Genomic DNA, 57,671 nt, shown 5'->3' on the forward strand with positions numbered 1-57,671 from the left:
TTGTCATTGAAAACCAGCTTGATGGCAATGTAGAGATTTTCACCGACCAAGTTCGTCTGAATCAAATTCTGTTTAATTTAGTCAGTAACGCGGTGAAGTTCACGCCATCGGGCTGCGTGCGTTTACATGCCGAGTTAGAGCAGTTTTATGGCGCAGACAATAGTGTGCTAGTGGTTGAAATCAGCGATACGGGTATCGGTATTGAGTCCGACAAGTTGGATGAAATGTTCGAACCTTTTGTTCAAGAAGAAGCGACCACAACTCGCGAATACGGTGGCAGTGGCCTTGGTTTGACCATCGTGAAAAACTTGGTCGATATGCTCGACGGGGATGTACAAGTTCGCAGTCAAAAAGGGCAGGGAACTACATTTGTTGTTACGCTGCCAGTAAAAGATCGTGAGCGAGTTCTGGCTCCGTTGGATTCGAGCCAACGTGTAAAACCTGCAGAGTTGTTTGATGAAAGTCTGAAAGTGTTGCTGGTGGAAGATAACCATACTAACGCCTTTATTCTTAAAGCGTTTTGTACCAAATACAAGATGCAGGTTGATTGGGCGAAAGATGGGCTAGAAGCCATGGAGTTCTTAAAAGATCACTCTTATGATTTGATTTTGATGGATAACCAACTTCCGCATCTTGGTGGCATCGAAACCACGAAAGAGATTCGTCAAAACTTGAAATTGGGGACGCCAATTTACGCCTGCACCGCCGACACTGCGCAAGAAACCAGTGATGCATTTATGGAAGCAGGCGCGAACTATGTTTTGCTGAAACCCATTAAAGAAAATGCACTCCACGAGGCTTTTGTTGACTTCAAGCAGCGCTTCTTGATTGAACGGACATAGTCTGCTGCCACATTTACGGTAGTTTCTTTGTTTACCTAGCCCAACTTAGCTTTTCTGAGTTGGGCTTTTTCTTTCCTGCAATCTGAAGATCTTAATTCTTCGCAACCTTTTAAATGCGCAAAAATTCATTGTGATTTAAATCATAAAAATATTTACTTAGCGTGCTAACTAAATTATATTACTTAGCACGCTAAGTAATAGAGTGCATCTTATGATTCAAGACATCAACATTTTGATAGATCTGTCCCTTGCCGAAAAACTGTCTCGTGTCGCTCGTTTATGGAAGATGGTTGCCGACCGTGAGCTCGAACCGCTAAACCTAACTTACCCGCGCTGGACGGCGCTTTGGAAGCTGTATCGAATGGGCGACAACATCAGTCAAAAGCAACTTGCTGAAGCGCTTGAGATTGAGCTTGCCTCGTTGATGCGCACGCTAAAACTACTCGAAGAGCAATCGCTCATTACGCGACGTTGTTGTGAGCATGACAAGCGAGCACGAATTGTCAGCTTAACGGACGAAGGCAAAGAGCTGTTGATACAAATGGAAGAACGCATCTTGCAGGTTCGTCGAAAACTGCTCTCAGAAATCAATGACCAAGAGCTAAAGAAATTGGGCTTGGTCCTAGAGCAAATTGCTCACAATGCGCTCGATTCACTTGGCGAATAAAGTCAGAAATCCTAATAAAAAAGAGAAGTAAACGCCTATGACTCCAGACCAAAAGTTCGCGCGTTGGATCAAATATTCTTGCGTTGCGTTTGTCCTTGTCTTTGCCTATTTTCTTGTTGCTGATTTAGCAATGCCGTTAACTCCTCAGGCGATGGCTACCCGAGTGGTAACTAAGGTCGCCCCCCGTGTTAATGGGCAAATCACCCATCTTTATGTGGCAAATAACCAAGAAATTCAAAAAGGCGACTTGTTGTTCCAAATCGATCCGCAGCCATACAAGTTAGCGGTAGAAAAAGCGCAATTAAACTTACAACAAGTGATCCAAAACAATGAGCAGTTGGATGCCTCTATCACGGCCGCCAAAGCGGATGTGGAAGCGAGTAAAATCGTCGCTGAGCAAAAAATCCGTGAAGCCAATCGACTGAATACATTGTTCAGCCGAAACGGTACGTCTCAACAACAACGTGATGATGCGCAGAGTAGTGCAACAGCGGCAAAAGCGAATTTGCTAGCAGCAAAAGCCCGCCTGAAAGAGCTAGAAGTAAGTCGCGGCGAGCTCGGCGAAGCTAACGTCAACGTGCGTGTTGCTCAGAACCAGCTAAAACAAGCTGAGCTTAACCTTTCTTACACTCAAGTGAGTGCTGAGCACGATGGTGTTATCACGAACTTGCAGTTAGAGACAGGTGCTTACGCTGCTGCGGGGACGCCACTTATCGCACTGGTTTCGGATCAAGTTGATATTATTGCGGACTTTCGCGAGAAAAGTTTGCGTCATTTTAACCGAGATAGTCGAGCACTGGTGGCCTTTGATAGTTTGCCAGGAGAGGTTTTTGAAGCCCGCATTACCAGCTTGGATGCCGGGGTAAGCTCGGGGCAATTTGATGCAGACGGCCGCCTCGCGACACCAACAGATTCCAACCGCTGGGTGAGGGATGCTCAGCGTTTGAGATTGCATTTGTCTATCAACGAACAGCCACAAGCTTTCCCGGCTGGTGCTCGTGCGACGGTACAACTATTGCCTGATAGCACGATTTCAGGTTGGCTGGCTCGTCTGCAAATTCGTTTTTTGAGTACTTTGCATTACATCTATTGATTGGGAGGTGGTATGAAATTATGGGACCACCCCATGTCTGAGAACGATTTCAGACAATGCCTACGCATAGCAACTGGCGCAACCATCGGCTTTACACTGTGTAAGCTGTTTGGCTGGAACTACGGTGTGTTTTTCACCGTAACACCCATGCTTTTGCTCGGTATGGTACCAGTAGTGAACTTGCATGCATCAAGACAGTTAATCTTCTCCGCTGTTGTTTGTGGGCTAGAGGTTGGCATTTTGGGGGGCTTGTTTGGTAGTCATCCGGTGTTGATGACCTTGATTGCATTCTGCTTGTTTCTTTACAAGTTTGCTTGTATGTCAAAAGGGAGTTTGTTTCTATTTGGCGCGAACAGTGTGCTTAGTTTGAGTATCATGCTGCACTTTGCTAGTTACCCGACAACGGATCTGAATGATCTTATTTTTAGTAACTTACAGGCGAACGTTTTGTCCATTATTGTGGCGTATTTGGTGACGTTTTTGATTCCTGATGCGGAACCTCGTCAACCGCCGCCAAAGCCTTCACAAGCCAAACAAAGCCATCGGATGCGACATGAGGCTCTTATGGGGGCGAGTATTGCAACCATGTCCTTTTTGGTGTTTCAGATCTTTGATTTGAACGATTCCATGTCAGCGCAGGCGACAACCTTGTTGCTCCTGTTTCCAATGCATTGGAATGGCGCTTTAGGTTACGCTCGTAAACGGGCGATGGGCACATTGCTAGGCGTGACTTTTGGTATCGTCGGGCAGCTCATTTTGTATGATTGGTCAGATACTTTGCTGTTTATTGTGCCGTTACTTTGGATTGGCGCGATGATATTCAGTTACATGCATGTGAAAGAATCCAGTGGTTCAGGTGCGGGCTTTGGAGGCCTCACTACTTTAGGGATCTTATTCGGACAGTATCTCACGCCCGATGGTGACCTGATTTTTAGTGCTTTGTATCGAGTCAGCAGCATACTGTTTGCCATCGTGGTCACTTTGCTTGTTACTTATGCCGTGCATCGGTTACTCAACAGCTTTGCCGCAACGCGCTTTAGTCAATCATAGCCTTGACGCGTCTCAGTTCACTAAATCATACGTTGCTGGTCAGAAAGGACTGTTCCAGCAACTTAGTTTTCAAATCTTCAGTCATAGTAATGGGTTGCTCGAATCGAATGCCTATCACCCAGCCTTTGGGTTGCTTCTTTATATTGGCGATCAAGCAAGGATTTTCCTCTCCTATATGAATGCTAAGAGGTGATACCACCGAAACTCGGTCTCCAACCTTAAACTCAGGTTCAATAAAGGTCTGAACACCGACGCCTGCCAGTGAAAAATCAACCAAACTGCCGTCATAAATATTGCCGCTGTGATCGATGGTACAGTCCATTTGTAGCTTGTAACGCTCGTGCTCTCTAACAGGCTTAGTTGCAAACGTACCGGGTATGCGAATAAAGAGCAGAGGGGAAGGACGAACGGCTGTCATTAGTACACTGGATTTAAAAGCCAACACGTGACCAAGCTCAGTGTCGGAAACGCCGCGTACAATCACATCGGCGTTATGCAGTTTTCTCATCACTTGATCTTCGAGCAATCGCATCGGAATATCGAGGATCAAATAAGAATTTTCTTTTATTCCTAAATAAACGGTTGAGTAGCTGAATTTATCTTTTGGCCCAAATTCGAAGTTAATCGAGAGTTTCATCCCTGGTTTGAGGAATTTATGCAGTACATCTTTCGTATGAGTTGCTGGCATAAGATCTGAGGTTCCAATTTCTGATTGAAAAGAGGCTACCAAAACGCCGTTTTACTCATCAAGTGTGGTTTATAAAAGTTTTTGTCAATTAATCGCTATCTGTGAAGTGGTGGGCGATAAGTTTGAGTAAGTTCATGCTTCATAAAGATTTGGCTAGCGACCACGCTACCGCAAGTGACCAGAATTAACGCGATCCAAGTTAGCGAATCCGGTTGTTCGCCAAAGATTGGAACGGCAAGCAACGTTGCGACAACGGGAGTGAGAGACCCAAATGCGGCGCTGGCTTCGGCGCCAATGATTTTTATGGCATAGATAAACGTAAACGATGCGATAAGCCCTGCGCCGACACCTTGTAACATTGCATGGCTAAACAGCTCCTCCCAAGGCCAACTGGAGATAGGCGTTACCGCTAAATAACTGTCTATCCAACCGAACCCGACTGCGATGATAAGCATAAGTAACGAGACGATGGCGACAAAACCCGCGCATACATAAGCGTTGAGGTTAGCTACGCGTGCGCTGATAGTAAAAACCGCCCACATCAAGCTGCCAACTAAAAACATCGCGTGCCCTTGAAGTTGAGACCAGTTGTATTCCTCCCCGATATTAGATAGCAGAAACACAAAAATACCCAGCAGTACGGTGGAAAGACCAATAATGCGGTGATGACTCAGCGATTGTTGATAGAACAAGACTGCAATGGCAGAAACAAACAAAGGCAACGTGCCAGGTATTAAGGCGCTACCATGCGCGACGGGAGCGAAATGCATGGCAGTGCCCGCTACAAGTAAATAAGGTAAACCGCTACCCAAGACAATACCAGTAAGGTATTTGTTGGGAACGGCTTTTAGGGCGGCTTTATGTTTCATTACAAAAGGCAACAAGATTAGGCTAGGAACGAGAAAGCGCACCAAAGCAATATCAGCAGGTTGTAGTGCCGAAATTGCCCCACCTTTGAGCGAAATGAAAAAACCAGACCAAAGCAGTACGGTCACTAAAATTGCAGCGTATCCCAAAATCATCGTTGTCGCGTCCATGTGTAAAGTTCGCTGTAATTATTGAACGAAACTGACGCATCATGTTGGCAAAATGTGACGTACTTTGTTTCAGTATTGGTGTTAAACTGCGTTTGATTAATTAAATTTAGTGATTTTTGGCAAAGGGAGTTGGCATGGACAAAATTGATAGGCAGTTACTTCATCTCATACAGAAAGACGCCACATTAACGACAGCGGAGCTCGCTGACCAAGTAGGGCTCTCTGCTTCACCATGTGCGAGGCGCTTAAAACGTCTTGAACAAGAAGGGGTTATCAGCGGATATCGAGCGATGATCTCACGTGGCGCAGTAGGTATTGCGATGACGGTGTTCGTTGAAGTGAGTTTGAATAACCACCAAGCGTCGTCAATCGATGAGTTTGAAACCGCAATCGTCGATATGGATGAGGTGATTTCTTGTCACGTTGTATCTGGCGCTTACGATTATTTATTGGAAGTGGTCAGTAAAGATCTTCCCGGATACGAAAGCTTCACGAGAAAGCTGCAAAGGTTAGAAAACGTCAAAGACATCCACACACACCTTGCTATTCGGCAGGTAAAAGGAAATGGCTGTTTACCCATTTAATTTGATCATTGTGCCTGTAGTGAGCAAGAGGGGAGATAAATGAAGTGGCTCGATAGATTGAAGATTGCCAACTACCACCGCAAGCGTTACAAACAATTCGGTAATGATAAAGCGCGTACGCTGGGTTGGCAGGACGAATATAGCCAAATCAGCCGATTTGAAGCGCTGACTCGTAGCCTTTGTTTAGAGGCAGTTAGTATTCTCGATATTGGCTGTGGCTTTGGTGATCTACTTGAATATATTGAGAGCCAGAATCAATATCCAGCGCGCTATGTCGGCATTGATCAGCAGAAGCAGTTCATCACAAAGGCCAGAAAGAGAGCCTTTAAAACGCCTGTTAATTTCATTTGTGGCGACTTTTCTAAGCTTGTTCTTCCTCAAAGTGATTATGTGTTCGCGTCAGGCTCACTAAACTACAAATCGAGCAATGCCAATCATACGATTGAAATGATTGAGAAGATGTACCGAGCGGCTCGAATAGGCTGTGTGTTTAACTTACTCGATGAAGAAAAGCTGCCGAGCATGAGAATGCTAGAATCGCATAACAAAGTGGGGGTGTTGCGCTATTGCCGATGGCTATGCCCAGATGCACAATTAATCGAGGGGTACTCCGACCACGACTTCACGATTATCATGATCAAAAAAGCGGAGCCAGTTTCCTAACTCCGCTTCATAAACTTTTAAGCCTTATTGGTGTTTGTACTGTGAGATCTTACAGTCACCAGTTTGTCTATCAACCTTAAATGAGAACGCGGCTGAATGGTATTCCCTTCCATCACTCCAAATTGTTTCTCCGAAGATTTTACATAGGTCCAAATCACTAATTGAACCGAACTCTTTTACGTGCCTAACTACTGACAAAAACTTGGCTTTGGTAGCATTAGGACAATCCCTGTTACTTAATCGATTGATAACCATTTTTGTAGCATCATCTCCAGCCAAATGTGACTTTTTATTAAACTTTGTTAATGGGTAAATTAACCAAAAAACGCGCGTAAGTAAAGCATTATTGTGACGTATGTCTCTATAAAATGGCTGGTTTGGTTATTGGTTAATCAATTTTATTAAGGGGAACAGTCCCATTTTGTAACAGTTTAATGGCGAGAGCCTTGGGCGTATTTTAATGCACTCGCTTCTTTGTCATAAAGGTGGGCCAATCCCAGAAATTGCGAGGAGAGGCTCGTATAGTCTTTAGCCAGTTGTTGAGCGTTTTCTCGATACCATTCTGCACTGATTTGGTTCGCTGTTTCATTATTATGTCTGCAACTTTGAGCGAGTTTTTCCCAGCCATTGGCTGCCCACTGCGACTCGGTACTAAGCTTGATAAGCTCATTTGCTTTTTGCGTTAACTCTTCTTTGTACTGAACCGAGGCTTTTAGCTGATTTTGGAACAGGTTTTGATTGTACTTAGCGCGCCATAACAAACTGAGTTCATCTGTGGAAAAAGTTTGCGAAAGCAGTTGGCGCTGCTTGTGTTCACTTAACAAGGTGTTGAACACCTTAACATGCTGATTGTAGTTGGACTCTAAACGGTTGAATTGGGTAAGATTGTCATTCCAAGAAGATGGATTACATTGAACATTGGCGAACCCTAGCAAAGGGAACAAGATAAGTATCAGCATCCAATAGTGTTTGTTGATCATGATTGCTCACGTAAGTTAACTGTCTCTAAACAGTATAGATGGCGAGATAAGCACAAAGAATAAAAAGGAAAAGAACATGAAAAAAGTTCTCATCGCAGTGTTGATTCTTCTTCTGTTGGGTGGCGCGGGTGCTGGTTACTATTTCTTTTTCATGCAAAAAGACGAACCTGAAAAGCCTGTTGTGGCTAAAACGGAAAAGGCGCCTTTAGATAAAGGGGATGCCTCCAAACCCATCATGGATTTGGACGCGCCAGCTCCTGAAATCACGGAATATTACGTTATCGAGCGTCGCGTTAACGTTTACAACAAGCCTGATGATAAGTCTCTGATAGTTGATGCGCTTTACAAAGGCGAAAAAGTGTCTGTGCTGGAAAAGGTCGAGGGTTGGTTTCGTCTATCTGACTACATCGTTTACGAAGATGGTGGAGAAGAGACTGCGGAATGGGTCAACTCGAAAGGTCTCTCTGACGCTGAGCCTGTCATCAAAGAGCAAGAGCGATTAGAGATCTTGGATGGTTACCTGCAAAAGTCAGACGATTTGAAGGAGCATTTAGATATGTTCCGAAACAAAACCCAGCAATTGCTGAAAGATGAAACGTGTGATCCTAGTGATTTTGAAGAGCTCGGAGGTTGGGTTCGTTCTGTGACGTTCAAAAAGCGCAATGTTTACTTCATCTATTGCGGCGGTTTGGAGCAAGAGAACAAGATCTACTTAGATGTCGACAAGGGTGAGCTTTTTTATCGGTAACTTACGACCGATTACATTGGTTCTCTACAGACGTTTTGATAAAAGCAATAACGATACAAACCTGAAATCAGAGATTTATAACTTTTTAGTTGTGAACCATAATCAATAGGAATACTATCATTAAGCCAAGTGACCTAACTTGGCTCTTTGTGTTTTTAGTGAGTCTCTATGCCTTGGATTTACCTTAGAAAATTGATTTTGCTGCTATTTGCAATGGTATTGCTACCAGTGCATGTATCTGCTGCGCAAATCGATCACAAGGCTCACGTACCGCACTTTTCTAAGCTACAACCTTTTGTAGCTGCAAGTGTATCGCCAAACTCTTCCGTCGATTTCTCTGAAGTTTCAGAAGAAAGTTCTCAATCTCCAGTATCTGAAGGTCATGCAAGTCTTGATTCCGTTGCTTTGTTTAACTCTCAACGCTGGACGTCTTACTTACGAGAAGGGCTTGATGACGAGCACGTAGATTTTGTCGGCGATCTCACGACTCCGTTTTACGCTGATGCGGGTTACGCATACAGCTTGATGGACATTAACTGGCGTCACAACCAGTCCACATTTTATCATTTCACAAGCGATCATCGCATTTCTGGTTGGAAAGAGACCAATGCCATGTACGTCGCACTCAATAGTCAGTTCTCTGCCTAAACACCATCTATTTGCACCATTGTGCACTCTTAACACGACGATTGTATTCGACAGGACGTGAGCGTTCTGAGCATTTCATACCCTGAATTTATTCTGGGAGCATCTGTCGTGTGTTAAGCCTTGTTATTAAAAGCTTCACTTCATCGTGAAGGGATGATGTTTACATGAAAAAAACACCAAAGCAGCAAAAGAACAGAAAGCTGATGAATCACTACTCAGCTTGGAAATATGTCGTATTAATCACGACGGTCATTATCTTAACTTTAAGTGCGATCCCAACTTGGTTTGGCGAACAGCCTTCTATCCAGTTGACGTTTGCGGATCAAAACAACAGTGAAATGTCGGTTGTTCATCTGAATCAACTGCTAAAAACCAACCATATTTCAGCCGACAAAATCATCGAAAAAGACGGTAAAACAACCATTGTATTCGATGGTGAAGATGCGCAAAGTAAAGCTCGTGCGTTGTTAAACAAAGAGCTAAATAAAGACGACAGCATCACTTTCTCATACGTATCGGTTGCGCCAGAATGGTTGAATGAGATGGGCTTTAGCCCAATTAAACTCGGTCTTGACCTTCGTGGTGGCGTTCAGTTCTTGTTGAATGTTGATGTGAATAAAGCGTTTGAAGAGCAACGTGATGCGTTGATTGATGAAATCAAAGCGAATCTACGTGATCAGCGTGTTCGTGGTGTGCAAGTTCGAGCAGAAAGCGGCAACCGAATTACGGTAAACAGTGACAGCGAGCAAGCATTGTCGGAAGTGAACAAGTTCTTGCGTCAAAACTACCCTGGCTGGATTTCAAAAAGTTCATCTCGTGGCTTTGTGCTTGAACCGAGTGAACAAAATATCCAAGAATTTCAATCCTCGACTCTTCAACAAAACTTGAAGATCATGCGTGGTCGTATTGAAGAACTTGGTATCACAGAAGCACTAGTGCAACGCCAAGGTAAAGAGAGCATTCGAATTGAACTCCCTGGTGTACAAGATCCTGCTCAAGCGAAAAACGTTATTGGTGCAACAGCAAGCTTGGCGTTTTATGAAGTGAAAGATGCAAGCCAAGCACACAGCAGCCAAGATCTTGTTCTTCAAGACAATGACGGTCGTACTGTGATTTTGGCAAAACGACCAGTCCTAACGGGTGAGCACATCGTAAACGCTCGTGCTGGTGTCGACAAAATGGGTATGTCAGAAGTAAATATTTCTCTTGACCACGCTGGTGGTAAGAAAATGAGTGACTTCTCAGCAACTCACATCGGCAAGCCAATGGCGACCGTTTACCGAGAGTACAAGACAAACGATCGCGGTGTAACCGAGCGTAGTGAGCGCGTTATCAGCGTCGCGACTATTCAATCTCAACTTGGTAGCCAGTTCCGTATTACCGGAGCAGGTAGCATGGACGATGCGCAGCAGTTAGCGCTATTGCTTCGTGCGGGTTCACTAACTGCGCCGGTTACTATTGTGGAAGAGCGTACTATCGGTGCTTCTCTGGGTGCAGAAAACATTGAAAACGGTTTTGCAGCACTGGCTTTAGGTATGGGTTTAACACTGACCTTTATGGCACTTTGGTACCGCCGCTTAGGTTGGGTAGCAAACGTGGCGCTTTGTGCCAACATGCTTTGTTTGCTTGGCCTAATTGCTTTGCTACCAGGTGCGGTGTTAACGCTTCCTGGCATTGCAGGCTTAGTGTTAACCGTCGGTATGGCAGTGGACACCAACGTTATTATTTTCGAACGTATTAAGGACAAAATGCGTGAAGGCCGCAGCTTCGCTCAAGCGATTGATCTGGGATTTGACAGCGCGTTCTCGACCATCCTTGATGCCAACATTACTACTATGATCACCGCCGTGATTCTGTACGCCATCGGTAATGGCCCAATCCAAGGCTTTGCCTTAACACTCGGATTAGGTTTGTTAACCAGTATGTTTACAGGCGTATTTGCCTCTCGAGCAATGATCAATTTAATTTGGGGCCGCGATGCCCGTCGTGATGTGAGGGTTTAATCATGGTCGAAATGCTAAAACAAAATATTCGTAAAATTCGCTACTTTACTACGCTAGTTTCGATCATTTTGACGGTGATCGCGTTAGTCGCTCTAGGCTTTAAAGGGTTGAACCTCGGCTTGGATTTCACTGGTGGTATGGTGACAGAAGTAAAGGTAGATAAGCAGCTAACTAACCATGATCTGCTTGACGTACTGCAACCAAAACTTGGTGAGTCAACATCAGTAACACGTTCTGGTGAAGATGGTCGTTGGGTGATCCGTTACTCTGCGCCGGAAGAAGGGCAGACATTACCAAGCGTGGCAGATGTACTTAAGCCAATCTCTCACCAAGTTGATGTTGTCAGCAACAGTATTGTTGGTGCTCAAGTTGGCCAAGACTTGTTTGAACAAGGTGGCTTAGCACTGTTGATTTGTGTGTTGAGTATTCTCGGTTACTTGTGTTTCCGTTTTGAGTGGCGTTTGGCAAGCGGTTCACTGTTTGCTTTGGCCCATGATGTGATCTTAGTGCTTGGCTTCTTTGCAATTACTCAAATGGAGTTCAACTTAACCGTTTTTGCTGCTGTGCTGGCGATTTTAGGTTACTCATTGAATGACTCGATCATCATTGCAGACCGAATCCGTGAGCTGTTGATTGCGAAGCAGAGTTGGAAAACAGAAGACATCAATGACCAAGCTGTTATCGCGACGTTTTCACGCACCATGGTTACATCTGGTACAACACTGATCACCGTTGGAGCATTGTGGATTATGGGAGGAGCGCCTTTGGCTGGTTTCTCAACCGCGATGTTTATTGGTGTTCTGTCTGGTACATGGTCATCGATTTCGATTGGTACCGTGCTGCCAGAGTGGTTGAAACTGGAGCCGAAACATTATCTGCCTGTTGAGATCGACGCTGCGCCATAGCATCGTTCTTTTAAGGTAAAAGTGCTTGCGCCACTCATTTTGAGTGGCGCTTTTTTTGTGCTTATTTCACGCGCATCAGACGATGTTTTACCCGTCCCAAATCGAACTCTAAGATCTGTGAGCGCTTCATTGCTTCGACTTTATTCAACATCGACTCTTGGTAGCCTTTTTTCTTCATCCACTGAAGAGGCTCAGAGAAAGCATCTTCATTAACGACATAAGACTCGCCTTTATGCTCTCCTGCATAGACGTTCACAACCCAAATTCGGGCCTGAAAATCTAGTACTTCACTCATCACTTGCGTGAACTTTTGAAAGAGGTTTTTCATTACTTTTAGTTCCGCTCTAACTCACAAACAGCCAAACACCAACGCCCATCATCAACGTGCCTGCGAAACGGTTCATCAAACGTACATTTTTTGATTGGCCTAAAACACGTTTGAGCCCTTTACCGCCTGTCGCATACAGTGACATACAGATGAACTCGAACAGCAGAATGATCGAGACTAAAACCATGAGCTGTGGCGCTAGGGCTTTGCTCTGGTCGATGAATGGAGGCAAAAGTGAGATCATAAATGCCCAACCTTTAGGGTTCGCGATGGCGGTAACGAAGCCCTGCAGAACCAAATTCCAGTTACCTTTAGGTGTTGAAGTTGAGTTCTCCAAATTGATCGCGAGTTTGCCTCGAGATCGCCACATTTCGATGCCTAAATAGAGCAAGTACGCACCGCCGCTAAATTTGAGGACGGTAAACAGCCACGGATAATTGAGCATAACTGCGGCGATGCCGAGTACAGCAGAGATGGAAACCAGAGCGACTCCAGCGAGTTCCCCAATCATCATCCACAGAGTCCGGCGATAGCCGACACTCATTCCCAATGTGAGTGCCAACGTCATGCACATTCCTGGAGTAATCGAGACGAAAAAGAAAGTGGGGATGAACATACTGAGCAATGCAAGATTCATATCTGTTGATGACTTAGTGATTAAAGAGAAGCCACAAAGATAGTGCAAAGCGAGAAAGGATGCTACTACAAAGCGAACGGTTGCTTTTTGTGCTAGTTAGCTGATGTTATTCGGATATTTAAAATTAAAATGAAATTATATTTTAATCTCTGCGTCATAATAGTGCGTATTGCACCAGTATGAGACAAACTCTTATATCGTTCTTCGATTAAATATATTTAATTGTTTATATTTTTTTCGTTGTTTATTTTCATTGTTTTAAATAGCCATATTGATAACTAAATTGTCATTAAATGCAGTAATTAAATGATATGTTTGATAATTGTCTTTACTGATATTTGAATTATTATTCTAATCTTGTTTTTGCCATAATCATTTAGACTTAAAATTCAGATCTTAAATCATGACATAATGTAACGTCTGCTGTTCTGTATGTAATCATTTGATATATAAAGATTATTTTACCGTATTGATAGGCTGGTGTTTCAAGTAAGTACTATTAAAAACAATGAGTTATGAAGAGTTAACCATTTTATAACATTTCATGTGTAATGAGATCTAAATCAATCTTATGCAAATGGATTAGTTTTTTATTTGAAATGTAATATTTCTAGGTTAACTTAAAATAAAAGGCAGCACAGGATTGGTTGTCAAAAGAATAAATAAACACGTCAGTTGGTGAACTATTTCATCAGTGTATTAAGTTTGCTTTTTAAATGCCGTTAAGAATGGAGTCTTCAATGAAGAAAGTCGCTTTGATCACTGGATCAAAAGGCGGAATTGGTTCTGCTATTTCCTCTCAATTAGTCAATGACGGTTACCGTGTAATCGCTACTTATTTCACAGGTAACTACGAATGTGCGCTGGAGTGGTTCAACAGTAAAGGTTTTACCAAAGATCAGGTTCGCCTTTTTGAGTTGGACGTAACAAACACCGCTGAGTGTGCAGAGAAGTTAGCGCAATTGCTTGAGGAAGAAGGAACCATTGATGTTGTTGTCAACAACGCAGGTATCACACGCGATGGCGTGTTTAAAAAGATGACTGCGCAAGCTTGGAATGATGTCATCAATACCAACCTCAATAGTCTATTCAACGTTACGCAACCCCTATTCGCAGCAATGTGCGAAAAAGGTGGTGGTCGTGTCATCAATATCTCTTCAGTCAATGGTCTAAAAGGGCAGTTTGGTCAAGCAAACTACTCGGCGGCGAAAGCTGGGATGATCGGTTTCTCTAAAGCCTTGGCATACGAAGGCGCTCGCTCGGGTGTGACGGTCAATGTTATCGCTCCGGGGTACACAGGTACGCCAATGGTTGAGCAAATGAAGCCAGAAGTGTTGGAATCCATCACGAACCAAATCCCAATGAAACGCCTTGCGACACCAGAAGAAATTGCAGCATCAGTGAGCTTCTTGGTCAGCGATGCGGGCGCCTATATCACCGGTGAGACTTTGTCGGTGAACGGCGGCCTATACATGCACTAAGGAGATAAGATGATGGAAAAAGTATTTATCGTAGCGGCGAAGCGTACCCCAATCGGCGCTTTTGGTGGCAGCCTAAAAAATACCTCAGCTGGCGATCTGGCAGCAGTAGCGATTAAGGGCGCGTTAGAAGCAGCAAAGTTGGCTGGCGACAAGGTTGACGAAGTGATTGTCGGCAACGTTGTTGGTGCAGGTCAAGGCATGGGTGTTGGCCGCCAAGCGGCATTGTTTGCTGGGATTCCCGAATCTGTTCCTGCATACGGCGTAAACATGGTTTGCGGTAGTGGTATGAAAACGGTCATGGACGCAGTTTCTCATATCCGTAGTGGCGATGCAGAGGTCGTTGTTGCGGCGGGTGTTGAGGTCATGTCTCAGATTCCGTTTGCCGCACCAAGCAGCATTCGTGATGGCAACAAAATGGGCAATCTGGAGCTGAAAGATCTGCTCGTAGCGGACGGTTTAACCGACGTTTACAACCAATATCACATGGGTGTGACGGCAGAAAACGTAGCAAAAGAAATCGGCCTAACTCGTCAACAGCAAGACGAATATGCGTTGTCGAGCCAACAGAAAGCGGTTGCCGCTATTGAAGCAGGTAAATTCAAAGACGAAATTGTGCCAGTGGAAGTGCAACAGCGTCGAGAAACCGTACTGTTCGATACCGATGAATACCCAAAAGCGAACGCAACAATGGAAGCTTTAAGCAAGCTGCGTCCTGCTTTTGACCGCGAAGGCACAGTGACTGCGGGTAATGCGTCGGGCATTAACGATGGCGCGAGTGCGATTATCGTTGCGTCTGAAAGCGCAGTTAAAGCGCACGGATTAACGCCGCTTGCTGAGATCGTAAGCTATGCGCAATCGGGTCTTGATCCGAAAATCATGGGCTTAGGTCCAGTTGAATCGGTCAATAAAGCACTCGCAAAAGCGGAACTCACAGTAAACGACATCGACGTTTACGAGTTAAACGAAGCATTTGCAGCGCAAGCACTTGGCGTGATTCATCAGTTGGCGGAAACCAACCAAGTTCCAGTTAATGCGATTCAAGATAAAGCGAACTTTAACGGCGGTGCTATCGCGCTAGGTCACCCGCTTGGTGCATCGGGCAATCGAATTTTAGTGACGCTTGTTCACGAGCTTCATAAACAAAATGGTCAATATGGTGTTGCTTCACTTTGTGTGGGCGGCGGCATGGGCACGGCTGTGGTTGTAAAAGCAGTTAAGTAATTATTTAAACGGACATTTTTAATTCTTTCTCTAGGAGATAAACCATGTACACTGATTTTTTCAAAACATTTAGCGATCAAACTGAAAAAAATCTAGAACCTTACTTGAAGTTCAACAAGCTAGTGACAAAAAACGTAGAAGTGTTGACTGAGCTTCAACTGAACGCAATTCGCACTTACAGCGAAGTGGGTCTAAACCAGATGAAAGCAGCGTCAGAAATCAAAGACGTGACATCACTAACTGCTTTCAACAGCCAACAGCTAAGCGTGCTTACTAAGCTTTCTCAGCAAATGATGGATGACAGCAACAAGCTTCAAGCCATTGCAAAAGAGTTCAAAGAAGACGTTGAGAAAATGACTTCGGAAAATCTAAAGACTGTTACTCCTGCGTAATTTGTCCGATTCTCGCCGCCCCTAGATTTGGGCGGCGTTGTTTTTTCCGAATATAGGAGTAAGACTATGTTTCAACACTTCTTTTCGGACTATCTTGTGAAGCTTCAGGAAACCAATCATCAGTGGTGGCATGATTTCGAAGTGAACAAGGCAGTCGTGAACTCTCCTTTAAACAAGGCCATGCAAGAAGTGAACTTTGAGGATACTGCCAAACTGTTCGAACAAGCTGCGAATCAGCCTGCTGCGATTTTAAAGCTGCAAGCACAGTGGTGGGAACAACAACTGCAAATTTGGCAGAATGTTGCATTGGCGGGGAATCAAGCACAAATCATTGAAGCTGAAAAAGGGGATAAGCGTTTCTCAAACGAAGCGTGGCAAAATGAAGCCATGTATAGCTTCATCAAACAATCCTACCTTTTATTCAGTAAGACCTATCTTGATACCATCGAGTCTTTGGAAGGCTTAGACGAAAAGACGAAAGAACGTATTATTTTCTTCTCTCGCCAAGCCATTAACGCACTTTCTCCTTCCAACTTCATCGCAACTAACCCAGAGCTTTTGAAGCTGACACTTGAGCAAAACGGCCAAAATCTACTGGCTGGCTTAGAGCAGTTGAAAGAAGACGTTGAGTCGAGCGCAGACATTTTAAAAGTGCGTATGACGAACAACAACGCTTTCCGAGTGGGTGATGACGTTGCGACAACCGCTGGCGATGTGGTGTTTCAGAATGAGTTGTTTGAGCTTATTCAATATCGTCCGTTAACAGAAAAAGTCAATGCGACACCATTGCTTATCGTTCCGCCTTTCATCAACAAATACTACATTCTTGACCTCACTGCGAAGAACTCGATGGTTCGCTGGTTGCTTGAACAAGGCCACAGTGTGTTCATGATTTCTTGGCGTAATCCAGGTAAAGCGCAAGCGCATGTTGAATTTGGTGATTACGTTACTGAAGGCGTTGTGAAGGCGGTTTCTGTGATTGAAGAAATCACAGGGCAAGAGCAAATCAACGCGGCAGGTTACTGCATTGGTGGTACGGTTTTAGCGAGCACTGTTGCGTACTATGCAGCAAAACGTATGAAGAAGCGCATCAAATCGGCGACGTTCTTCACAACGCTTTTGGATTTCTCTCAACCGGGCGAAGTCGGCGCGTACATTAACGACACAATCATTAGCGCTATCGAGACGCAGAACAACGCAAAAGGTTACATGGATGGTCGTTCACTGAGCGTAACATTCAGCTTGTTGCGTGAAAACAGCTTGTACTGGAACTACTACGTCGACAATTACTTGAAAGGTAACAGTCCGGTTGATTTCGACTTGTTGTACTGGAACAGCGATAGCACCAACGTTAGTGCCGCGTCTCATAATTTCTTGCTTCGCGAGCTCTATCTAGAGAACAAACTCGTGCAAGACAAAGGCGTTAAAATTGGCGGAGTGTGGATTGATCTCAACAAGATCAAAATTCCTAGTTATTTTGTGTCGACGAAAGAAGATCACATCGCGCTTTGGCAAGGCACATACCGAGGTGCATTGCACACTGGCGGCAATAAGACCTTTGTATTAGGCGAATCGGGCCATATTGCTGGTATTGTTAACCATCCTGCTAAAAACAAATATGGCTACTGGTTAAATGACACTCTTGATGACTCAGCTGATGAGTGGTTGAGCAATGCAGAACACAAAGAAGGTTCTTGGTGGACGCATTGGAACGAATGGTTATTGCAATACAACCCGCAAGAGCAGGTTGAACCATTCCCTGTGGGCTCAGAAAATTACCCAGTGATTGACGAAGCGCCAGGACAATACGTTAAGCAAGTTCTGCCAGTGAAAGAGTCTTAAAACTCCCTATAGCAGTAATCTTTAGCGGCCTACATGGTCGCTTTTTTTATGGTTGGATAAGCTGCCATTACACTATAAACAAAAAAGCGCCGAGCATTTGCTCGGCGCTTAGTGTCAACAAAATAGGCAATAAAAAGTTGACGGGGTAGAGATGAACTAACCTTGCGGTTAAACCTCTTTATCCTTACCTAGTGAGAGTAGCCATAAAGAGACTGCTGCTACTCCTACAAAGCCGGAAAGAATAATCACTGGCATTGCACTGTATCCAAGGATATGCCAAATCACAGATTCTAAAGTACTCATGGTTTGTCTCCTTATTGCCAGCCTTCAACGCCACTCATGTCAGGCAGCTTGTGAGCAATACCTTTGTGACAATCTACACAGGTCTTGTCGCCAGAAGCTAACGCTGTTGAGTGTTGAGCCGCCGCACGCGAGCCCTGCTGTGAGTAGTCCATGTAATCAAACTCGTGACAGTTGCGACACTCTAGAGAGTCATTCTTCTTCATACGAGCCCATTCGCGCTCGGCTAGATGGCCACGACGAGCTTGGAACTTCTCTGGTGTATCAATGGTGCCAAGAACGTAGTGCGCAAACAGTTCTTTTGACGCTTGAACTTTACGTACGATCTTATCTGTCCATTCATGTGGTACGTGACAGTCAGAACAGATTGCACGAACGCCTGAACGGTTAGAGTAGTGGATCGTCTCTTGGATTTCTTTCACGATAGGTGCGTGACACCCAGAACAGAATTCTTCCGTGTTCGTTGCTTCCATACCCGTGTTGAATGCGCCCCAAAACAGAAGACCACCGGCAAAGCCTAAGAATAAAACCACACCAGCGGCAGCTTTACTTGGGTTCTTCAGCCTCTTCCAAAACGCTTTAAGTATTTTCATAAATGACCTCTTAGTACTTGCGTTTCAACTACTGAAGTGAATCAACTGACTGGAATTCATTTTCCACTAGCGGTTTCGCATTGGTTTGTGGAACGTGACATTGCAGACAGAAGTAACGACGAGGAGAGACATCAGCAAGTACTGCATCTTGGCGGTTTACATAGTGCGTTACACTGATTTTTGTTGCGCCAGACTCTTTCGCGTTTTTCCAGCTATGACATGCAAGACACTTGTTTGCGTTCAGTGACACTTCGTAGCTACGGATGCTATGTGGAATTAACGGTGGCTGATAAACAAAGCTGTCTTCAACGATTTGGTCTTTCGGAAAATCTTTAAATTCGTCTGCAGGGCGAGTGTCTTCCAGCTGAGTCATTCCACGTAGCGACTCAAGGCCACCTGTGCCTCCTGGATTGTCCAACTCTGCTTGCGCAATGCCTGTTACTAATGCACCTACAGATAAAAGTGCGACAAGTAATTTTTTCATCATTTCATCTCCGCCTATATGGCTTAAATTCTTTATGAGGCCGCCGCTATGACGGCCTTTACGTTCGTGATTTGACGGTTAAGCAACCTTGGTGATTTTGACTGGACACTTCTTAAAGTCTGTCTGTTTAGACAGAGGGTCAGTCGCATCAAGGATTAGCTTGTTGATCAAAATACGAGCATCAAAGAACGGTACGAATACCAAGCCTTTTGGCGGACGGTTACGACCGCGCGTTTCAACGCGAACGCGTACTTCGCCACGTTTGTTCGCGATAACCACTTCTTCACCGCGACGTACGTTGCGCGCTTTCGCATCTTCTGGGTGCATGTAACACACCGCATCCGGTACTGCTTTGTACAGCTCAGGTACACGACGAGTCATGGTACCAGTGTGCCAGTGCTCAAGAACACGGCCTGTACATAGCCATAGGTCGAATTCTGAATCTGGCACTTCTGGTGGCGCTTCGTACGGTGCAGAGATGATCTTCGCTTTACCGTCGGCATTGCCGTAGAAATCCCAACCAGAACCTGCTTTCGCGTATGGGTCCGAGCCTTCTTTGAAGCGCCACTGTGTCTCTTTACCATCAACGACTGGCCAGCGTAGACCGCGTACGGTGTGGTACACATCGTATGGTGCTAAGTCGTGACCATGGCCGCGGCCGAACGTTGCGTATTCTTCAAACAGACCTTTTTGAACGTAGAAACCGAAGTGGTGCGAATCGTCGTTCAGTTCACGAGCCTCTTCAAGCGGGAACTTGTCAACTTGGCCGTTTTTGAACAGCATGTCGTACATGGTTTTGCCACGGTACTGAGGCGCTTTCGCTAGAAGTTCTTCTGGCCACACTTCTTCCATTTTGAAGCGTTTAGAGAACTCCATTACTTGCCATAGGTCAGACTTAGCGTCGCCTACCGTGCCTACTTGTTGGTACCAAGCTTGAGTACGACGTTCTGCGTTACCGTAAGCGCCTTCTTTTTCAATCCACATCGCTGTTGGAAGGATAAGGTCAGCCGCTTGAGCGGTAGCCGTTGGGTATGGGTCAGAAACAACGATGAAGTTTTCTGGGTTACGGTAGCCAGGCAGACGTTCAGTGTTGATGTTCGGACCAGCTTGCATGTTGTTGTTACATTGAACCCAGTAACAGTTCAGTACGCCATCGTTCAGCATACGGTCTTGAAGTACCGCGTGGAAACCAGGTTTTGGTGGAATCGTGCCTTCAGGCAGTTTCCAGATTTTTTCTGCGATTTGGCGGTGTTTAGGGTTAGCAACCACCATATCCGCAGGTAGACGGTGAGCAAACGTACCAACTTCACGAGCTGTACCACACGCCGATGGCTGACCAGTTAGTGAGAATGGGCTATTACCCGGAGTAGCGATTTTACCGGTTAGAAGGTGGATGTTGTAAACCAAGTTGTTCATCCACACGCCGCGAGTATGTTGGTTCATACCCATTGTCCAAAGTGACATTACTTTCGTGTTTGGATCGGCGTATTGCTTCGCAAGCTCAATCAGTTTTTCTTTCTCAACACCCGAGATCTCAGACGCTTTCTCAACCGTGTATGGCGCTACAGACTTCTTGTACTCTTCGAAAGAGATTGACGTCAGTTTGCCTGAGTTAGGGTTTTTCGCGGCTTTTTGTAGCGGGTCGTCGTCACGCAGACCGTAACCGATGTCGGTGTCTGCTTGAGTAAAGTTCGTGTGCTTGTTCACGAAATCCCAGTTGACTGCATCGTTTTCGATGATGTAGTTCGCGATAAAGTTAGCAATCGCAAGGTCAGACTGTGGGTTAAAAATGTAACCGTGATCTGCCAACTCGAATGAACGGTGGTAGTAAGTTGAAAGTACGTTTACGCGAACATGAGGGTGGCTCAGGCGACGGTCAGTAATACGAGTCCATAGTACTGGGTGCATTTCTGCCATGTTCGAACCCCAAAGCACGAATGCATCAGCGTTCTCGAAGTCATCGTAACAGCCCATAGGTTCATCGATACCGAAAGCACGCATGAAACCTACTACCGCAGACGCCATACAGTGACGCGCGTTAGGGTCAATGTTGTTAGAACGGAAACCGGCTTTCATCATTTTCGCCGCCGCGTAACCTTCCATTACAGTCCATTGGCCAGAGCCAAACATACCAACGCTAGTTGGGCCTTTTTTCTCTAGAGATGCTTTCCATTTTTCTGCCATCGTATCGAATGCAACGTCCCACGAAACCGGCGTAAACTCGCCATCTTTGTGGTATTTGCCGTCTTTCATACGAAGAAGAGGTTGAGTCAGACGGTCTTGACCGTACATGATCTTAGAAAGGAAGTAGCCTTTGATACAGTTTAGGCCTTTGTTTACTGGTGCTTCTGGGTCACCCTGAGTAGCAACGACTTTGCCGTTTTGAGTACCAACAAGAACAGAACAGCCTGTACCACAAAAACGACAAGGCGCTTTGTCCCATGTGATTTTGGTTTGATCAGAGCTTGCAATCAGGTTCGCTGCAGATGCTGGTAGTGTAATACCTGCGACAGCAGCAGCTGATGCAGCCGCGTTTGCTTTCACAAACGCACGTCTTGTCATTTTCATACTTCACCCTCGATTTGGGAATGTTGTGTTCCAGTGTCTTCTTCATCCGTTTCTTCAAGCGCAGTTTCGATTTGGTGATAAACCAACACTGTGCTCAAAACATTCGGTAAATTGTTAATGGCATCGATAGTGTCTGTGATGAAACCTTGGTTTTCGGTTTCAAGCACCACAACGATTTTGCCTTCTGGACTGTCTCCGTAAATTTCCGCGTTTTCATACGTTTCAATTTGCGTCTTAATTTCATCCAGATGCTCAGGCAGCACGTGCACTACTAAACTTGAAATATGCACTTCATTTAGTGACATATAGCTCTCTCATTTATTGCCATTTACCGTATATACGGCTTAGGCTGTTATATTGCTCACATTGATGGATGAAGTTGGGCACACAGAAACACATGCGCCGCAGCCGTTGCATTCATCAAGGTTTAAATTGGGTTGTGCTACTTTTCCCAGTTCTAACTTGAACTGGATTGCCATTGGGTCGCACATGTCCCCACAGCTTCTGCATTCGACATTTTGCTTTGCTAAACAGCTATCACTAATTACTGCTTTTGCGTGCCAAGGTTGCTCGGTTTCTGCTAAAAAGAGCGGCTCTGGACAAACATCTGCGCATTGATAGCAAAACGTACATTCATCAATAGAAAAATCGACTGAAGGGAATCCGCCGTCACTTTTGGTTATAATTTTCGTTTCGCAGGCGTCAATGCACTTTCCGCAACGAGTACAACCATCCGTGAACTGTTCTGGTCGGGCTAACCAAGGTAGGCGAACGGCGTTATCGGTATGCGTTTTTCTTGCAAAGAGTCTTCTTCTGGAAAGGTCTACCACTTAGTCACCTCGAAACTTGGAACCCAAACTAAGCATAGTCCACAATTTTCATTAATAAACTGTCATTAAAGCTAACGAAATTGTAGTTTTTGACATATTTGTATAAATACCTCTTAGGAGGTAATTGGGATGCAATATTGTTTTGGATCAATAAATTCCATCGCAGGTGATCACATATTGATAAAGTTGAAAGTCAATGGGTTCATTGCGTGTACAAGTTGGACAATTAATAGGCGAGGAACTCTGATTGTTTAAAAATGTGAAAAAGTCAGTAACGCGCACGATTGCGTCCGCGATGCTTCTGATTTTGTTGTTATCAGTAGCAACGACTGGCTTTGCTATTTTTACCCTTGCGTCAAGCCTAAATGACGCAGAAGCCGTCAACGTGGCGGGGTCGATGCGCATGCAAAGTTATCGTTTAGCACACGACATTCAGATTCGATCTGTTGATTATTCTTCACATATTGACGCATTTGAGCACTCTATTTACTCGTCTTCGATGAAAGCACTTCAGCATTGGTCTGTGCCGGAAGACATCACTCACGATTACTATCGCTTAATCATGCGATGGCACGAGTTAAAATCGGTGTTGAGAGGGGAGGACCCAAGCCAATATCAACTCTTGGTCGCGGGCTTTGTTCAGCAGATCGACGACTTTGTGTTTAAGCTGCAAAACTTTTCTGAGCAGAAGCTCATCAACTTAGCTTGGATTGGCGGGTTAGGGCTGGGCGGCATTCTTTGCGCCAGTATGTTTGTTGTCCACTTTATCCGTTTGGAAGTCGTGAGGCCGCTGCGTGCACTAGTATTCGCAAGTGAACGCATTAAAAATCGCTCTTTTGATATCAATTTAGCGGTGTCAAGTGACAACGAAATGGGCATACTCACGCGCACCTTCAATCGGATGGCGACAGACCTCGGTAAGCTTTACCGTGGATTGGAACAGGCGGTAGACGAGAAAACTCGCAAGTTGCAACATGCGAATCAGTCTTTAGAAGTGCTTTATGATTCCTCAAAAGAACTCACAGCATCGCGCATTAATCAGGATAATTTCCAGGCGATTTTGAAGCACATTGCGAGCTTAGAAGGCATTAAAGCGGTAAAGCTTGAAATCGAACAGTTGGGAGAGCCTAATTGGATCCTTACGGAAGGGGAAGAGTGCTGCCATGATTGTGATGATGAATGTCATGCAGAACCTTTAACGTTAGATGGCGAACATCTCGGTTCTCTATATTGGAAAGCAGGCTTACCGTGCCCGAACGAGACGCTAATTGACAACTTTGTACAAATTCTCTCGCGAGCGGTGTATTACAATCGCGCACAGCGTCAAGCAGAGCAAATTTTGTTGATGGAAGAGCGCGCGACCATTGCTCGCGAACTTCACGACTCTTTGGCTCAAGCGTTATCCTATTTGAAAATTCAGGTCGCTTTATTAAAGAGAAGCGTGAAAAATCTTCCTGACGAAAAGGCCATTGCTCAAGCCAATCAAGTGATTGCAGAGCTGGATACGGGCTTGTCGGCTGCTTATACCCAGTTACGTGAGCTGTTAACGACATTCCGTCTGACGATCAAAGAAGGCAGTTTTGGCCAAGCGCTGCAAGAGATGGTCGAAACGCTTAATGAGCAAACAACGGCAGAAATTACGTTGAAAAATAGACTTTCATCGACGGAATTAGATGCGCATCAACAAGTCCATTTACTACAGTTGATCAGAGAGGCGGCACTGAATGCGATTAAGCATGCGCAAGCTGACCATATACATATTCAATGTCTTGATTGTGATGGGAAAGTCACAGTAACCGTCTCCGATGACGGGGTAGGCTTTGAACATCAGGACGAAAAAATTAATCATTACGGTATGACGATCATGCAAGAGCGAGCAGCGAGACTGCACGCCGATCTACAGATTGAAGCATCAATAAACAAAGGGTGCACCGTAAAACTCGAATTCCAACACAGTAAGGAAGTAAACTTTGACAGTGTGTAAAGTAATGCTGGTGGATGATCATCCACTGATGCGACGTGGTATCCATCAACTCCTGAGCTTTGAGCCAGAGTTTGAAGTCGTTGCAGAAGCAAGCAATGGCGCAGATGCAGTCGCAAAAGCGCATGAGCTTGAGCTCGATTTGGTACTGCTAGATCTCAACATGAAAGGCATGTCTGGGCTGGATACGTTAAAAGCGCTGCGAGCTGATGGTTGTGAGGCGAGGATTGTTATTCTGACCGTTTCAGACAGCCCTGCGGATATTGAAGCGATTGTACGCAGTGGCGCGGATGGCTATTTGTTAAAAGATACAGAGCCGGATGAGCTTGTTGAGCTACTCAAGCAGGCCCATCAGGGTGACAAGGCATACAGTCAAGAGGTTGCCAAGTATTTGAGTGAACGCTCTGATCATGAAGATGTTTTTGATTCGCTAACGGATCGCGAAACGCAAATCCTGCGAGAGGTGGCAAGAGGCTTCCGTAATAAGCAGATTGCCGATCGTTTGTTTATTTCTGAATCGACGGTAAAAGTACACATGAAGAGCCTACTTAAGAAGCTTCAAGTACCTTCTCGCACGGCGGCAACGGTACTTTACTTAGAGCGCTTCGGAGATATCAAATAATCATGCTGTCATCGCTGTGTTGCGACCTTATCTTTTGATTATTAAATAATTTTTAGTAAAGCAGAAATGAAAAAACCGCCATTAAAGGCGGTTTTTTCATTTGTCTGGGCGAATAGAATACAAGTCACTGTTGTGCTTGCCGCACTCCAGATAATACTGATGCGCCACCTTTTTATTTTCGGCGACGACGATCATACTGTGCATTTTCCCCTGTTCGAAATATCGAATTTCATATTCTACACTGGTATCAAGTTGCTCAGCGGCTGCCATACTTCGCCTCCATAACCTATCCTAAAATCATCCATGCAAATAATATGCCGTTATAGGGAGCGCTGTTCGGTACAAAAATTGACCGATAAATGCGCTTTAACTCACTTTTTTGCGGATAGTTGTGATCAAAAAGTTAATTTCAAACTCTATATACTATGAGGGTGGCAATGAGCAATTGTCACACTGGCGTAAGTTTGCCGCAATATTAAGTGATACAAGTTGAGTATAGAACTTAATCAATAGAAAAGGGAATACGAATAAGTGATTAAATTATCGAGTTTATCCAATAAAGTTCTTCAATACGGATTCGTGTTCTTGTTGGTTATTTTACTGGCCGGATGTACGAAAAAGTTTCTATATAGCAACATCGATTGGTTTGTTATTGAATATTTAGATGACTACGTATCGCTTAACGATGAACAAGAAACCTTGTTAGAAGAGCGACTATTGCTATTAGCAGATTGGCATAAGAAAGAAGAATTACCGTTATATATCGATCACTTAAAAGAGCTTGAGAATATTAACGCAAACAATATTACTCTCGCGTTTTTGCAGAAAAACCGAGAAAAAATGAAAGCGCACTATGACCGTATTGTGTCGAGATCGGCGCCAGATTTGTTCTCTTTAAGCTTACAACTGACGCCAAAGCAACAACAAGAGTTTTTGCAAAACGTGCAAAAGGACTATCAAGAAAGAAACGCAAAATATGCGGATAAAACCGAAGCAGAGATCAGAGAGATTATTTTAGAGAATACTAAGGAGTGGATGGAAGAATGGATTGGGGAATTGAATAGCGATCAAAAACGGTACGCAAAACAAATTTCCCAGCAAACGATTTTGAATAGTCCACTTTGGCGAAATTATCGCGCTTCAATATATCAAGAGTTGGAATACCTTTTCGAAAATCAGTCCAACAGTGTTGTCTATCAACAAGTATTTATGCAGTTATTGTTCGAGCCGGAAAGCTATTATAGCGAGCAACTATCCGAGAATATCGATCACAACCTTGGGTTAGTGGATCAATTGATGTTAAACGTAGCGAAGTCCATGACCGATAAACAGTGGATCCACTTCCACAATAAAGTCAAAGAATGGCGAGTATTAGCAGAAGAACTCCAAGATTAAACATATTTAAAACAAGTGGTTATCGTTATGTATGCCAGGCTGAGTCGAGACTTTCTGATGAAAAAATGATTCAAAGCAAATTCTTATTGAACTAAGAGCGTAACATGGAGTGAGGTTTATTACGGGCACTAGGCGGCCTCGCATTTAAATAACATTAGGTAGCTGAACTCATCCAGAGTAATTGGAGTTCATTCGTCAGAGCTACCTATGTTCGGCAAACCTTAGTATTGCCGGTTTGTTTGAGTGCGATGCGTAGTCTGGTGTTCATCGCTTAGAACAATGAGAATAAATATGAAGCATTTAGTTGAAAGATTCCTTCGCTACGTCACGTTTGACACCCAATCAAATCCCCATGTTGCCCAATGCCCAAGCTCACCTGGCCAACTCGTTTTTGCAGAGCTGTTGAAACAAGAGATGTTAGATCTTGGTTTGAGCGATGTGACTTTAGATGAACACGGTTACTTGATGGCAAAACTGCCGTCGAATGTTGATTACGATGTTCCACCAATCGGCTTTATCGCCCACATGGATACTGCACCAGATGCGTCTGGTAAGAATGTAAATCCGCAATTTGTTGAAGACTATCAAGGTGGTGATATTGCACTTGGGTTGGGAGACGAAGTGTTGTCTCCGGTTCAGTACCCAGACTTGCACAACCTGCACGGCCACAATTTGATTACCACCGATGGCACAACGTTGCTTGGCGCGGACAACAAAGCGGGCATTGCAGAAATTTTGTCTGCGATCGCGATGTTGATTGAGAATCCAGACATTCCTCATGGTGACATTTGTATCGGTTTTACGCCGGATGAAGAAATCGGTCGTGGTGCAGATTTGTTTGATGTTGAGAAGTTTGGCGCGAAATGGGCATACACTATCGATGGTGGCCCGCAAGGCGAACTTGAATATGAGAACTTCAATGCGGCAAGCGCTGATGTGATTTTCCATGGCGTAAGCGTTCATCCAGGTACGGCTAAAGGCAAAATGGTCAATGCGATGAATTTAGCGGCGCAATTCCAAGTTAAAGTGCCAGCAGACCAAACCCCTGAAACCACCGAAGGGTATGAGGGCTTCTTCCATCTGAAATCGGGAGAACTGGGTATCGCCCGCAGTGAACTTGGTTACATCATCCGCGATTTTGACCGTGAAGGGTTAGAAGAGCGTAAGGCGCTGATGCAAAAACTTGTCGATGAAATGAACGCAGGTCTGAAACACGGTTCTGTCGAACTTAACATTACCGACAGTTACTACAACATGCGAGAAATGGTTGAGCCGTACCCTCACATTATCGAATTAGCGAAACAGGCAATGGAAGCGTGTGATGTTAAACCGTTGATCAAACCGATTCGTGGTGGTACGGATGGCGCGCGGTTATCCTTTATGGGATTGCCTTGCCCTAACATCTTCACCGGTGGTTTCAACTTTCATGGTATCCATGAATTTATCTCTGTAGAGATGATGGAAAAATCTGTCCTTGTGATTGTAAAAATCGCTGAACTTACCGCTAAAAAACACGGTTGATGGAACGTTCACCCACTCAATTCAATTGAATGGGTGACATCGATACAAAAAAGCCCAGACAATTTGTGTGTCTGGGCTTTGTAGTTTTGGGAAGGACTAACGAACGTCTTTATCCTCGAAATTGATGTCGTCTAGCGGTAGCCAATCTACCTCAACACCCGCCTGATCAAACATATCTTGGCTCACTTGGATTTTATCTCCCCAGCGAGATAGAAAGTCTTCAGACTGTTCTGGGCAGTGAACGCGCGAAATACCTGTTTGAATGATCTTTGCAGCGCAGTTTGGGCACGGGAAGTGCGTTACCCAAATGTCACAACCATCCAAATCGCGTTTTGAAAAGAGAATTGCGTTCTCTTCTGCATGCAGAGTTTTTAAGTATTTCAGTTCACGTTCGTCGGTGTCTACACTGTCCGAAACACCGTGTGGATAACCGTTAAAGCCAACAGAAACAATGCGGTTCTGTTTAGTGATCACCGCACCTACCTGCGTTGAAGGGTCTTTACTCCAAGACGCCACCAGTTCAGCCATTTGGTAAAAACGTTTCGCCCATTTAGAAATCATGCTCATCCTCTCGGTCGAAGGCTTTGAATTATCTGAATGATAACCCATTTTTTTTAAAAAAATAGTCGAAATACGAGCATTACAGTGAAAGCGATTCGTTTTCATGGTTAATCGGGGAGAGTTTGTTCAGCTCTAAGCAACAATTCCGCCTTTATTGATGAGTTTATTGGTCAAAATTGGCAAACGAATGAGTCATACATCACATTGATGATTAGAGGTTGCTTATATTGTGGGGTGAATGAAGATCTGAAAATGATTTCAAATGCATCAACTTTATTTCGGCTCGTTTCAATTAATTACATTTAGAAACATTTTACGCAATTTATGTAGGAGAATTCGGAATCTACTGTCTGTAAGGTTAGTGTGTTTTCAACAATATCCTGTTCCATAAAGACGGTAAATACATGCAAAAGAAACCACTTGTCGCATTAATGGCGGCTACAGCTATCCTTGCAGGATGCGGAGAAGCGAATAATGCCCAAAGAGAGAGCCAAGCGCCTCTTGTCGTAACTCAGGATGTCACGGTAATCGACTACCAACCGAGTAAATCATATATCGGTCGCATTGAAGCGGTAGAAGATACCAATATCACAGCACAGATTTCAGGCTATTTACAAGCTCGTCATTTTGAAGAAGGACAAATGGTAGAAAAAGGTCAGCTTCTTTATTCTATTGAACCTTCTTCTTTTGAAGCACAAGTGGCAAGTGCGAAAGCAGCGTTAGCACAAGCAAAAGCTTCGCTTAAAAAGGCAGAGCTTGATCACCAACGTGGTAAAAACCTGCTTCCTCGTGGAAGCATCTCCCAATCGGAATTTGATGCGTTGACAGCAACATTGCTAGGCGCGCGTGCAGAACTAGAAGCCGCGAATGCACAGCTTAAACTTGCAGAAGTCAACCTTTCGTACACGCAAATCCGAGCGCCGTTTAGTGGTCGTATTAGCGACACTAAAGTGAGTACTGGTGATCTGGTTTCTCCATCTTCAGGTGTGCTGACGACGCTCGTGAGCCTAGATCCTGTGCACACTTCGTTTAGCGTCAGTGAACGTGAGCGTTTAGCGATGGGAATGGATCGAATTAAAGGCGATGGTTCGGCCGAGTCGAACGGTGTGGAAGTGCAACTAGAGCTAGAAAACGGCCAGTTTTTCGAACATCTAGGTCAGCTTGATTTCTTGGGTAACCGTATTGATACCAAAACGGGCACGATTGCTATGCGTGCGTTGGTGCCAAACCCAGAACACAAACTGCTTCCTGGCCAGCACATCAAAGTCAACTTACGTGATAAGAACACCCGAGATGTCATCGTCGTGCCTCGTCGTGCGGTGCAAACTGACCTAGAAGGTGACTTCGTGATGGTGACAACGGAAGGCAACGTCGCTGAGCGTCGCAATGTAGAACTTGGCCCGCAAGTCGAGCAGGGCATTATCATTCGCGAAGGTCTTGAGAAAGGTGAAGCTGTTATCACACAAGGTCTACAGCGTGTTCGTAATGGCGTAGAAGTGCGTGTTCAAACTCCAACTGAAGACAAACAGTAGGAGGTCGCATGTTAAGTCGTTTCTTTATACAAAGACCTAAGTTCGCGCTGGTCATTTCGATCATCCTGACGTTGGCTGGTGCCATTTCGCTAGCGATTTTGCCAGTGGCTGAATATCCGCAAATTAGTCCACCGTCGGTTAGCGTAACGGCGTACTACACTGGCGCAAGTGCCGAAGTGGTTGAACAGGCCATCGCCGATCCGATAGAGACATCGGTGAACGGCGTAGAAAACATGATTTACATGTCTTCGAAAAGTGCTAACGATGGTTCGTACAGCTTAAACGTTACGTTTGATGTTGGTACCGACCCAGATATGGCGCAGGTGAACGTGCAAAACCGAGTGTCACAGATTGAGTCAAAACTGCCTCAGGAAGTGCGCATGGTCGGCGTGACGGTGAAAAAGCGTTCTCCTGACCTATTGATGGTTCTGAACTTCTATTCACCAGACGGCAAGTACGATGACCAATTCTTAATTAACTACATCAACTTGAACGTAAAAGATCAGTTGGCGCGCGCGAAAGGCATTAGTGAAGTAAATGTAATTGGTGGTGGTGAATATGCGATGCGCGTGTGGTTGGACCCAGAAAAAATGGCCAACCTCAAGCTAACGACATCGGATGTATATGCTGCTTTAGCGGAGCAAAACGTTCAGGTTGCTGCTGGCCGTGTTGGTGCCGCGCCGTACAATAACCCGCAAGAAGTGCAGTTTAACCTAGTGACGAAAGGTCGCTTAGAAAGTGTGAGCGAGTTTGAAAACGTTGTTCTTCGTGCCAATCCAAATGGCTCTACGGTTTATCTAAAAGACGTTGCTCGTGTTGAACTGGGTAAGAAGTTCTACGATGGTAACGGTAAGTTCCGTGGGCAAGATGCTTCGATTGTCGCTCTGTCACTTCAGTCTGATGCAAACGCATTAGAAAGTGGTAAAGCGGTAATGGAACTGCTTGAACGATTGAGCGAAAACTTCCCTGAAGGTATGACTTACGAAACCAGCTACGACACGACTGTGTTCGTCGCTGAGTCGATCAAAGGCGTGGTAAAAACACTTGTCGAAGCGATTCTACTGGTTATTGCCGTAACCTACCTATTCTTGGGCAGTGCGCGAGCAACGTTAATTCCAGTGGTCGCGATTCCAGTTTCGTTGATTGGTACGTTTGCCATCATGCAAGCGACAGGATTCACCATCAACACGGTAACCTTGTTCGGTTTGATTCTCGCGATTGGTATCGTGGTGGATGACGCGATTCTGGTTATCGAAAACGTTGATACAACGATGGCGAAAGATCCAACCATTTCACCTCGCAAAGCAACATTGCTAGCGATGAAAGAGGTGACTGGGCCAATCATTACCTCAACGTTGGTTCTGTTGGCGGTATTCCTACCTGTTGCGATGCTTCCGGGTATTACTGGCATCATGTATCGTCAGTTCGCATTGACGATCTGTATTTCGGTTGTGATTTCGTCAATCAACGCGCTAACGCTGTCACCGGCTCTTTGTTCATTAGTATTAAAACAAGGTGGTGGCAACACGGCTAACTGGTTCCAAGCATTCAACCGTGGTCTAGAGCGTGTTACTACGCGTTACGGCCAAGTTGCAGGATTCCTTGTTAAGAAATCTCTGTTATTGGTTACGTTCTTCATCGTTGCGGTTGCTGCGGTGTCTTTCTTCGCGAAGACGACATCAACGGCATTCGTTCCTCAAGAAGATAAAGGCATTTTGCTGGTCAACGTTCAGTTGCCTGATTCTGCTTCTCTGTCTCGTACAGAAGAGGTGACGAGCGACTTGATGAAAATGATCGAGGAAGAACCCGGTGTAGATGGCGTAACGGTTGCAAACGGCTTTTCGTTTATGACTGGAGCTGCGGCGTCAAACGGTGCTTCGCTGTTCATCAAGTTGCATGATTGGGAAATGCGTAACTCGCTAGGTGGTGAACATTCTGCCAATGCGATAGCAGCTCGCATCAATGGTCGAGCTGCAATGGAATTGCCTCAAGCTGTTGTGTTTGCGATGGGGCCGCCAGCCGTTCCGGGTATGGGCGCTGCTTCCGGTTTTGAATTTGTATTGGAAGATACGCTAGGTCGTAGCCGCACTGACTTGTCGATGGTGATGGGGGAGATGATTCAGGCAGCAAACCAAGCTCCTGAGATCGCGTACACCTTTAGTACATTCCGTGCGAACGTACCGCATTACTATGTGGATATTGACCGCGAGAAAGCGCAACAACTTGGCATTTCGCTGTCGTCTATCTTCCAAACTTTGCAAGGCAACTTAGGTTCGCTTTACGTGAATGACTTCACCATGTTTGGTAAGAACTTCCGTGTAACCATGCAAGCGGACAGCCAACACCGTAGTGGCATGCAAGATTTGGAACGTTTCCATGTTCGCTCTTCGATGGGGGAAATGGTGCCACTAAGCACGCTAGTCAGCTACGAGCAAGTATTCGAACCTGATGTGGCATGGCGATACAACATGTACCGTAGCGCCATCATTCAAGGCCAGCCTGCTCCGGGTTACTCAAGTGGTGATGCAATTGCAGCGATGGAACGTGTTGCTGCTGAAGTTCTGCCACAGGGCTATACCTACGAATGGACAGGCATGGCGTACCAAGAAGTGCTTGCTGGTAACCAAGCCATTTACGCATTTGCGTTAGCGTTGATCTTCATTTACTTGTTCATGGTGGCGCAGTACGAAAGTTGGAGTATTCCTCTGGCGATCATTTTGGTGGTACCTGTTGCAACGCTAGGCTCCTTCCTCGCGCTGAACTTAACGGGCACGCCATTAAACTTGTACGCTCAGATTGGTCTAGTTCTCCTTATAGCCTTGGCTGCGAAGAACGCCATTTTGATTGTGGAGTTCGCGAAGCAAGAGCGTGAAGAGAAAGACGTTGCCATCGATGACGCAGCCGTAAAAGGCGGTACGCTACGTTTCCGTGCGGTGAACATGACGTCTTGGTCGTTTATCTTGGGGATTTTCCCGTTGATCTTCGCCGCTGGCGCGGGTCATGTGAGCCAAAACTCGCTCGGAGTGTCTCTGATTGGTGGTCTATTGTGTGTGCTTCTTGCGGGTACGTTCTTGATTCCGGGCTTCTATGCTCTGGTACAAAGACAACGTGAGAAGATTCATGGCGGCAATACAAAGCTTGTTCCGCTTGATGATGAATAACTACCGACACGATTTGGGCTGAGCTGATACCGAGCCTAAATAGAAAACAAAAAGCCCGAAGCATTCATTCGCTTCGGGCTTTCTTATTGGATTAACGAATCTACTAGTAGATTACTTTAGGCGAGTCTTAAACTCGGCTACGGCTTCATCCATATCGTGTGCTTGAGCCGATACTGAGTTCACTTCATGCAAACATTCTTGCGCGGAGTGCATGTTGTTTTCAGAGATAACGTTCAGCTCAGTGATTGAGTCGCTAACTTGGTTCATCACAATGCCTTGCTCTTCAATCGCAGAAGCAATGCGCTCTGAGTTGCCTTGAATCGCGTGCATGTCCGTGATGATTTGCTGGAGGCTCGCGTCTAATTGTTCAGATGCACTCAGGGTTTGCTGACCTTGTTCGTTACATTGATCAATATCGGAAACCACCATCGACATCTGCGCTTGGATGTCCATCACCACTCGCGTGATCTCTTCCGTGGATTGATGTGTACGGCTCGCAAGAGCGCGAACTTCATCTGCAACCACGGCAAATCCACGTCCTTGCTCACCCGCACGAGCCGCTTCGATAGCCGCGTTAAGTGCAAGTAAGTTCGTTTGTTCAGCAATGTCTTGAATGATGTTCACCGCACCGCCAATTTTATCGACGTGTTGGTTCAATGAGCCAATAGACTGTTGGCTGTTCGAGAGGATACCCGTCAGCTGACCAACATTCGTCACGGTCATTTCTACGACAGAGCGACCTTGTTCGGCGTTAGTCGCAGCTTGGTGAACACCTTCAACCGCAACCGATGTGCTTTCAGAAATTTCACCGATAGTGGCAACCATCTGCTGCACGGCCGTCGCCATAGAGGCGGTGTGATCAGTCTGTGCGTGGAACTGTTCCATAACACCTTCAAGCTCACGATGCATGTTGTCTGTGCTCGCTGTTAACTGCATCGATTTTTCTTGTGTGTTGTGGATCAAACGCTCTAGCTTTTCGAGCAGATCGTTGAGATGGTGGCTGATATCAAACAGTTCATCCTTACCGGCAAGATCAGAGCGTAAGCCCATGTTATTGCTTTCGCTGATGTTCTTAATCGTTGCTAGCAAGCTGCCAACACGAACGTTGATAGAGCGAGAAATTTGCCAAATCAGCGCAAAAATCACTACTAAGATGAACGCCGTAATGGCTTGCTTGATGCTTGCCATTTTTTCATCGCGTTGGGTTGCGGCAGAATCAATCGATGATGAGAAAGCTGCAAACTGCTCTTCCACGGCGTGAGATAGCGCGCGAGTTTCGCCCAGTAAACCTTTGTTGTAAGCCACACCAATGACTTGTTTTTGAGCTGCAAGTTGTTTCGCTGACTCTAACAGTTCTGAGACGTATAAGTCAGACAGTTTGCTTGAGTCAAATTCGCCCATTTTCACCGCATTATCAAACTGGATAAGAGAAAGGATTTGCTGATGGTCGGCGCTTTTTTTGCTTCAAGTAGCAGGTTTTCGTAACGCGCAAGAATGCCACTTTCTTTGTCTAGGCCATACTTTTGAGAAGCGGAAACTAATGCTTGGAAACCTTTTTGATAAGCGAGTAAATCCTGCTTGAAACGCTGACTTGAGGGTAGGTCGTATCGGTTTAGGATTTGAGCGAGTTCTTTCTCGGTGCTTAAAAACTTATCAACATTACTATCAAATTTATCTAAGTATTTGACATTGCTGCGAAGTAAAAAGTCTTTCTCATTACGTCGCAAGTTGAGTAAGCGTATTTCTAAATCACCGACAAGTTTTACTGCGTGGTTGAGTTCATTGCTCTGATTTGCGAAATGAGATGAGGTACCCAAAAGGGTCACAATGCCTAAAATGGCGATAACTCCGAGGAAGTAGAGTTTTTGCCTAATAGTCATATTGTTGTTTCCTGAATAAGTGACTAAAAAAGAGAAATCCAACCAGATTTCCAAGGGCTAGCAAACGTTGTTCAACTAACATGTCGTGAAAGTGACATGCCTTAATACAGCACCTTTTTACGTTGCTGTTTTTTTGCCCCCTGCTTGTTTTTACTGTCAAGTCGGCGGCGTTGTGAAGCGCGGGTTGGTTTTGTTTTAATGCGCTTCTTATCTTGTAAGGCGGCAGCTTTAATCAACTCTTGTAGGCGATTTAGCGCATCCTCTTTGTTTTTTTCTTGTGTGCGAAACTGTTGCGCTTTGATGATCACCACACCATCTTTAGTGATACGGCTATCAGAAAGTGCAAGTAATCGCTCTTTGTAGAATTCCGGTAAACTTGAATGGTGTATATCGAAGCGCAGATGTATGGCAGTCGCTACCTTGTTAACGTTCTGTCCGCCATTTCCTTGAGCTCTAATGGGCGTTAATTGTATTTCCCATTCTTGAAGTGTGACGGAGTTCGAAATTTTGAGCATGATAAGCAAATGCCGATAAGGACGATTGAAAGAGCTGATAAATTAACACTACAGATGTACAAATAGAAGAAAAGACATGAGCACGATTGATTTTAGGCCATACGAAGGATTCATCTTCGATATGGATGGTACCTTGATTGATACCATGCCTGCGCACCTTGCTGCTTGGCAAGCAACGGCCGACCGATTTGATTTTCCGTTTTGTCAGGAGTGGTTACACAGCTTAGGCGGAATGCCGAGTTTTAAAATTGTTGCTGAGTTGAATCGTCATTATGGGTTATCTCTAGATCCTCAAACGGTTTCGAAATTCAAAATGGAGACGTTTGCCGCGATGGAATTGCAGGGCGAGGTCATCCAGTGCACTGGCATTGTTCTTGACGAATATTTAGGCCAAAAGAAAATTGCGGTCGGAACGGGAAGTCAGCGAGAAAGTGCGATGCGTCTGCTCAGTCATGCAGGGTTGATCGACAAGCTTGATGCCGTTGTGACGGCTAGTGATGTCGAAAATCACAAACCATGTCCGGATACTTTTCTATTAGCCGCAGATAGATTAGGGATTGACGCGCAAAACTGTCTGGTTTTTGAAGATACAGAATTGGGTAAACGTGCGGCTCATTCTGCTGGGATGGACTGTGTCGTGGTCGAAGGAAATAATCTCGTTTTTTATCCGAAGAGATAAGTGCTTACTATCGATGGACGATGCTTGAATCTTCATTTCTTGATTTCATTTCCTTTATAAAAATCCTGAAAGTGAAAAGGGGTGCAAGCGCACCCCTTTTTGATGAGAATGTGTGAACATTCAGATTATGGTTGAACCATCTCTTGGTATTCGAATGAAGGAACCACAACTTCTACGCGACGGTTTTTCTCACGACCTTCACGAGTGCTGTTGTCAGCTACTGGATTCTCTTCACCCATACCTTTCACTGTCAGGCGATCAGCATCGATACCAGCGCCAGTGATGTAATCTGCCACAGCTTGAGCACGACGCTCAGACAGTTTTTGGTTGTAAGCCGCAGGACCTGAGCTATCAGTGTAACCTGTGATTTCAACTTGAGCTTGTGGGTATTCGTTTAGGAATGAAACAAAGTTGTCTAGACGTTCAGAAACAGACTCAGTAAGTTTCGCACTGTCGAACTCAAACGTGCCTGTACCGTACTCTTCTTTGTGAACTTTGCTCATTAGTACTGGTTCTGGATCTGGCTCAACTACTTCTTCTGTTACAACAGCAGCAACCACTGGCGCAGCTGCGAATTTGTAGTTAACGCCGATACCGAAGAAGTTTGCGTCCATATCGTCCCAAACGTCATCCGACATATCTTGGTAACGTTGGTACTCAGCGCGAACACTCCAGTTTCTATCAATCGAATATTCAGCACCTAGTGAACCTGTTGCAACGAAATCTTTTTCGTCTTCAGACATCATGTACGCACCACCGATCTTAGCGAATAAGTTCCAAGAATCGTTTAGATGCCAGTTGAATTTAGGTGCAAGTGTTAAAGCCGTTAAATTGCCGTCGATCGTATCAACTGTACTAGCTCCTGACTTAAAGTTCGCTTTGTAGTCGCCTAAGAAATCGACACCGTACTCTAGACCGATGAAATCGGTAAAGTCATAACCGATATGTAGTCCGGCACCAAAAGCTTCATCATCACAAGGGCTATTTAGATAGCAAGCATCGTCAAGTGTAGTCATGCCCACTTTGCCCCCGATATACATTTCAGCTTGAGCAGAGTTTAAAAGCGCGCTACTACCAGCTACCACTGCTGCTACTGCAATTGCTACTTTGTTCATAATGTTTCCTTGTATTGATTGCATATTAACTTCTACTTTGTTTTATCAAAAATTTAGAAAAAACCAGCGTTTATAAGAAATTAGTTCAATATTCTAATGATTTCACATCAAGCAACAATATCTTTGAACTTGATCAACATTTATTACCCAATAACACCTCACAAACTTCTGATATTTCTTACATTGTAGTAAAGATTTTTAGTGTCATAAGAAAATTGATGATTATTTTGAACTTTTTATTGTAAACATTATTTTACGATGTGCGAGATAGTTAACGGTTGTAATTTGTTTGCATTTATTTGCAAAAAGTGATTGCAAGTCTATGGGGAAGCCGATAAGTTAATTGGAACGATAGACAGATAATCACCGGAACCCTTGTTGCTGCTCGCTTTGTGAACAATGTTGCAATGAGTACAGTTGGCAAAAATTGGGTCGGAAATAACAACCAGGAAGTAGAAGTAATGTTTCAAACTGATGATGTAAGAATTAATAGAGTAAAAGAGTTATTGCCCCCTGTTGCAGTTCTAGAGAAGTTTCCAGCGACCGAAACCGCTTCTTCGACCACTTTTGATTGCCGTAATGCCATTCACAATATTCTTGAAGGAAAAGATGATCGTTTACTTGTGATCGTTGGTCCTTGTTCTATCCATGACCCTGCAGCTGCAGTTGAATACGGCAAAAAGCTGAAAGTGTTGCGTGATGAACTTGGTGAGCAACTGGAAGTTGTGATGCGTGTTTACTTTGAAAAACCACGCACGACAGTAGGCTGGAAAGGTTTGATCAACGACCCATACCTGAACGACACATTTAAGCTAAATGATGGTCTGCGTATTGGACGTAAGCTGCTTTTGGACCTTACTGATATGGGCCTACCGACAGCGAGTGAATTCCTAGACATGATCACACCTCAATACGTGGCGGATTTGATCAGCTGGGGCGCGATTGGTGCACGCACGACGGAATCGCAAGTTCACCGCGAACTCGCTTCTGGTCTTTCTTGCCCGGTTGGTTTCAAAAACGGTACTGACGGTAACATTAAAATCGCGAGTGATGCTATTCGTTCTGCAAGCGCTTCTCACCATTTCCTATCGGTAACGAAGTACGGTCATTCAGCGATTGTTGAAACCGCAGGTAACCCAGACTGCCACATCATTTTACGTGGTGGTAAAGAACCAAACTACAGTGCAGCACACGTTGCTCAAATCAAAGACGAGTTGGACGCGGCTGGTCTACCGAAGAAAGTGATGATCGATTTTAGCCACGCGAACAGCTCTAAGCAGTTCAAACGTCAAATGCTAGTGTCTGATGATGTATCAGAGCAAATCGCTGGTGGTGAAGATGCAATCTTTGGCGTGATGATCGAGTCCCATTTGGTTGAAGGCCGCCAAGATCTAGTGGATGGTAAAGCGGCAACTTACGGTCAGTCGATTACTGATGCATGTATCGGCTGGGACGATACGGAAACGGTACTTCGTCAGCTTTCTGAAGCAGTAAAAGCGCGCCGTAGCAAATAAGCTCAGCAGCAAGAACATTTTTAACAAGCGAGTACTTAAAGAGCCAGAGGCACTATGTCTCTGGCTCTTTTTATTGAGAATTAATCGCATCTCTTCCTATTACGCGGTCTTTCCTATATGTTGTTTGAAGGAATTTTAACCAAAGGAAATGGATTTGAATCGTAACGTATGGTTGTTATCGTTGTGCCAAGCACTCTTGATGACAGGAAACATTCTTTTGATCTCGGTGATCGCGCTCATTGGCAAAACACTTGCCCCGTCACCGAGCTTTATTACTTTGCCTGTCGCACTGCAGTTTCTCGGTTTAATGGCGGCAACGATACCTGCATCATTGATTATGGGGAAACTCGGTCGTCGTTTGGGCTTTAGTCTAGGTAACCTCATCGGCATCGTGGGCGCAAGTTTGGCGACGTACGCGTTAAGCCAACAAACCTTTTATCTATTCTGTTTTTCTACGTTTTTGCTCGGTGTCGGAATCGGTTTTGGCACGCTCTATCGTTTTGCTGCAATAGAAGTGTGTGAAGAATCGGCAAGACACAGAGCAATTTCAATATCTATGGCGGGTGGGGTATTAGCGGCTATTCTCGGTCCGAATTTAGCGGTGTATTCGCAACAATGGTCAGACGATGGTTTATATACGAGTGCTTTTTCTGTCCTGATTGTTCTCTACATCACCGCGCTTGTATTGCTTCAAACGATTCGGTTCCCGCCAGCGCATACTCAGCTATCGCATGTTAAAGCCGATACTATTAGTGACATCATAAGACGCCCGAACTTTATGATTGCGGTGTTAGCGGCAATGGTGGCTTATGCGGTGATGAATATTCTAATGACAGCGACGCCTTTGGCGATGATTGGTTGTGGTTTCGATTTCGACAAAGCCGCAGGTGTGATTGAGTGGCACGTGCTCGGCATGTTCGCTCCAGCCTTTATTACTGGTCGATTAATTGAGCAGTTCGGCGCAAAGAAAATGATCCTAGCGGGTGGCGTGCTGTTCATTGCTTGTATAGGGATTAACATTCATGGTGTGTCCATTTGGCACTTTAGCCTTGCCTTAGTTTTGTTGGGCGTAGGTTGGAACTTCATGTTTATCGCTGCAACGGGGCTGTTTAGCCAAAGTTACGAAGCGAAAAACCGCAGCAAAGCGCAGGCGTTTAATGAGTTCTTCGTGTTCAGCTGTGTCACCATTACTGCCTTACTTTCCGGCTGGCTTGAATCGACAGTCGGTTGGCAAAACCTGAACTTGTACGTTCTTCCGTTCGTATTGCTCGTGATTGTGATCTTTGCGATGAAAACGGATAACAAAACAGAATCCCAAATAGCCTAACTTTCAATCTGTCACAGAAAAACTCAGCATCTGAATGCTGAGTTTTTTTGTTTATTAGCTCAAATTTTGACTGGTGACGCGCAAATTTCTGCCAGTGATGATAATTCCCACACTAAAAATGTCGTATTGATAATACTTTTTATCTAACATTTTGTAATAAAAACAATAATCCTGTATACATCACGCCGAAAACTAATAAAAATTATAGAAGTATCGTCTATGTCAGCCAATTTTTCTCAGAAAGCTCAAGAAACTCTCGTCGGAGAACTTGAAGAACTCGTTTCGACCACTAACTTAAAAGGCGTTATTACTTATTGTAATGACGCATTTTGTCGCGTTGCAGAATACACGCACGAGGAGTTAGTCGGTCAGAATCATAATATCGTCCGTCATAGTGACATGCCTAAAGCCGCTTTTGGTGATATGTGGGCACGCCTTAAAGAAGGCAAAGCGTGGCGAGGTATGGTTAAAAACAGCACCAAATCTGGCGGTTATTACTGGGTAGATGCCTACGTAACGCCTATCTATGAAAAAAACCAAGTTGTCGGTTATCAATCTGTACGCGTTAAGCCCAAGCGTGAATGGGTGGATATTGCAGCAAAAGCTTACAAGGGGATGCTAGCCGCCGAGAAAGCGGGTAGAACCTGGTCGTTAAAAATTAACGAAACGGTTCGCTATGCGATCCTACTTGGTGCATTAACTGCACCTGCCGCAGCGTACGCACTATCTGTTGAAGGTCCGCTTGCTTGGCTTGCAAGTGCATTACCAGCGAGCGTTTTAGCGTTATTGTTCCGCCAAGAGTTGATTGATACGCCGCAACAGCTCAAAAAGCTGCAAAAGCAGTATGACAGCGTGAGCCGTTTGATCTATTCAGGCAATAGCGCATTTTCGATTGCTGATTTCCATATCAAAATGTTGTCTGCAAGGATTCGAACCGTATTGGGAAGAATGACCGATTCGGCGCTGCCACTGCAAAATTGCGCTGAAGAACTCAGTCAAACAACTGCTGAGGTTTCAGCCGCGTTGAACCAACAAAACAGTGATATTCGACGCGTGCGAGATGCGACGCAAGAAGTGGAATCTTCAGCGAATTCGGTATCTTCAAGCACTAACGATGCGCATATGCTGATTGATGACACCTTGAAGTCATGCATGATGGCCAAAGAGACGATCGATCAAACGCATACCAACCTAGCGCAATTGAGTCTTCAAGCTGAAAAAGCAACGGAAACGACGTATCAACTGAGCGATCAGGCACAGAAAGTGAATCATTTGATGGTTGAAATCGGTGGTATTGCAGAGCAGACCAACTTGCTGGCGCTGAACGCGGCGATCGAAGCAGCAAGGGCAGGTGAGCAAGGTCGTGGTTTTGCTGTTGTTGCTGATGAAGTTCGCGCACTGTCTGGACGTACGTCGAATGCGACGGAGCAAATTCAAGCGTCTATCTCTGCTATGCTTTCGACGATAGAAGGTTGGCAGAAAGATATTTTGGCAAACAAAGAGCAAACCGATGCCTGTTCTCAAGTTGCTGAGCAAAGCGCGCTGCGTTTGTCTGAAGTTGAACAGATGATGCAAAGCATGAGTGGTTTGATGGTTGATGTGGCAGAAGCGGCGAACAACCAGTTAAAGCTATCTAGCGATGTAAATCAGCACATTCATTCTATTGCGTCGACCGCAGAGCAAAACTTAGCAGCTACGCATTCTGTTGAGCAAAACAGCCGTCAGTTGAAAGAACAAGTACAGGATTTCTATCAGCTTGCGATTCGATTTGAAGATAAGCAGTCGTAAAGCTGCCTTTTAGCGACGCCAAATATCTCAAACAAATTCGAGATAAAATAAAGCCCCGCCATTTCTGGCGGGGCTTTTCAGTTTTCAAATTCGCAATAGAGAAAACTGATTATCTTTTAACGCAATTACGCTAGTAGTTCTTTTGCTGTGTTCACTACGTTTTCTACAGTGAAACCAAACATTTCGAACAACTGGTCAGCAGGTGCAGATTCACCGAATGTTGTCATACCGATGATGCGACCGTCGAAACCAACGTACTTGTACCAGAAATCTGCGATGCCCGCTTCAATAGCGATACGTGCTGTTACGTCTGATGGTAGAACTGCTTCACGGTAAGCTGCGTCTTGTTTGTCGAATGCATCTGTTGATGGCATTGAAACAACGCGTACTTTCTTACCTTCTGCGGTTAGTTGTTCAGCGGCTTTCACTGCTAGCTCAACTTCAGAACCTGTTGCGATTAGGATTAGCTCAGGTTTGCCATCGCTGTCTTTCAGGATGTAACCACCTTTCGCGATGTCTGCAACTTGCTCAGCGCTACGTGGTTGTTGCGCTAGGTTTTGACGAGAGAAGATAAGTGCTGTTGGTGCATCTTTACGTTCAATCGCTAGTTTCCATGCTACAGCAGACTCAACTTGGTCACATGGACGCCATGTGTTCATGTTTGGAGTCAAACGTAGAGACGCGATTTGTTCAACTGGTTGGTGAGTTGGGCCATCTTCGCCAAGACCGATAGAATCGTGTGTGTACACTTGGATGTTCTGAATTTTCATCAAAGCAGCCATACGCATTGCGTTACGAGCGTATTCCATGAACATTAGGAATGTTGCGCCGTAAGGAACGAAACCGCCGTGTAGTGCGATACCGTTCATAATAGCAGTCATACCAAATTCACGTACACCGTAGTGGATGTAGTTACCAGAGAAGTCGTTCGCTTCTAGAGACTTAGAACCAGACCACATGGTTAGGTTAGAAGGCGCTAGGTCAGCAGAGCCGCCCATGAACTCAGGTAGTAGAGCACCAAATGCCTCTAGAGCGTTTTGAGATGCTTTACGTGACGCAATGTTTGCTGGGTTTGCTTGAAGATCCGCAATGATTTGGCTTGCTTTCTCTTCCCACTCTTTTGGTAAATCACCGTTTACGCGGCGTTTAAATTCAGCTGCCAGCTCAGGGTACGCTGCTTCATAAGCTGCAAATTTCTCGTTCCACGCTGCTTCCTTAGCTGCGCCTGTCTCTTTCGCTGACCATTCTGCGTAGACTTCCTGCGGAATTTCAAAAGGACCGTGCTCCCAACCTAGTTCTTTACGTGTCGCTGCAATTTCTTCAGCGCCTAGTGGTGCACCGTGACAGTCGTGTGAACCAGATTTGTTTGGTGAACCAAAACCGATGATAGTCTTAGTACAGATTAGAGTAGGGCGAGGATCCGCTTTTGCAGCTTCAATCGCTGCGTTGATTGCTTCAGAATCATGGCCATTTACTGCTGGGATTACGTGCCAACCGTAAGCTTCGAAACGCTTAGGTGTATCGTCAGAGAACCAACCTTCAACGTGACCGTCGATAGAGATGCCGTTGTCATCCCAGAATGCGATCAGTTTGCCTAGGCCTAGCGTACCAGCAAGAGAACATGCCTCGTGCGAGATACCTTCCATTAGACAGCCGTCGCCCATGAACACGTAAGTGAAGTGGTCAACGATGTCGTGGCCTTCTTTGTTGAATTGCGCTGCTAGCGCTTTCTCAGCCATTGCCATACCAACAGCGTTGGTGATGCCTTGGCCTAGAGGGCCCGTTGTTGTCTCGATACCAGGAGCGTAGCCGTACTCTGGGTGACCTGGAGTCTTAGAGTGAAGCTGACGGAAGTTTTTCAGATCATCGATAGATAGCTCGTAACCGCTCAAGTGCAGTAGAGAGTAAATTAGCATTGAGCCGTGGCCGTTTGAAAGTACGAAACGGTCGCGGTCTGCCCATTCAGGGTTTGATGGGTTGTGGTTTAGGTGAGAACGCCAAAGAACTTCAGCGATATCAGCCATACCCATAGGTGCGCCTGGGTGGCCAGAGTTAGCTTGTTGAACACCGTCCATGCTTAGCGCACGGATTGCATTTGCTAGGTATTTACGATCCATAGTGATTACTTCTCGATAAGTGTTTAAATAGAGGGAACTCGTCTAAACAAGTTCAAATAGAAAATTTTGAATGAGCGTTGATGCTAAAAGCGAGTAGACGGGCTACTCGCTCTTGGTAAGCAATTAAAGCTTAGCTTCGATCATCGCTTCTAGTTTGCCTTGGTCAACTGCGAAGTTGCGGATACCTTCTGCCAGTTTCTCAACAGCCATTGGGTCTTGGTTGTGTTCCCATAGGAACTCAGCGTGAGTCATTGGTGCTGGACGCTCAGCTGCGCCTTTAGAGTCAACTAGCTTCTCAACCACTTCACCTTCTGCAGCTTCTAGTTCTGCAAGTAGAGCAGGAGCGATAGTTAGACGGTCACAACCAGCAAGTTCTAGGATCTCACCGATGTTACGGAAGCTTGCGCCCATAACAACCGTTTTGTAGCCGTACTCTTTGTAGTAGTTGTAGATCTTAGTAACAGACAGTACGCCTGGATCTTCTGATGCTTCAAAGTCGCGGCCTTCTTTCGCTTTGTACCAGTCCATAATACGGCCAACGAATGGAGAGATTAGGAATACGCCCGCTTCTGCACAAGCACGCGCTTGAGCGAATGAGAATAGAAGAGTCAGGTTACAGTTGATGCCTTCTTTCTCTAGGATTTCAGCTGCGCGGATACCTTCCCAAGTAGACGCCAGTTTGATAAGGATGCGGTCGTTAGTGATGCCAGCATCGTTGTACATTTTCACTAGTTGGCGTGCTTTCGCTACGCTGCCTTCCATATCGTAAGATAGGCGAGCATCAACTTCTGTAGAGATACGACCTGGGATAGTTTTTAGGATTTCTTTACCGATGTTTACTGCAAGCATGTCACAAGTGTCTTGAACTTGTTGAGCTTTATCGTTGCTCTGTGCTTTAGCGTATTCGATTGAAGCATCGATTAGAGGTGCGTACTCTGCGATTTGAGCTGCTTTTAGGATAAGAGAAGGGTTAGTTGTTGCGTCTTCTGGCTGGTACTTTTTGATTGCATCAATTTCACCAGTGTCTGCTACTACAGTCGTTAGTTTACGAAGTTGCTCTAACTTGTTGCTCATAATCGATCATCCTATATAAATGGGCTTAAGCGTGGTTTTTGTTGCCACAGCTTGTGCATTTGCAAGCGAGTTAGCTAATCGTCTCATCGCGTTTAATGAGACATCTGCTCAGCCAACTACGGAAAATTTCGTTACCGAACAAATGCTATGAACATTTGATCGATAGCTGAGTAAATGATGTGTTCATATTTATCCTATCTATGCCGAAAGTCAATCGGTGAAATCGACTTATAGTGAACTTCATCAACGTTTTTTTACTGTGTGTTTAGCGGTTAACCCAAATAAACGTTTGCCCTTATTGCTCAATGCTTGAGCGTTGTTAGAAATAGCAAAAAACTGTACTGAGAAAATGTTATTGCGGTGAGCAAATGTTGCGTTTAAATTGATGGAGAACATATGCTAAGTCAATGAGCAGATGCTCACTTATTGCATACAATGTCGGGCCTCTTAAACGACGAGAGTAAACATGAGCAGTTCTAACCAAGATATTTCCATTGAAAACACGGATTTGTTGACAGAGATCTCCGTTGCCTACTATCAGGACGGTGCGACTCAGGAAGAGATATCGAGAAAATTTGCCATTTCACGCGCGAAGGTAGGGCGAATGCTCAAACAAGCGCGTGATGAAGGCATCGTTGAAATCACCGTTAAATATCACCCGGTATTCAGCGCCAAGATTGAGCAACGTTTGATCGAGCGATTTGGCGTAAAGCGCGCGCTTGTCGCTCTTGACCAGCCGAATGAAGAAGCGCAGCGACTGCAGGTATCGGGATTAGTATCCAATTATCTCACCAGTACGCTTAAAAACGGCATGGTGGTGACCGTTGGACAAGGGCGTAACGTCTCTTCTGTTGCTCATCATATTGGGGTGATCACCCCACGAGACTGCAAATTTGTGTGTGGTATCGGTGGTATTCACCCGCGTGGTGGTATGTACAATGCTGACCACATTTGTCGTCAGTTGGCGAAAAAGTACGGCGGAACGTCCGAAACGCTTTACGCGCCGGCTTATGCAGAAAACCGCGAGCAAAAAATGGCGTTCATGCAGAATGCGACCGTCAAACAAACGCTCGATTTGGCACGTAAAGCCGATGTTGCTTTAGTCGGTATTGGTGATATGAGCGAAAACAGCTACATGGTCGATCTAGGGTGGTTTACACCAGATGAAGTGGTTCAATCCCGACTAAAACAAGGCGTAGTAGGGGACTTTGCGGGTTATGACTTCTTTGATATTCACGGTAACGTTGCCAACACCGTAATGAGTGACCGTGTCATTGGCCTTGGAATTGAAGAGTTTCGGCCAATCGCAGAAGTGATTGCTATCGCTGCTGAAAACAGTAAACCGCTTGCATTACTTGGTGCGTTACGTACCGGTGCAATCGACGTGATTGCTACCAGTGTAAGCAACGCTTTGACAGTATTGAACTTGGATGAGCAGATGCACGGCAACGCGGCATCTGAGAGCTAGCACAAATAATATGCAACTTATGTAATCAGGCTGCGAGGATTTATAAATGACTCGCAGCCTGATTTCGTTTTCAAGTTAAAAATATTCTCTAGGAGTAGCTTTAAATTTGTACACCTACTCTGGAGAAAACAATGAAAAAGACACTTCTTGCTGCACTAATTATGGGGATAACTGGTGCGGCGCACGCCGAGCAAAAAGTCGTAGCGGGTTACTTTGCGGATTGGCAGTACGCGAATGCAGAAAACCCATACACGGTGAAAGATATTCCCGCCGATAAACTGACACATGTGATTTACGCGTTTCTCAGTATGTGCGGTCCTCATACCGGTGCCTCTGAAACGGTGCAAAACCTAGTAGCTAAACAATGCGAAGGAAAAGATCCCTATACGGCGATCATTGTCGATACCGAAGCGGCACTGGAAAAGAACTTTGGCGCTGTCTCAGTTAACGTGCCATACAAAGGTCACTTCGCTCAACTTGCCGAAATGAAGAAACAACATCCTGATCTCAAAATTCTTCCTTCTTTTGGTGGTTGGACAATGTCCGAACCGTTCCATGCTATGGCGAAAAACAAACAAGCGATGAATCAATTCTCAAAAAGTGCCGTTGAGTTGATTGCTCAATATGATTTCTTTGATGGCATTGATTTGGATTGGGAATACCCAGGCGGTGGCGGTTTAACAACGTCGCCTTGGAACCCAGATACCAAGCTTTCTGATGAACAAAAAGCGTCTGAGCGTGAAGCGTTTACCTACTTGGTGAAAACCATGCGTGCAGAGTTAGATGAACTCACAAATCAAACCAAACGTGAATACGAGCTTTCTACGGCGGTAGGCGTTGGTCCAAAAGCGGCAGGTATCGATTGGAAAGCAGCAGAACCGTACCTAACCAACATGTTTGCGATGACGTATGACTTTCTTGGTGGGTGGGGGCAACAAACTGGCCATACTACCAACTTGCACGCGACAGAGCGAAGCTGGTGGGGCATGGGCGCAGACGTGTTCATCAACCAGATGATCGAGCTGGGTATTCCAAGTGAAAAACTGGTGATTGGTGCTGCATTTTATGGGCGTGGCTGGCAAGGTACTAAAGATTTTTCGGGTGGCTTACCAACACAAGATCTCGTATCCGAGCAAGGAGCGCAGTTTGGTACGGGTGAGAACGGCTATTTCATGTTCTGGGATTTAGTGAAGAACTATGGAGCGAAGCAGGGCTACGAGTACAATTATGATGAGCAATCCCAAGCGCCGTACTTGTGGAATCCTGAAAAGAAAGTTTTTATCTCTTACGAAGATCAACGCTCGATCAAAGCCAAAGCAAATTGGGCGAAACAGGCGAACTTAGGTGGCATTTTTACTTGGGAATTGTCGGGCGACCCGAAAGGCGAGCTTGTTGAGGTGATGTACCAAGAAATGCAGAAATAAATGGAAATTGTGGTTTAAACCGACATCACTAAAGCCATCGTTAATCTATGATGGCTTTTTCTTCTTTATTGTCTTTCACAAAGCTAACAAGTTGGTCAAAAGAGAGTGGCTTGGAGTAGAAATAACCTTGAATCAAATCACAGCCACACGCTTCTAATTGGTCGCGTTGGCGTTGCGTTTCGACCCCTTCAGCTAAGACTTTCATTTCGAAGTTTTTGCCAATAGCGATGATGTTTTTCACCATATTCAGCGCTTTTTTATCGTGCTCAATATTGTCGACAAAGCTCTTGTCAATTTTAACTTCATCAATCGGCAATGTTCTCAACATGCTTAGTGACGAGTAGCCCGTTCCGAAATCATCCAATGAAATCTTAAAGCCCAAAGCGTGCAAGCGCTCGCAAGTCGGAGAGAACTTTTCTAGATCTTCGATAAACAAGTTCTCGGTAATTTCTAACGTGATTCTATTGCAATCAAGATGGTATTTGTCCATCGCCGCCATCAAGCGCTCTATAAATTTGGCGTGCAGGAACTGCTTGACGGAAATATTGATCGACATCTGAATTGGGGTGGCAAGATGGGTTGTCAGTAAGCCCATATCTTCAAGGCTCTTTTCGATGATCAACTCACCCAATCGCACCATCAAACCTGAGCTTTCAGCGACAGGAACAAACTCGTTAGGTGGCACTTTGCCCAGTTCCTCATCTTCCCAACGAACAAGCGCCTCAACACCATAAATCTCGCCATTGATGTTTAACTGCGGTTGATAAGCCATAAACAGCGTTTGCTTCTCAATCGCAAGCCTCAGACGTTGCTCGACTTTCATCTTGTGCAGATGACTTGCTTGCATCTCCTGATTAAACAGACTGTACGCATTACGCTGTTTTTTCGCTTGATACATGGCGATATCTGCAGAAAGCAGCAGCGCGTCTAAGTTGTCGCCGTGCATTGGGTAGAACGCAATCCCAATGCTGCAACTGAGCAGGAACTGGTTATCGTTAACGTTATATGGTTTGGAAAGAGTTTGAATCAGCTCGCTTGCTAGCTCTTTGATGGTCTCTTCATCTGTTCGATTAACGATAAAGATGAACTCGTCGCTTGCCTCACGGACGATCAAACGACCTTCGCCCGAAAAGTGGTTAAGGCGAGTCGAGATCTGTTTTAGAACTTCGTCACCAAATTCGTGGCCGTGTGTGTCATTGACCGATTTGAAGTTGTCGATATCAATGAACATTAAGGTGAACGGGTTACTGCTGCCACACATCCAACGTTGAATGTTGGAACGTAGATACTCGCGATTAGGTAGGCGAGTTAGATGATCATGACAAGCTTGGTAAAGCAAACGCTCTTTGGTTTCGTGTTCATTGTTAGCGATTGAGCGAAACAGCGCATAAAACGCTGCTTGAACGATCAGAAAGACGATGCAGTAAAACGCAAATTGGCTGTAAAAGCCGCGCTTAATGAAGCCCAAATCGGTCGACGACGCCGCCCATAAGCCATAATCAGGAAGGTATTTGAGTGTGATTAATTCATTCAAACGTTGGGTGTCGACGACGACATTGATTGCTCGGGTTAGCTGTTTTACTTGGTCGGTATCCCAGCCGTAGTCTTGCTGGATTTGATCCAATAAGGCTTGTTTATTTAAATCATCGGCGGGCTTTTGATAGTCCTTGATCGTGGTGTCTTCAGATGAGCTAAACGTAAGGTAGCCGTCGTTTCTAATTAGGGACACGCGATTGTGTTCATTAGCATGAATGTCGTTACGAAACACTGACGACGTATTCATGTTAAAGCCAGCCGTCATTACCGCTTGTACTACGCCATTTTTATCTGGAATCGCTTTGCGAATAGGAATAACTAACGAATCTTGCGCTTCCATAAAGTAGGTTCTGCCGATGACCATGCGATCGGAGTTCAACGCTTCAAGGAAGGTCTCTCTGGTCAGCGGATCTTGCTTGAGATTGTGTAGCTTTTCCAAAATCAAGTTCGAGCTAACGGAAATGTAGTCACCGTTGGGATTGGTCAAGCCAAAACCGATGATCGCCGGATGAATGTTGAGAAGTTTATCTAACATTGGGCGAGTTTGAATGGCCGCGGTACGAGTGAAGCTATTTTGCTCCACCAGTTGATGACCAACGACTTCTAGCAGCGATTCTTGCCCTTTTAAAAGTGACTCAACGGAGGAAGCAAACAGCTCCAATTGTAGGAGCTGTTTGTCTTTGTATTTGTCTAACGTTGCTTGGTAGTGGTAATAGCCGAATAGCGAAAATGTCACGATACTGACGGTGAGCAGCATCATGTAAAGAGTCCAAATGTTCTTCTTTAATCCGACCATATTGCTTTGATAACCCCTAGCTTAACGCGTAATTGGCAGTGAGCAGTTTGCACCCCATTCTGTCCATGAACCGTCATAAACAGATAAGTTGCGTAAGCCTAGTTGATGAGCTGCCAACAATAAAATACAGGCAGTCACACCTGAGCCACAGCTGAAAATGATTGAATTGTCATTATATAGCGACAGTTCGCTAAATGCTTGTTTCAATTCTGAGTTCGGTTTGATGTAACCGTTATCCAGCAGTTCTTGAAAAGGCAGGCACAACGAGTTTGGAATATGGCCACTGCGCAATCCTTCTCTTGGCTCAGGCACTTCACCAAAAAAGCGCGCTCGTGAGCGAGCATCAACAATATGCGCACTGCAATTGTTTGAGTACTCTAATACTGCATTTGCGTCCAAAAATGCATTTTTATTTAATTTTCCCGAAAAATTTCCTAATTGTTCAGGTTTTGCGAGCGAATCTACGACGGGCAATCCCGCTTCTATCCAAGCTGGAAGTCCACCATTAAGTACTTTGACGTTCTCGTGTCCCATCGCTTTGAGCATCCACCATGCGCGTGGTGAAGCAAGCGTACCTGAGTTGTCATAAACGATGATCAAGTCTTCGTTATTTAGCCCAAGCTTTTGTGCGCTTACATTAAATCCTGCTTCGGTTGGCATCATGTGCGGCAAAGAGGTATCAGGCAGACAAAAATCATTGTCGTAATCAAAACGGTAAGTGTTTGGAATCCATTTATCGGTGATTTTTTTGCTTTCCGAAGGAATTTGAAAGCTAATGCTTGCGTCTAAAAGCTTTACATTTTGTTGGTCAAGTAGGGCATGGAGTTCTTTTGCACTGATCAATGCTTGCATTGCTAAATCCTTCTTGTCGTGGGAGTGACCACTATTCTAGTTACAGCTGACGAATGAAAGTGATGGTTCAAAAGTTGAGCTTGTCGCTTGCCTAAATGTGGCTGTCGAACCGATCGCACAGTCAGTTGTTATCGGAACGGCGACGCGTTGTTGTTCGATATCAGGAGCGTCTATCGTCAGGTAACGTCGTTGCCCGTCTAAAGACTGAGTCAAAGTGTTGCTGATGACGGTCGCTGATAAGGTTTTTTCGCTGGTGGGTGAGCCCCACAAAAGTAAAAGGAGCAGAGCAATCGAACCGATGAAGACCAAAATGTAAGTTTTGGGGTTATCCAAGTTGAGTTCCACCCGTTTAGGCTAGCGTAAGCCTATTGTTTTACAATAAAAAAATCGCATGTTCAAAGAACGATGCGATTTTTGCTGATATTTAACATCTCCAAGAGGTTTAGGTTTGTTTGCTATTCATGACATTAATGCTTACAGGCGCCAAGATGAATCTTCTGCTGATATCATGTGCTGCACGGGGTCTGAACCGTCATAAAACCAAACTTCGACTAACAGATTTCCTTGGCTATCGGAGACTGGAAAATTCATTTCGGCTTTTCCGTTGATGAGTGCTTCAGAAGCTACTTTGCTTGCGTATTTTGCTTGATAGGTACCTGAAGTCATCTCTTGATACTCTTTATAGACACTAAGGTGCGCGCGTTGTGAAGAGTAGCCACTAATGTCAACAGATAGAGCACGAGTGACGATCGGATCGTAGTCGTAGCCATCTGGTACGTTCAGCGTTTGCATGCTTGGATCTTCGACCACGATGGTGGTCTGAGTTGGGGGAGGCGTTGAACTGTCACCGCTTTTATCACCGCCGCCACCTCCACCGCCGCAGGCTGTTAACGCTAATCCCATGATGATTGTGATTAAATTTTTCATAATGTGGTCTCCTATGGAATGTAGCATTTGTTTGCTTTTGGTGAGGCATGCCAGTTAGCATTTTGACTGCCGGCTGATTCAGCGTAAGTGGCAAATTGTGGATACGCGTCAACCAAGTCTACGTTTTCCAATGGCCACTCCCAGCCCTCAACAATCAGCAGAGCCCAAGGTAGGTTGTTGCTGGTTTTGAAGTACGTACCTTGTACAGGATCACTTGCATCAACCCCGAGTCCATATAAGTTGGTATCATCAAACTGCTCGGTTGGCGCTTGATCCGGTAGGTGTACTTCCCATTTTCGGCCTGGCTGGAAGGTGATACCGTCACCGTGGTACGTATTTGGTGTTGCAAAGATAAATGGATCGTAAGGCATGGCTTGTAAGCCAGAGCTGTCGGAGCCTTCCTTAAAGTAAACCGTCAACGTAAAAGAGAAAGCAACGTTGTCATCACATCCTGATTGAGTTCGGAAGTAGGTACAATTGCTTTGCGTGTATTGGCTGAGATCATCGCTGATGATGAAAATGGCCTCTTCCGAGATAGTTTCCAATCCATTGCTTGCTTGTTGAACGCCGCTAAACGACAGGGTAGTTAAGCCATTCTCAATGCTTGCTTTTGCTACGCCCGGTAAACGAATAGCAAAGCCATTTTTGTATCCTGCACCGTAAGCGGCGAGGTCACCGGTGATTTGAATGTTCTCGACCACACCTTCCGTACGCGTTTCTGTGATTCGGAACTGAATGACGACGTCGTTCATGTCGTAATCTGCGGTGTATGGCCAGTTATCCTCAAACGCTACCGTTGCGTAGCCTTCTGCACTTGGGAAATGCTGAACAGATACGCCATTTTCGGTGATAGTGATTGGATGATCTTCCACTTCGCCGGAGGTTGAGCCGCCATCGTATTTGAGCCCTGTTTGTTGGCTAAAGCGAAATCGGCTCCAACTTGGTCCTGCGGTTGCCAATTCAGAGACAATAAATGGAAGTGTGTTGTTTCCTGTTGCGAGTAGCTGGTCTGTAAATACTTGTTCACCTTCATCTGCGAAATCACCGTCTCGGTTCCAGTCAAACCAAGCAGACAAGTAACCAGAAGTAGACGCCATCACATTCACCAGTGAACTCAAACCTGGATCGAGTGCGGCAACAAAACCAACACCATCTTCGTCTGCGGTACCAACTTTGTTGTCGCCAGAAGGCGCAATTTGTCCGTCAGGATCGCCATCAGGCGCAATGACACCAAGCCATGTCACACCATCGATTTCGTGTCGTGGGCCGTTTGAGGAAAGAAGCGTGTGGTAACTGTCTGGAGCATCGCCAAAATCGATTGGGTCATCTTCATCTATAACTGGCGCGTTGGCGCAGCGTGCACCGTCATTTTGGCTTGAACTTGGGCCGTTCGAGACAAACTCAACCGCTGGGACAATGCCCGCGTTGATGTTTGAAGCGTTGTCCGCTGACAAATTAATACGGTAGATTTTTCCGTCTTGATTGCGGGAAACGTAGTAATTGCCGTTGACGTCAAAATAGCCTGCACCAAAGGTACCGGTTTCGCCCGTATCTCCAATCATAGTGGCTTGGCCGTTTGCAGTATTGAATTTGTAGAGAATGCCGGAGTTGTTGTCGATCCCGTAAAGCGAACCGTCGCCAGGATGAAAGGCAAAATCTGTCAAGTTGACGTTTGCGGTCGCGGTAATTTGCGTAAGTGTTAGCGTCGCATTTGGATCGGTATCTAACGGTGATAAATCAATGGAAAATAATCCTTTTCCTTTGCGATATAAGTAGTAAACGTGATTATAAACATCGCCAACAAAAAACGTATGGCTAGGCAAACCAGCGACATTCAGTGTTTCTGCTTGAAAGTCTTTCCCTAAACGGACGATTTTCAAGTTGGTGGTATCGTAGCCATAAATGTATCTGTCGGTGAAGTCGAACCCGACGGCATTGATCCCTGATGCCAAACCCACATCATCAGCTAATAAAGTGGTGGAACCTGTAACCAGATTGACGCCATAAACTTGAACGGGGGTCGATTGGAATAAATACGCTTTGCTCGGACAAGTGTCGAAAGGCGCCGCATTCGCATAAGCGCTTACGAACAGTGATCCGAGTATTAGTGATGTCCTTTTCATGATTCGCCCTCTCATTGATTTGTTTTATATGCAATGAAAGGAGCGTGCCAATTCTTAAGTGGCTGTTTTTGATGGACATTGACAACTAGAAGTTCGAGGTTTTAATTTTGAATCTCAGAATAAGAAAAAAGCCCAACGTTGCGTTGAGCTTTTTGAGAATCGATTGACACGGGAGCGAATGCGTTACTTACCCACAAACAGGGCAGGTCGGCATTTTCATCAAGTTCATTTCTCGCCACGACATGCTGAGCGCATCGAGAATAAGGATTTTCCCTTTCTTTGGCTGGCCGTAATTTGCGATCACCTTGATGGTTTCCATCGCTTGTACAGCGCCCACAATCCCGACCACTGGTGCCATTACACCCGCTTCAACGCAGCTTAGTGCACCGCTACCAAATAGTGCACTCAAGCACTGGTAACAAGGTTGAGTTGGATCGTCGTACGTAAACACGCTCACTTGACCTTCCATACGAATTGCCGCACCAGAGATAAGTGGGGTTTTCGTTGCAAAGCAGAGGCGGTTCAGTTGGTTACGAGTGTCGACGTTATCAGACGCATCAACTACCACAGTGTGTTGTTCAATCAAAGCTTGAAGTTGAGCATCATCGAGACGTTTGGCAACGGTGTTTACCTCGACGTGAGGGTTAAGTTCTCGCAGCGCATCGGCGGCAGAATCCACCTTTTTGCGGCCGATATCTGTGTCGTGGTGTAATACTTGGCGCTGCAAATTAGAGAGCTCTACAATGTCGTCATCGATGAGCGTAATACGGCCGACACCTGCTGTGGCGAGGTATTGGCTAGAAGCACAGCCTAAACCGCCCGCACCCAAAATAAGCACGGAGCTTTGTTTGAGCGCTTCTTGCCCTTCGAAATCGAACTGGCGAAGAATGATCTGGCGGTTATAGCGCAGCATCTCCTGATCGGAAAGAATATCCACGGCACGTTCCTAGTATAACGTTGAGTTAAACAGTTGGATTTGAACCGTTTCGCCAACTTCCACGCGGCCACGCTCACGTTCCAACACCACAAAGCAGTTTGCCAAACTCATTGAGCGGAAGGCACCAGAACTTTGGTTGCCAGTAGTTTCAACGACAAATTTGCCATCTTCTAGCGTGTAGATGCCACGTTGGTAGTCCGTGCGGCCCGGCGCTTTCTTAAATGCAGTTTTTGTCGTAGCAGGGATAGACTCTGGTGCTTTCCATTCAGTATGGCCAGCTAATTTCGCCAACATTGGTTGAACAAGTACGTACATGGTTAGCACAGCAGATACAGGGTTACCTGGTAGACCGCAGAACCAAGCTGTACTTAACTTACCAAATGCGAAAGGTTTACCCGGCTTGATTGCCAGTTTCCAAAAACCGATTTCCCCAAGTTGTTCAAGAATGTCCTTGGTGTAGTCTGCTTCGCCCACACTGACGCCGCCAGAGGTGACAACTACATCCGCGAGCGTTTGTGCTTTTTCAAACGTCGCTTTTAATGTTTCTGGGCAGTCAGGGATAATGCCAAGATCAATCGCTTCACAACCAAAGTTTTCGATAAGTGGTTTAATGCCGTAACGGTTGCTGTCGTAGATTTGACCTGCTTCGAGTGGCTCACCTAATGGTTTAAGTTCATCACCTGTCGAGAAAAACGCCACCTTCGGTTTACGTACAACAGTGACATGGCTTACGCCAAGAGAAGCAATCATTGGAATATCGCGTGGTGTTAGGCGCGCGCCTTTTGCTAATACGATATCGCCTTGCTTGATGTCGTCACCAGTTGGGCGGATGTTATTTTGAGGCTTCACATCCGTTTGGTTGAACTGGATACCCGCTTCGGTCACGGTCGTGTTTTCTTGCATGATAACGGCATCGCAACCTTCCGGAATTGTCGCGCCAGTCATGATTCGAACACAAGTGCCTGTTGGCCATTCACCTTCAAAAGGTTGGCCCGCAAAGGATTTGCCCACCATCGGCAATACAGTCGACGCTTCTAAATCTTGAATACGGATTGCATAACCGTCCATTGCTGAGTTGTCAAAAGGCGGTACGTGAATTGGCGATAAAACGTCTTCGGCCAGTACAAAACCCAGAGCATCAGCAAGAGGAAGAGAAAGTGTCGTTTGGATAGGTTTGATGCGCGATAACATTTTGTCCATCGCTTCTTCAATTGGCATCAAGCCAGGTGCGTCGCAGCAGCCCATTGAGATAATCCTATGTTCTTTTGTTTTGTGGCAACTCTACCATAAAATCGGACTTGGTAAGAATGTCCACCTATAAAATATGGGTGTAATTATTCAAAAATCCGAGTATCCTTGTCACCCATCCGAAAGGGGTAAACGCCTATCGGAACTAAAGAAAACGGCTCAGTGTATTCTTGTTATGTGCCTTGGCGATATGAACATCTAACTGAGCAACTTAGACGCTAACGGGATGAAAACACTGCAATTGTATTTCACACCGAGAGTGGTAGTTACAAAAGAGGAAGTGGAATGTCAGGTCTTAGCGAGTCAGCGAAGTTAGTAAAAGAAGCGCTAGAGCAACGCGGTTTAGAAACACCAATGCGTCCTAATGCCGTGAGCCGTGAAGAGAAGAAAGAAAAGATCGAGCACCACATGCGTGAGATCCTAACCCTGCTTCAACTCGACCTTACGGATGACAGCCTAGAAGAGACGCCACATCGCATTGCAAAAATGTACGTGGACGAGATTTTCTCTGGTTTGGATTACTCCAACTTCCCAAAAATCACGGTTATTGAAAACAAGATGAACGTAAGTGAAATGGTTCGCGTGAAAGACATCACCGTAACCAGCACGTGTGAACACCATCTTGTCACGATCGACGGCAAAGCGGCCGTTGCCTATATCCCTCGTGGTAAAATCATTGGCTTGTCTAAGATCAACCGTATTGTCCGTTTCTTCGCGCAACGTCCTCAAGTTCAAGAGCGTATGACACAGCAAATCCTAGTTGCGTTGCAAACATTGCTTGAGTCTGACGATGTGGCCGTGACTATCGACGCGACGCATTACTGCGTGAAATCACGTGGTGTTATGGATGCAACCAGCGAAACGACAACCACAGCATTAGGTGGTATTTTTAAGAGCAACCCAGCCACTCGCGCAGAGTTTCTTCATGGTTTACGCTAGTCAAAGCGAAGTATAGATTTGAGAGAGGATGGCAACGTGCCATCCTTTTTTATAC

The 57,671-nt window shown here is 45.3% G+C and carries 52 protein-coding genes and 1 pseudogene (1 of these 53 running past the window's edge); 27 read left to right on the plus strand and 26 right to left on the minus strand.

Features of this window, described 5'->3' with window-relative positions; genetic code table 11:
• From luxQ to NL646_RS00305, 4 genes are all read left to right on the plus strand, one after another.
• Positions 1-842, plus strand: the final stretch of a protein-coding gene (luxQ, locus tag NL646_RS00290) for a quorum-sensing autoinducer 2 sensor kinase/phosphatase LuxQ (RefSeq protein WP_025521028.1). The gene continues 1,735 nt to the left of window position 1, outside the view; 842 of the gene's 2,577 nt are visible here — the last part of the coding sequence; its start codon lies beyond the left edge, outside the window; its stop codon occupies positions 840-842.
• Positions 843-1,053: 211 nt separating this feature from the next.
• Positions 1,054-1,509 carry a transcriptional regulator SlyA gene (gene slyA / locus NL646_RS00295; RefSeq protein ID WP_253663690.1) on the plus strand — a complete coding sequence of 152 codons (456 nt, stop codon included), beginning with the start codon at positions 1,054-1,056 and terminating at the stop codon, positions 1,507-1,509.
• Between the two features lie 37 nt (positions 1,510-1,546).
• Positions 1,547-2,602 (plus strand): HlyD family secretion protein, encoded by a 1,056-nt coding sequence (locus NL646_RS00300; protein WP_015313427.1) that lies wholly within the window; start codon positions 1,547-1,549, stop codon positions 2,600-2,602.
• Between the two features lie 12 nt (positions 2,603-2,614).
• Entirely contained in the window at positions 2,615-3,652 is a 1,038-nt protein-coding gene (locus NL646_RS00305; protein ID WP_025500375.1) for a DUF2955 domain-containing protein, read from the plus strand.
• Positions 3,653-3,677: 25 nt separating this feature from the next.
• On the opposite strand, the gene NL646_RS00310 is transcribed toward NL646_RS00305, so the two are convergent.
• Positions 3,678-4,340, minus strand: coding sequence for a flagellar brake protein (locus NL646_RS00310; RefSeq protein WP_005499292.1), 663 nt, complete (start codon positions 4,338-4,340; stop codon positions 3,678-3,680).
• Between the two features lie 95 nt (positions 4,341-4,435).
• Positions 4,436-5,362, minus strand: coding sequence for a DMT family transporter (locus NL646_RS00315; RefSeq protein WP_024700028.1), 927 nt, complete (start codon positions 5,360-5,362; stop codon positions 4,436-4,438).
• Between the two features lie 149 nt (positions 5,363-5,511).
• Between NL646_RS00315 and NL646_RS00320 the strand changes: the two genes are divergently transcribed.
• Both NL646_RS00320 and NL646_RS00325 read left to right on the plus strand, forming a co-directional pair.
• Positions 5,512-5,961, plus strand: a complete 450-nt coding sequence (locus NL646_RS00320) for an Lrp/AsnC family transcriptional regulator (RefSeq protein WP_005485150.1) — start codon at positions 5,512-5,514, stop codon at positions 5,959-5,961.
• A gap of 39 nt (positions 5,962-6,000) precedes the next feature.
• The gene (locus tag NL646_RS00325; RefSeq protein WP_005463481.1) at positions 6,001-6,624 is read left to right on the plus strand and encodes a bifunctional 2-polyprenyl-6-hydroxyphenol methylase/3-demethylubiquinol 3-O-methyltransferase UbiG; all 624 of its coding nucleotides are present in this window, start codon (positions 6,001-6,003) and stop codon (positions 6,622-6,624) included.
• 24 nt (positions 6,625-6,648) lie between these two features.
• Here the strand turns inward: NL646_RS00325 and NL646_RS23415 are convergent, their stop codons facing one another.
• Both NL646_RS23415 and NL646_RS00330 read right to left on the minus strand, forming a co-directional pair.
• A complete protein-coding gene (locus NL646_RS23415) occupies positions 6,649-6,879 on the minus strand; it encodes a hypothetical protein (RefSeq protein WP_025621960.1) in 231 nt (76 codons plus the stop codon).
• 176 nt (positions 6,880-7,055) lie between these two features.
• Positions 7,056-7,604 (minus strand): ATPase, encoded by a 549-nt coding sequence (locus NL646_RS00330; RefSeq protein WP_140379385.1) that lies wholly within the window; start codon positions 7,602-7,604, stop codon positions 7,056-7,058.
• A 76-nt stretch (positions 7,605-7,680) separates the two neighbouring features.
• Between NL646_RS00330 and NL646_RS00335 the strand changes: the two genes are divergently transcribed.
• The 4 genes from NL646_RS00335 (at position 7,681) to secF (ending at position 11,908) form a co-directional block, all read left to right on the plus strand.
• Complete coding sequence (locus tag NL646_RS00335; RefSeq protein WP_025612736.1) at positions 7,681-8,352, plus strand: SH3 domain-containing protein; 672 nt, start codon at positions 7,681-7,683, stop codon at positions 8,350-8,352.
• Positions 8,353-8,520: 168 nt separating this feature from the next.
• Positions 8,521-9,000, plus strand: a complete 480-nt coding sequence (locus tag NL646_RS00340) for a hypothetical protein (RefSeq protein ID WP_005477272.1) — start codon at positions 8,521-8,523, stop codon at positions 8,998-9,000.
• Positions 9,001-9,164: 164 nt separating this feature from the next.
• Positions 9,165-11,003, plus strand: coding sequence for a protein translocase subunit SecD (secD, locus tag NL646_RS00345; RefSeq protein ID WP_005373570.1), 1,839 nt, complete (start codon positions 9,165-9,167; stop codon positions 11,001-11,003).
• 2 nt (positions 11,004-11,005) lie between these two features.
• Positions 11,006-11,908: a protein translocase subunit SecF gene (secF, locus tag NL646_RS00350; RefSeq protein WP_005463489.1), complete on the plus strand. Its 903-nt coding sequence runs from the start codon at positions 11,006-11,008 to the stop codon at positions 11,906-11,908.
• A gap of 61 nt (positions 11,909-11,969) precedes the next feature.
• On the opposite strand, the gene NL646_RS00355 is transcribed toward secF, so the two are convergent.
• Entirely contained in the window at positions 11,970-12,236 is a 267-nt protein-coding gene (locus NL646_RS00355) for a hypothetical protein (protein ID WP_005477321.1), read from the minus strand.
• 16 nt (positions 12,237-12,252) lie between these two features.
• Entirely contained in the window at positions 12,253-12,873 is a 621-nt protein-coding gene (locus NL646_RS00360; protein WP_253663691.1) for a LysE family translocator, read from the minus strand.
• Between the two features lie 740 nt (positions 12,874-13,613).
• On the opposite strand from NL646_RS00360, the gene NL646_RS00365 reads away from it, so the two are divergent.
• The 4 genes from NL646_RS00365 to phaC all read left to right on the plus strand — a co-directional run bounded on the left by NL646_RS00365 (position 13,614) and on the right by phaC (position 17,809).
• Entirely contained in the window at positions 13,614-14,354 is a 741-nt protein-coding gene (locus NL646_RS00365; protein ID WP_005477336.1) for an SDR family oxidoreductase, read from the plus strand.
• 12 nt (positions 14,355-14,366) lie between these two features.
• Positions 14,367-15,575 (plus strand): acetyl-CoA C-acetyltransferase, encoded by a 1,209-nt coding sequence (locus tag NL646_RS00370; RefSeq protein WP_031792325.1) that lies wholly within the window; start codon positions 14,367-14,369, stop codon positions 15,573-15,575.
• 44 nt (positions 15,576-15,619) lie between these two features.
• Positions 15,620-15,967 carry a phasin family protein gene (locus NL646_RS00375; RefSeq protein WP_005398278.1) on the plus strand — a complete coding sequence of 116 codons (348 nt, stop codon included), beginning with the start codon at positions 15,620-15,622 and terminating at the stop codon, positions 15,965-15,967.
• Between the two features lie 66 nt (positions 15,968-16,033).
• Entirely contained in the window at positions 16,034-17,809 is a 1,776-nt protein-coding gene (gene phaC / locus NL646_RS00380; protein ID WP_253663692.1) for a class I poly(R)-hydroxyalkanoic acid synthase, read from the plus strand.
• A gap of 168 nt (positions 17,810-17,977) precedes the next feature.
• Here phaC and NL646_RS00385 read toward each other — a convergent pair whose 3' ends face one another.
• The 6 genes from NL646_RS00385 to napF form a co-directional block, all read right to left on the minus strand.
• Positions 17,978-18,112: a TIGR02808 family protein gene (locus NL646_RS00385; protein WP_005463497.1), complete on the minus strand. Its 135-nt coding sequence runs from the start codon at positions 18,110-18,112 to the stop codon at positions 17,978-17,980.
• 11 nt (positions 18,113-18,123) lie between these two features.
• Positions 18,124-18,702 carry a NapC/NirT family cytochrome c gene (locus NL646_RS00390; RefSeq protein ID WP_005463498.1) on the minus strand — a complete coding sequence of 193 codons (579 nt, stop codon included), beginning with the start codon at positions 18,700-18,702 and terminating at the stop codon, positions 18,124-18,126.
• A 28-nt stretch (positions 18,703-18,730) separates the two neighbouring features.
• A complete protein-coding gene (locus tag NL646_RS00395; protein WP_011106440.1) occupies positions 18,731-19,186 on the minus strand; it encodes a nitrate reductase cytochrome c-type subunit in 456 nt (151 codons plus the stop codon).
• A gap of 78 nt (positions 19,187-19,264) precedes the next feature.
• Positions 19,265-21,754, minus strand: coding sequence for a periplasmic nitrate reductase subunit alpha (gene napA, locus NL646_RS00400; RefSeq protein ID WP_005463500.1), 2,490 nt, complete (start codon positions 21,752-21,754; stop codon positions 19,265-19,267).
• Entirely contained in the window at positions 21,751-22,059 is a 309-nt protein-coding gene (locus NL646_RS00405) for a chaperone NapD (protein WP_005463501.1), read from the minus strand. The genes napA and NL646_RS00405 overlap by 4 nt, the downstream gene beginning before the upstream one ends.
• Positions 22,060-22,098: 39 nt before the next feature.
• The gene (gene napF / locus NL646_RS00410) at positions 22,099-22,584 is read right to left on the minus strand and encodes a ferredoxin-type protein NapF (protein ID WP_021484288.1); all 486 of its coding nucleotides are present in this window, start codon (positions 22,582-22,584) and stop codon (positions 22,099-22,101) included.
• A 247-nt stretch (positions 22,585-22,831) separates the two neighbouring features.
• Here napF and narQ point away from each other — a divergent pair, with 247 nt between their 5' ends.
• Positions 22,832-24,568, plus strand: a complete 1,737-nt coding sequence (gene narQ, locus NL646_RS00415; RefSeq protein WP_005477087.1) for a nitrate/nitrite two-component system sensor histidine kinase NarQ — start codon at positions 22,832-22,834, stop codon at positions 24,566-24,568.
• Positions 24,555-25,187 carry a response regulator gene (locus tag NL646_RS00420; RefSeq protein WP_005485085.1) on the plus strand — a complete coding sequence of 211 codons (633 nt, stop codon included), beginning with the start codon at positions 24,555-24,557 and terminating at the stop codon, positions 25,185-25,187. Before narQ ends, NL646_RS00420 begins: the two co-directional genes overlap by 14 nt.
• Positions 25,188-25,283: 96 nt before the next feature.
• Here NL646_RS00420 and NL646_RS00425 read toward each other — a convergent pair whose 3' ends face one another.
• Positions 25,284-25,457, minus strand: a complete 174-nt coding sequence (locus NL646_RS00425) for a hypothetical protein (RefSeq protein ID WP_005463506.1) — start codon at positions 25,455-25,457, stop codon at positions 25,284-25,286.
• A gap of 261 nt (positions 25,458-25,718) precedes the next feature.
• On the opposite strand from NL646_RS00425, the gene NL646_RS00430 reads away from it, so the two are divergent.
• Complete coding sequence (locus NL646_RS00430; RefSeq protein ID WP_025790827.1) at positions 25,719-26,582, plus strand: DUF6279 family lipoprotein; 864 nt, start codon at positions 25,719-25,721, stop codon at positions 26,580-26,582.
• A 291-nt stretch (positions 26,583-26,873) separates the two neighbouring features.
• Positions 26,874-28,103 (plus strand): peptidase T, encoded by a 1,230-nt coding sequence (gene pepT, locus NL646_RS00435; RefSeq protein ID WP_025790828.1) that lies wholly within the window; start codon positions 26,874-26,876, stop codon positions 28,101-28,103.
• 96 nt (positions 28,104-28,199) lie between these two features.
• Here the strand turns inward: pepT and NL646_RS00440 are convergent, their stop codons facing one another.
• Positions 28,200-28,664: a dCMP deaminase family protein gene (locus tag NL646_RS00440; RefSeq protein WP_005485131.1), complete on the minus strand. Its 465-nt coding sequence runs from the start codon at positions 28,662-28,664 to the stop codon at positions 28,200-28,202.
• A 404-nt stretch (positions 28,665-29,068) separates the two neighbouring features.
• On the opposite strand from NL646_RS00440, the gene vmeY reads away from it, so the two are divergent.
• Together vmeY and vmeZ are read left to right on the plus strand one after the other, a co-directional pair.
• Entirely contained in the window at positions 29,069-30,196 is a 1,128-nt protein-coding gene (gene vmeY / locus NL646_RS00445; protein WP_005485167.1) for a multidrug efflux RND transporter periplasmic adaptor subunit VmeY, read from the plus strand.
• 8 nt (positions 30,197-30,204) lie between these two features.
• Entirely contained in the window at positions 30,205-33,357 is a 3,153-nt protein-coding gene (gene vmeZ, locus NL646_RS00450; protein WP_140050863.1) for a multidrug efflux RND transporter permease subunit VmeZ, read from the plus strand.
• Positions 33,358-33,468: 111 nt separating this feature from the next.
• Here vmeZ and NL646_RS00455 read toward each other — a convergent pair.
• Positions 33,469-35,237, minus strand: a pseudogene (locus tag NL646_RS00455) (methyl-accepting chemotaxis protein).
• A 101-nt stretch (positions 35,238-35,338) separates the two neighbouring features.
• Positions 35,339-35,752: an alternative ribosome rescue aminoacyl-tRNA hydrolase ArfB gene (arfB, locus tag NL646_RS00460; RefSeq protein WP_005463517.1), complete on the minus strand. Its 414-nt coding sequence runs from the start codon at positions 35,750-35,752 to the stop codon at positions 35,339-35,341.
• A gap of 76 nt (positions 35,753-35,828) precedes the next feature.
• Between arfB and NL646_RS00465 the strand changes: the two genes are divergently transcribed.
• Positions 35,829-36,431 carry a beta-phosphoglucomutase family hydrolase gene (locus tag NL646_RS00465; RefSeq protein ID WP_253663693.1) on the plus strand — a complete coding sequence of 201 codons (603 nt, stop codon included), beginning with the start codon at positions 35,829-35,831 and terminating at the stop codon, positions 36,429-36,431.
• Positions 36,432-36,556: 125 nt separating this feature from the next.
• On the opposite strand, the gene NL646_RS00470 is transcribed toward NL646_RS00465, so the two are convergent.
• On the minus strand, positions 36,557-37,546 hold the full coding sequence (locus NL646_RS00470) for an OmpA family protein (RefSeq protein WP_005463527.1): 990 nt from the start codon (positions 37,544-37,546) through the stop codon (positions 36,557-36,559).
• A gap of 461 nt (positions 37,547-38,007) precedes the next feature.
• On the opposite strand from NL646_RS00470, the gene aroG reads away from it, so the two are divergent.
• From aroG to NL646_RS00485, 3 genes are all read left to right on the plus strand, one after another.
• Positions 38,008-39,060: a 3-deoxy-7-phosphoheptulonate synthase AroG gene (aroG, locus tag NL646_RS00475; RefSeq protein ID WP_005499266.1), complete on the plus strand. Its 1,053-nt coding sequence runs from the start codon at positions 38,008-38,010 to the stop codon at positions 39,058-39,060.
• 154 nt (positions 39,061-39,214) lie between these two features.
• A complete protein-coding gene (locus NL646_RS00480; RefSeq protein WP_021447944.1) occupies positions 39,215-40,387 on the plus strand; it encodes an MFS transporter in 1,173 nt (390 codons plus the stop codon).
• 219 nt (positions 40,388-40,606) lie between these two features.
• Positions 40,607-42,175, plus strand: coding sequence for a PAS domain-containing methyl-accepting chemotaxis protein (locus tag NL646_RS00485; RefSeq protein ID WP_017447380.1), 1,569 nt, complete (start codon positions 40,607-40,609; stop codon positions 42,173-42,175).
• Between the two features lie 125 nt (positions 42,176-42,300).
• On the opposite strand, the gene tkt is transcribed toward NL646_RS00485, so the two are convergent.
• Positions 42,301-44,292, minus strand: a complete 1,992-nt coding sequence (gene tkt / locus NL646_RS00490) for a transketolase (protein ID WP_253663694.1) — start codon at positions 44,290-44,292, stop codon at positions 42,301-42,303.
• A gap of 123 nt (positions 44,293-44,415) precedes the next feature.
• Complete coding sequence (tal, locus tag NL646_RS00495; protein WP_005463537.1) at positions 44,416-45,366, minus strand: transaldolase; 951 nt, start codon at positions 45,364-45,366, stop codon at positions 44,416-44,418.
• A gap of 466 nt (positions 45,367-45,832) precedes the next feature.
• On the opposite strand from tal, the gene NL646_RS00500 reads away from it, so the two are divergent.
• Together NL646_RS00500 and NL646_RS00505 are read left to right on the plus strand one after the other, a co-directional pair.
• Complete coding sequence (locus NL646_RS00500) at positions 45,833-46,834, plus strand: sugar-binding transcriptional regulator (protein ID WP_005463541.1); 1,002 nt, start codon at positions 45,833-45,835, stop codon at positions 46,832-46,834.
• Positions 46,835-46,965: 131 nt separating this feature from the next.
• Positions 46,966-48,258 carry a glycoside hydrolase family 18 protein gene (locus NL646_RS00505; protein WP_140054838.1) on the plus strand — a complete coding sequence of 431 codons (1,293 nt, stop codon included), beginning with the start codon at positions 46,966-46,968 and terminating at the stop codon, positions 48,256-48,258.
• 40 nt (positions 48,259-48,298) lie between these two features.
• Here NL646_RS00505 and NL646_RS00510 read toward each other — a convergent pair whose 3' ends face one another.
• The 7 genes from NL646_RS00510 to moeA form a co-directional block, all read right to left on the minus strand.
• Positions 48,299-50,590: an EAL domain-containing protein gene (locus NL646_RS00510; protein ID WP_157624788.1), complete on the minus strand. Its 2,292-nt coding sequence runs from the start codon at positions 50,588-50,590 to the stop codon at positions 48,299-48,301.
• A gap of 21 nt (positions 50,591-50,611) precedes the next feature.
• Complete coding sequence (locus NL646_RS00515; protein WP_021484384.1) at positions 50,612-51,442, minus strand: sulfurtransferase; 831 nt, start codon at positions 51,440-51,442, stop codon at positions 50,612-50,614.
• Positions 51,443-51,478: 36 nt separating this feature from the next.
• On the minus strand, positions 51,479-51,775 hold the full coding sequence (locus NL646_RS00520) for a hypothetical protein (protein WP_017447384.1): 297 nt from the start codon (positions 51,773-51,775) through the stop codon (positions 51,479-51,481).
• A 141-nt stretch (positions 51,776-51,916) separates the two neighbouring features.
• Complete coding sequence (locus tag NL646_RS00525; RefSeq protein WP_043045931.1) at positions 51,917-52,369, minus strand: hypothetical protein; 453 nt, start codon at positions 52,367-52,369, stop codon at positions 51,917-51,919.
• Positions 52,370-52,380: 11 nt separating this feature from the next.
• Positions 52,381-54,492 (minus strand): LruC domain-containing protein, encoded by a 2,112-nt coding sequence (locus tag NL646_RS00530; protein ID WP_253663695.1) that lies wholly within the window; start codon positions 54,490-54,492, stop codon positions 52,381-52,383.
• 187 nt (positions 54,493-54,679) lie between these two features.
• On the minus strand, positions 54,680-55,429 hold the full coding sequence (gene moeB / locus NL646_RS00535) for a molybdopterin-synthase adenylyltransferase MoeB (protein ID WP_005499253.1): 750 nt from the start codon (positions 55,427-55,429) through the stop codon (positions 54,680-54,682).
• Positions 55,430-55,438: 9 nt separating this feature from the next.
• Entirely contained in the window at positions 55,439-56,674 is a 1,236-nt protein-coding gene (gene moeA / locus NL646_RS00540; RefSeq protein ID WP_253663696.1) for a molybdopterin molybdotransferase MoeA, read from the minus strand.
• Positions 56,675-56,962: 288 nt separating this feature from the next.
• On the opposite strand from moeA, the gene folE reads away from it, so the two are divergent.
• Entirely contained in the window at positions 56,963-57,616 is a 654-nt protein-coding gene (gene folE, locus NL646_RS00545; RefSeq protein WP_005477356.1) for a GTP cyclohydrolase I FolE, read from the plus strand.
• The last annotated feature ends 55 nt before the right edge of the window (positions 57,617-57,671 follow it).

The sequence above is a fragment of the Vibrio sp. Y20_XG_PY13 genome (assembly GCF_024181925.1).
GTDB classification, from domain to species: domain Bacteria; phylum Pseudomonadota; class Gammaproteobacteria; order Enterobacterales; family Vibrionaceae; genus Vibrio; species Vibrio parahaemolyticus.

Bases quoted from the DNA above. Each gene is read 5' to 3' on its own strand.
- NL646_RS00340 (WP_005477272.1), top strand. From the start codon at position 8,521: ATGCCTTGGATTTACCTTAGAAAATTGATTTTGCTGCTATTTGCAATG.
- NL646_RS00325 (WP_005463481.1), top strand. From the start codon at position 6,001: ATGAAGTGGCTCGATAGATTGAAGATTGCCAACTACCACCGCAAGCGT.
- NL646_RS00530 (WP_253663695.1), bottom strand. From the start codon at position 54,492: ATGAAAAGGACATCACTAATACTCGGATCACTGTTCGTAAGCGCTTAT.
- NL646_RS00370 (WP_031792325.1), top strand. From the start codon at position 14,367: ATGGAAAAAGTATTTATCGTAGCGGCGAAGCGTACCCCAATCGGCGCT.
- NL646_RS00470 (WP_005463527.1), bottom strand. From the start codon at position 37,546: ATGAACAAAGTAGCAATTGCAGTAGCAGCAGTGGTAGCTGGTAGTAGC.
- NL646_RS00315 (WP_024700028.1), bottom strand. From the start codon at position 5,362: ATGATTTTGGGATACGCTGCAATTTTAGTGACCGTACTGCTTTGGTCT.
- NL646_RS00385 (WP_005463497.1), bottom strand. From the start codon at position 18,112: ATGAGTACTTTAGAATCTGTGATTTGGCATATCCTTGGATACAGTGCA.
- NL646_RS00395 (WP_011106440.1), bottom strand. From the start codon at position 19,186: ATGAAAAAATTACTTGTCGCACTTTTATCTGTAGGTGCATTAGTAACA.
- NL646_RS00525 (WP_043045931.1), bottom strand. From the start codon at position 52,369: ATGAAAAATTTAATCACAATCATCATGGGATTAGCGTTAACAGCCTGC.
- phaC (WP_253663692.1), top strand. From the start codon at position 16,034: ATGTTTCAACACTTCTTTTCGGACTATCTTGTGAAGCTTCAGGAAACC.
- NL646_RS00335 (WP_025612736.1), top strand. From the start codon at position 7,681: ATGAAAAAAGTTCTCATCGCAGTGTTGATTCTTCTTCTGTTGGGTGGC.
- secF (WP_005463489.1), top strand. From the start codon at position 11,006: ATGGTCGAAATGCTAAAACAAAATATTCGTAAAATTCGCTACTTTACT.
- NL646_RS00505 (WP_140054838.1), top strand. From the start codon at position 46,966: ATGAAAAAGACACTTCTTGCTGCACTAATTATGGGGATAACTGGTGCG.
- pepT (WP_025790828.1), top strand. From the start codon at position 26,874: ATGAAGCATTTAGTTGAAAGATTCCTTCGCTACGTCACGTTTGACACC.
- NL646_RS00485 (WP_017447380.1), top strand. From the start codon at position 40,607: ATGTCAGCCAATTTTTCTCAGAAAGCTCAAGAAACTCTCGTCGGAGAA.
- NL646_RS00355 (WP_005477321.1), bottom strand. From the start codon at position 12,236: ATGAAAAACCTCTTTCAAAAGTTCACGCAAGTGATGAGTGAAGTACTA.
- moeA (WP_253663696.1), bottom strand. From the start codon at position 56,674: ATGGGCTGCTGCGACGCACCTGGCTTGATGCCAATTGAAGAAGCGATG.
- arfB (WP_005463517.1), bottom strand. From the start codon at position 35,752: ATGCTCAAAATTTCGAACTCCGTCACACTTCAAGAATGGGAAATACAA.
- vmeY (WP_005485167.1), top strand. From the start codon at position 29,069: ATGCAAAAGAAACCACTTGTCGCATTAATGGCGGCTACAGCTATCCTT.
- slyA (WP_253663690.1), top strand. From the start codon at position 1,054: ATGATTCAAGACATCAACATTTTGATAGATCTGTCCCTTGCCGAAAAA.
- NL646_RS00310 (WP_005499292.1), bottom strand. From the start codon at position 4,340: ATGCCAGCAACTCATACGAAAGATGTACTGCATAAATTCCTCAAACCA.
- NL646_RS00320 (WP_005485150.1), top strand. From the start codon at position 5,512: ATGGACAAAATTGATAGGCAGTTACTTCATCTCATACAGAAAGACGCC.
- NL646_RS00500 (WP_005463541.1), top strand. From the start codon at position 45,833: ATGAGCAGTTCTAACCAAGATATTTCCATTGAAAACACGGATTTGTTG.
- folE (WP_005477356.1), top strand. From the start codon at position 56,963: ATGTCAGGTCTTAGCGAGTCAGCGAAGTTAGTAAAAGAAGCGCTAGAG.
- secD (WP_005373570.1), top strand. From the start codon at position 9,165: ATGAAAAAAACACCAAAGCAGCAAAAGAACAGAAAGCTGATGAATCAC.
- tkt (WP_253663694.1), bottom strand. From the start codon at position 44,292: ATGGATCGTAAATACCTAGCAAATGCAATCCGTGCGCTAAGCATGGAC.
- NL646_RS00440 (WP_005485131.1), bottom strand. From the start codon at position 28,664: ATGATTTCTAAATGGGCGAAACGTTTTTACCAAATGGCTGAACTGGTG.
- NL646_RS00425 (WP_005463506.1), bottom strand. From the start codon at position 25,457: ATGGCAGCCGCTGAGCAACTTGATACCAGTGTAGAATATGAAATTCGA.
- NL646_RS00330 (WP_140379385.1), bottom strand. From the start codon at position 7,604: ATGATCAACAAACACTATTGGATGCTGATACTTATCTTGTTCCCTTTG.
- NL646_RS00515 (WP_021484384.1), bottom strand. From the start codon at position 51,442: ATGCAAGCATTGATCAGTGCAAAAGAACTCCATGCCCTACTTGACCAA.
- tal (WP_005463537.1), bottom strand. From the start codon at position 45,366: ATGAGCAACAAGTTAGAGCAACTTCGTAAACTAACGACTGTAGTAGCA.
- NL646_RS00405 (WP_005463501.1), bottom strand. From the start codon at position 22,059: ATGTCACTAAATGAAGTGCATATTTCAAGTTTAGTAGTGCACGTGCTG.
- NL646_RS00465 (WP_253663693.1), top strand. From the start codon at position 35,829: ATGAGCACGATTGATTTTAGGCCATACGAAGGATTCATCTTCGATATG.
- NL646_RS00305 (WP_025500375.1), top strand. From the start codon at position 2,615: ATGAAATTATGGGACCACCCCATGTCTGAGAACGATTTCAGACAATGC.
- NL646_RS00360 (WP_253663691.1), bottom strand. From the start codon at position 12,873: ATGAATCTTGCATTGCTCAGTATGTTCATCCCCACTTTCTTTTTCGTC.
- NL646_RS00510 (WP_157624788.1), bottom strand. From the start codon at position 50,590: ATGGTCGGATTAAAGAAGAACATTTGGACTCTTTACATGATGCTGCTC.
- NL646_RS23415 (WP_025621960.1), bottom strand. From the start codon at position 6,879: ATGGTTATCAATCGATTAAGTAACAGGGATTGTCCTAATGCTACCAAA.
- NL646_RS00300 (WP_015313427.1), top strand. From the start codon at position 1,547: ATGACTCCAGACCAAAAGTTCGCGCGTTGGATCAAATATTCTTGCGTT.
- NL646_RS00390 (WP_005463498.1), bottom strand. From the start codon at position 18,702: ATGAAAATACTTAAAGCGTTTTGGAAGAGGCTGAAGAACCCAAGTAAA.
- vmeZ (WP_140050863.1), top strand. From the start codon at position 30,205: ATGTTAAGTCGTTTCTTTATACAAAGACCTAAGTTCGCGCTGGTCATT.
- aroG (WP_005499266.1), top strand. From the start codon at position 38,008: ATGTTTCAAACTGATGATGTAAGAATTAATAGAGTAAAAGAGTTATTG.
- napA (WP_005463500.1), bottom strand. From the start codon at position 21,754: ATGAAAATGACAAGACGTGCGTTTGTGAAAGCAAACGCGGCTGCATCA.
- NL646_RS00365 (WP_005477336.1), top strand. From the start codon at position 13,614: ATGAAGAAAGTCGCTTTGATCACTGGATCAAAAGGCGGAATTGGTTCT.
- NL646_RS00375 (WP_005398278.1), top strand. From the start codon at position 15,620: ATGTACACTGATTTTTTCAAAACATTTAGCGATCAAACTGAAAAAAAT.